Raw genomic sequence first — 57671 nt, forward strand, 5'->3', positions numbered from 1 at the left:
CAATGATTCCTCTCTTGCTTCAGAAGGGCTGGAACCAGCTTGTCATCGAAGCTCGGAAAACTCCAGTGGGCTTTGGCTGCCGTTTTGGGGCCGATGAAGCTAAAGTTCGCATCCTGCAAGTGCTTGCTCCCTTCGAGGGACGTTCAGGCAGCGCTGGCTGGGTGTATTCTGAGCCGGTTCCAGCTTCGAAGATGAAGGCAGAGATCGATGTTTTTGATTATCGTTCGACGGAAGAGAAAAGCGGATTAACATGGCTACCACAAATGAAATGGAGTGCCGAGCAGGAACGCAAACCCAATTGCGAGCGGCTGTTCGGGCGTCCATCGGCGGAAACTGCAGCTTTCGGCTGGACGGTGCTTCAGACTCGAGCAACGGAAGGGGACGTGCATTTAATAGGAAGAGCTTGGGGACCGACGACCATTTGGCTGGACGGGGCATTGGCATTAACCATTGAAGAAGCTGGTTCCTTTGAACATCCTATTTCTATGCTGCCAGCCGGCCGCGGCGAAGTACTGGTTCATACCGTAAGCAGCGCGGAGGGATGGGGCTTTGAGCTGAATGTCATTGAAGAGGGCGTTCCGCTTGAATTAAGCGCGCCAAGACTAGTGCACGGGTATGACAAGGATTGGTTTTTTGCAGGGCCGCTTGATCCAAGTCTAGTCATGTCTCCATCATCCGTATGTACGATGACAGCGGTTTTCCCAGCAGCGGATCTCGATGCTCAGCCAAGCGGCGCTGTATATTGGTCGTTGGATGCGCCGGATGCGCGAGTTCGTCCTTATTACGAAAATGCGATGTTGAGCAATAAGTGGACAACAGGCAGCGCAACAAATTATGGTCGATGGGACTATCCGCTTGGCGTTACGATGTACGGGCTTCTGAGAACAGCGCGCGAGCTGCAACGGAAGGACTTGCTCTCTTATGCGCTCAGCCATATTCGGAGCTGTACGGAAATGTATGACTACTCGATGTGGGATAAAGAGGAGTACGGCTTTCCTTCTATTAACCACCAGCTCGTGCTGATTCGAATGCTCGACAATTGTGGTTCGTTTGGGTCTGCAATGCTGGAAGCTTATGCGGAAACGAATGATTTTACGTTTAAACGGATCGCAGATCGTATTGCGGAGTTTATGCTTCATAGGCTAGAACGTACAGATAAGGGAGCGTTCTATCGGCTTTGCGAAGGCGAGTATTCCGCGGACACGATGTGGGCGGATGATTTGTACATGAGCGGACCCTTTCTTATACGATATGCGCAAGTATCCGGTGAGCAAGCGGCACTTCATGAAGCGGCCAAACAATTTCTGCTGTTCAAAAGCTATTTATATATGGAAAACGATGGTTTAATGTCGCATGTTTTCGATTTTAAATTTGGCCATGCAACGCAAGTTCCTTGGGGACGGGGCAATGGCTGGTGCCTGTTTTCCTTATCAGAGCTGTTGGAGAAGTTGCCGGAAGGCCATGGCGATAAGCCTGCATTGATCGGGTTTTTCCAGGATATGTGCAAAGGCGTCGCGGCTCTGCAGGCCGATTCGGGGTTATGGCGTCAAGTGCTTAATCGGCAGGATGCCTATGAGGAAGCATCTTGCACCGCCATGTTTGCTTATGCGATCGCACGCGGGGTCCGTTTTGGGTGGCTGGATAGTCCAACCTATTTCTCAGGAATTGCGTTAAAAGCATGGCAGGGCTTGACTAGCGAAGCCATTGACCGGCAGGGGAATGTGTACGGCGTTTGCAGCGGCTCGCGTTATTCCTTTTCCCCCGATTATTATATGTATGATCTTCGGACTGTCCTTAACGATAATCACGGCATTGGCATCATGCTGCTCGCAGGCGTGGAAATCAGCCGATTAAAGGCGGATGGGAAGCATAGATATCCTCATTCATTACGCGGAGAAGCGATCGTTTAATCGATTGTGACAAAAATAATAGCTCTCAACTCTCCTTTGTTATGTTCTAAGTGATTAGATCATGGCAAAGGAGGTTTTTTTATTTTAAAATAGAAGAAATGAACAGTTAACTAGCTTAACTAGATTTAATATTTCACGGCGAAGCGGGTTTCACTGGCCAAGGCCGGCGATAGCTGTATCGGCTTGTCCGTAGACGAAGGAGATGTGCCCTATGACGATTGAAATGAAAAATGATTGGCCGCTATACTTGGAAAATGAATTTAATGCTCCTTATATGGTAGAGCTGCAGGCTTGGCTGGAGGATAAATACAAAGTTGAAACGGTATATCCGGAAAAAGAACATATTTTTAATGCACTGAACTATACCTCCTATGAGCAGACGAAGGTTGTTATTTTGGGACAGGACCCTTACCATGGCCCTCAGCAGGCTCACGGCTTGAGTTTTTCGGTTCAGCCAGGCATAAAGGTACCGCCTTCCCTAAAAAATATATATAAAGAGCTTGAGGCGGATGTAGGCGCTCCAATACCCGATCACGGAAGTTTGGTATCTTGGGCTCGCCAAGGGGTGCTTTTGCTAAATGCGGTGCTTACCGTGGAGAAGGGGCAGCCTAATTCACATCAAGGCATGGGCTGGGAGCGGTTCACCGATGCCGTTATTGCCGTCATGAATGAAAGGGAGAAGCCGGTTGTATTCATGCTTTGGGGGAAGTATGCACAGGAGAAGGCCAGAGCTATTGATACGGACAAGCATCTCGTTATTTCTTCCGCGCATCCGAGTCCGTTTGCTGCACGGAAAGGTTTTTTTGGCAGCAAGCCATTCTCGCGGGCAAATGCTTTTTTGGAGAACACGGGAAGCGAGCCAATTGATTGGAACATTCCTGCGCTTGGCGATGATGCAAGTTAGAAGATGAATGAAATAAAAAGGCTTCTCCGCTTGTCTGAACATCAGCTCAGACAGGCAGAGAAGCCTTTTGGTTATTTCGTTATTGCACAATGATCGCAGGGCCTGTCGAGGCCTCGCTTCCACCGGAGGTAGCGGGAAGCACCGGCTTCAGCTTAGCATCAACATAAGTAGAAACCTGAACATCTGTTATGACCTGCGGATACATTTTATCGGGGTCCGGCAATACCGCTTCCACATGGATAATCGCTTGGTCTCCATTGAATTCGATGGAAGCAATGCGAAGGCCATAGCCTGGGTGAGGCACTTGTGCGGTTACGGTTACTTTGTTAATATCGGCGTTTACTGCCGTAACGGTCAGCTTGGGATCAAGCGTCGGCTGCTCTGGCGAATTTGGAATCGTAGCCGTCTCCTTTACGAATTGAATGGCATCATAGAGCCAGCCGGCTGCATCGCTGCGCGTGATGGCTTTTTTCGGATAGAACTTATTGGTTTTGTCGAGTGTAACCACTTTGGAAATCATCAGTTTCTGTATGCTGTCCATGTAGTCTTTGTTAACCTCAGCTTCATCTTCAAGCAGCATAAAGATTTCAATAAACGCATAATCGCCTTTTTTCGTCATCCCTTTGAACAAGGGGTGAGCGAATTGTTCACGGGTCATGATATCATTGGGCTTAACACCGTTTGGAATTTCGAGCCCGTTTAGGCTGGCAATTATGAACGCATCCGAATACCAGGCATCATCCTTTACATTCGGGTAGTAATCGCTTGCCTTGGGTGCTCTAATGAAACGAATGTTATCAATGTTCAGGCCAAGGCCTCTGACGATCAAGGAAACGCCTTCCGCATAAGTCAAATTGCCTTTGGGGTTAAACTTGTCCTGTGCATTTCCGTTCAGTATGCCCAGTTTTTTGAGCTCGGCGATCTTTTGTTCATTTGCATCGTTTTTAACATCCTTGAAGGCTAGTGCGGATTGCCCGAGAGTGAAGAGCATCATCGCAACTAACATTATGATGACTATCGGTCGTTTTCTCATTAGGTCACCTCTTTATCGTATTTGCTGCAGCACTTATTTTGACGTTATTATAAACGGAAATGTTGCATTTTTCCTAATTCTTTCGAAAAATGCATATTGTTATTCGGAAGGTTTGATCTACACAAGCTGAACAAACCATTTTATGTATTGACTAAGGAAAAAGCCCATAACCCCTTATTCAAAAAGGATTGTGGGCTTTCATTTGTATAATCTGAGCAGGGCTCGGACCTGCTGGGCAATCAAGTAACGATGTTTCTAATTTCAACTAGCTCGTTAATAAAATAATCAAGTTGATTTTTAGTGGATACATTAATTACTTGACGACTATTGTTTTTCATTTTGTAATCCTGTTCTAATGATTCTAAAGTGAGCCCTGCTGCTAGTGTCGCTATTCCATCACCTATGGTGACAATTGATGCTGCAATAAAAGCCAGCCTGGCAATTTCAATATCTCGTATGTCCTTATTATTCTGCATAAGCCGAAACCTCCCGAATCATATGCATCAATATATGTGCGAATATACGGGGAGGTGAAGAGGAGATGATTAAGCAACATACCTGGTGAATGAATATTTTATTCATATCCTATTCGTATCACGATAAAATAGGAGAAAATTTTATCAAAGATCAATCAAAGGAAAAAGCCCGCAATCCCTCATGGTACAAAGGATTGCGGGCTTTTTATTTGTATGATCTGAACAGGGTTCGAACCTGTGACCCCTACCCTGTCAAGATAGTGCTCTCCCAGCTGAGCTACCAGATCATGTTAGCGACAATTAATAATATATCAGAGGCGGAGAATGAAGTCAATACTTTTTATGGAATTTGTTGCACTTTGCGAAACCTTATTTTACACGGAGCCAAGACAACTATATAATAGCTGAAGGCTGATGCCTATTTATGTTTTACATCACCTATGTGACGGGAGCGGTTAAGAGCTATGTTTAATCTTGAGGTACATAACCAATTTGCAGCAGCAGTCCAACAATTGATCGGCAAGCCAGGCGTCATTCATTTGCAAAATGACGTTGATTACAAAATTTCGGTACAGCAGTTTACAGGCATTGAAGTAACGGAGCATTACGATAACGAGAAAGATCCTATGATCTTTCAAATTTCATTTTTGAATGCGCTTGGCCAAGAGGACACTTTGGAAATTTGGGATAGCGCCATTCTTGAACTCGACCACACACAGCCGGAAGTGACGGAGGAGTGGGTGCCGCAGGGTCTTGCTTTTGCCTTTGCTGTACTTAAGGATGAAAGCAACGCGATTGAATTCTATATGGCTTAATTTAGGAGCGGCTGTTAGCTAAGCATCCAGAGTATTCATTAAGGAGATAATCCAGCTCTTGGCTAATTTTAACGACGGCGTGATCCGTAAGGTTGTTGCAAGCTTCAAATAATAGGACCATTTCTGCACGTACTTCTTCAATTTTTTGCTGATAAAAATGGTTATCCATCATAATCCCTCCAACTTTTCATTTGCTAAACATAGAATAAACGAAGGTTGTTAGAATTTTTCCGAAATAAAAATTAGGTTTATGTTAGCTACAAAAAAATGAACGGCTGCGGACCTTCGTATTTGATTTACTAAACGGATAATCCTCATATGAAACATTTTCATAACATAAAAGTTGATTATTTTTCCTGTAGAGCATAAATATGAGGGAAAATCCCCCCAAAGCATTTATGGCTTTTAGGGGGATTTTTTTAAACGCGGATATCTATGTTCTTGCCAAGATTAGGTTGTGCGCTGCTTAACATTTGTACGAGGTTTTGACCTTGCTGATTGGCTTGATCCTTGGCTATGGACATGACGCGAAGACTTGCCGCCATTGCCAGACTATTTTGGCTCATGGCCATTGATACTGCTGCTATATCCATCCTACACCTCCTACTTTCATTATCGGAAAATCGAAGGGACTTGTTTACACCTCTCCATAAAGGAGATTATTCCTAGTCAATGTGACATGTTGGTTTTATCGCATCAACGCATACACGATTCCTATACTAAAGCCGAATGTTACCGCATACCTATAAAGAAAGCGCGCAGGAGGCGGTTTCTGTTGGCTGCAGAGTATGCCTATTTGGCCATATGGCTAGCGGGGATGTTTGGAATTATTGGCATTGTGATCGGTGCCGTTGCACGGTTTGCGATTTATGATTCACTTTCCCATGATGAGCAGTTTGTGTGGTTGAGAAGAATTCCCACAGAAGCTCGCAAAAAGTAAACTGAAATCCGGCAATCGCAGAAGGATGCGAATAAGCCGGATTTTTTGTGCTGTTCTCAAAAAACACAAGTAAAATATTTCATAGTTATGGAAAGATGGGGGCATTATAATAATTGGCTGTACATTTTGTTAATCTGAGAGGGGCTAACGCAAACATGAATGACTTCAATAGCGGGCAAGATACGAGGGAGCATATTGTTGCTGTGCAAAAGGACGGAGATGGCGATCTGACGGCTTTCAAAACCTCTGGCGGGCGTGTGCTTGATTATACAACGGCACTCCAAGAAGTGCAGGCTGGGCAAATTGCTGGCGTTAATACCTTTAAGGGCAAAGACGGCGAGTTTTATATCCGCGGGGATGCCGATGGCGATCCAACCAATAACTTGGACCAGTTGCCTCTTTTTTAGCACCGTTATTTAATGTCGTAAACTAAAGAAGATGCAAACAGAAGCTATCCGTCAGAAAGACGCTTCTTTATGAATTTCTGATTAAGAAAAAGCATATTAGCTAGACGCAACAAAGGCGCCGCATGCGTAACATGCTGGCGCCTTTTTGAATGAAAAGATGTTATGGTTTGGAAGAACTCTTCCATTATAAGAATGAAGGCAAAGCTCTTGTTATCCCTTAGGTGATGTCATACCTTTGGTGCTGTTCAACAATGCGCATGGAACCGGTTTTGCCTCTGTACTCATCAATAGCGTCACCATAATGCATAAGCCAGGTTTTCTCCTGAATGGCTTCAGGAAGCTGAACCAGTTCTTCAAGTGAGGCATGAACGACGCCGGGTGGCTCAAGCTGGCAATCGTGATAAATCGTAGTCACACCTTCGTCGATCAATTGCTGAAGCAGCGCGGGATCGTAGCGCATGTCGGCGGAATAAAAGAAATGACCGTTAAAGATAAAAGAATAGCTTGGTTTATTCGTAATGTGTTTGGTTTGAAGCAGTCGAACGGTTAAGCCGGGGGACAGCTCAATGTCTGTATTCGGCTGAAGCGGGCGTACTTCGAAAAAGTCTTCAAGCTTGTCCAGCGGTTCCTGCGTCAACCCTCCACGAAGCGTATGTTCCCACAAGGGCTGAACCAGTGTCTCCGCAAGGTACAAAACAGGTTTTCGCTTATATTTGAACATCATTTGAAAGGCGTATTCTTCCAATCCGCCAACATGGTCTCCATGTATATGACTGATCAGCACAGCATCCAGCTCGGGAAAGGATAGGCCTTGCTCATGCAGCGCTTTCGGCAGCGTTATTCCGCAATCCACTAATAGCCGATAGCCATTCACCTCAATAATGCCATTATTATTATCATACTTTTTTGCAAAAGCGCTCCCCGTTCCGATCATCGTGATATGCATGAAAAATCCTCCTTGTCGTCCATTCATTTAATGTATCAAATCCTATGTATCCTTGACAATTGTAGATGCACATTTGCCTCTGTTTACATACAATGCTAAAGCAATATGTTCATTGGAGGCGAACAAGGCATGAGCAAAGGAAAAGGTAAAGTTGCAAAGAAAAAACAGCCGGCAAGCGACCGGAAGCAGTATTCCTACAAGTTGGTGCTCTCGGATACTTGTGCCGTGTGCAAAACACCATGCGCCAGAGGCATAAATTACTTGTCCAGAATGCGTCAGCCTGGCAGCGTCGGCAAAGGCGTGCCTTGCGTACTGACGAGAACGTTTGGGTAATGATTGCGAGTATTATATTTATTTCCCAGGCAAGCGCACGTTTCAACAGCGTTTGACAAGATGGGCCCGCGAGCGATTCATGCAAAATAGTTTATTCCAAAACGCAACTTTGCAGGACTTGCTGAGTATAACCTTACATCCAGGCTATCGGATGGAGGGCTTACATCTATGAAATTCAGAAAAGTTATTATTCCGCTGCTGCTGCTTTCTTTATGGGGCGGATCGATGCTGTTTGCAGATTCAGCAACCCAAAAGGTTCGTGTCTTGATTAACGGACTTGAACAAGATGGGGGAGGTTTAATGACCGACGGCAAAACCTATTTGCCGCTTCGCCAATTAGCAACTTCTATGCAGGCAATTATCGAGTGGGACGGTCCAAACAAACGTGCGACCGTATATAAGCCTAATGTGCATATGTTTCTATTCCAAAATAATGCGGTATTCGGAAATGTAGCCAAGGGCTACCAAGCCAAGTTTAAAGTATTCGCCCAGCTCGATAACTTAAAAACTGACGTCGTCGCTGTCAAGGTATCCATCTTCGACCCCTCTGGCAAAGAGAAAGTGATCCAGACCGAGACTGTGAATACGTCCAAGGATAATTTCTGGTATGCAACGGACGAAATCGATTATAAATTCGATGCTAGCGGTAAATACCCGATTCGCTTCTTTCTGAAACTCAAGGGCTCGGAAGAATGGACCGCTGTTTCAGAAAAACTCATATCTTCCCAATAATCGAAACCATGTCATGATTCGCTCCTCTTATCTGAGGGGCGTTTTCGTTTGACCTTTCATAGAATGTCATGTTACTATACGATAGTCTATAAACATTATTGAAATGGGGTAATAACATGAGCGAACATCAGCATAGCGATGATTGCGGATGTGGTGAAGACCACGAGCATGAAGAGCATGTCTTTATCGTGACTGACGACGAGGGCCAAGAACGCGAAATGGTCATGGTTTATACGTTTGAATCCGAAAACAATGTATACGCAGTATTGCTCGATCGCAACGATCCAGAAGCGGACGGCGTTATTTTCCGTATTGAAGAAGAAAACGACGAATCCTTCCTTGTTGGCATTGAAGACGATGCCGAGTGGGATCGCGTTACTGCGATTTACGAGGAAATTGCCCGTACGGAGAGCGAAGGAAATTAATTTGGAGCTTCCTTCATTCTAACAAGCAAATAAAGAGAGGTCTGCGAGCGACGCTCGCGGACCTTTCTTTATTTTGCTGCAAATCATCGTTATCCCCTCAAGGATCGGATTTATTTTCTCGGATTGAAGTAAATGGTGCGCCCGTTAAACATCGTCAGTTCTGCTTTCAATTGCTTTGCTATGTATTTGCATAATTCATTTGCTTTCGCCTTGTCTCCGTGAGTGGCTTCCTCAGGAAGCACAACATGGATGCATGGAACCAAAGTGCCTGTCGTGCTTGGCGCTTCACTAGGGCCAAAAATAATATGTTTATACAGGGGGTTGATTCCCTTTAAATAAAACCAACGGTCATCCTGCTTGGATTCGATGGTATAAGGGAAAGCTGCTTCTGCGTAATCCCAATCAAGTTGGGTGCCAGTTAGAGCAACTTGATCACGATAATGCAGAAGCTGATGGCGTATATCCTCCAGCGACACTTGCTGAACGGATGATCCTTGCACAAATTTTATGTAAGCGCTCTGACTCATCGCATCTCACCTCTGCCAACATCATAGCACGAGCGAAAACCGTTGACAATAAGTGCCAACTCCGAAAAATCGCTTTAAAAAACGGCCTTATCCGCGCAAAGCGCTTAGCAGGCCGTTTCGGGTGTTTGAATTACGATATCGCTGTTTCTTCCACGATGACTTTAACAAATTCGATGCTGCGATCTTCCGGCCCTTTGACCGGCAGGCCGACCTGCACGTGATCGACAATGTAATCGATGTTTTTTTGGGTAATGACCTCGCCTGGCAATAAAATAGGGATACCAGGGGGATAGACATAAATAAACTCGGCAATGATACGGCCTGCTGATTCTTTAAACGGAAGGACCTCGGTCTCGCCGTAGAAAGCGTCGCGCGGCGTTAGAGAAAGCTGCGGAATGTCTGGAATTTTTACGACCAATTCACGGGCTTCAGCGCCTTCATGGAAATGCTCGGACAAGCCGCGCAAAGAAATTATTAATTTTGATATGGAATCCGAGGTATCTCCAGGCGTAACTAAGCAAAGAATGTTATACATGTCGCTCATTTCGATTTCCACATTATAGTTGTCCCGAAGCCAGTTCTCGGTCTCATAGCCTGTGATGCCAAGGTGGCGCACATGGATGGAAACTTTGGTCGGATCGTAATCATAGGTAGCCTCGTCACCGAGAATTTCCTCGCCAAAGCAATACAAACCAGGAATTTCGTTAATTTGCTTGCGCGCGGATTCGGCAAGCTCAATCGCCCGTTCCGCGATAGCATGTCCATTCAACGCGAGATTGCGCCTCGAGGTGTCCAGCGAGCCTAGCAAAATGTAGGAAGTTGATGTTGTCGTCAGCATGCTGATAACCGTTTGGATGCGGTGCGGGTTAACTCTTCCTTTGCGTACATTAAGCACCGAGCTTTGAGTCATGGAGCCACCAAGCTTATGTACGCTTGTGGCAGCCATGTCGGCACCGGCTTGCATCGCGGACATAGGGAGCTTCTCGTGGAAATGGATGAGCACGCCATGCGCCTCGTCAACGAGTACAGGTATGTCAAAGCTGTGAACGAGATCGACAATCTCTTTCAAGTTGGCGCATATGCCGAAGTAAGTCGGGTTGATCACAAGTACGGCTTTGGCATCGGGATGACGCTCGAGCGCCTTGCGTACGGAGCGTGTGGTAATGCCGTGGTCAATGCCAAGATTATTATCCCGAGCAGGTGAAATAAATACCGGTCTTGCGCCTGCGAAAATGATAGCGGCCATAATCGACTTATGAACGTTGCGTGGGACGATGATTTTATCTCCTGGCGCGCAAACGGTCAGAATCATCGTCATGATTGCGCCGCTAGTGCCTTGCACAGAGAAATAGGTGTAATCCGAGCCGAATGCGTCAGCAGCAAGCTTCTGCGCTTCTTCAATAACGCCTGTTGGCTGATGCAGGTCATCAAGCGGTGCTATATTGATTAAATCGATCGACAATGCGTTATCGCCGATAAATTCGCGAAATTCCGAGTCGCTGCCTAATCCTTTTTTGTGTCCTGGAATGTGAAACTGTACGGGATCCTTCTCCGCGTGTTGGCGAAGCGCTGTGAAGAGCGGGGTTTTATTATGATCCATCGCTAACATCCCTGCCTTTCATTAGAGTTTACAAACAAAGTTGAGTATAGCAAATACAGGGGGGAATGCAAGCTTCATTTTTAAGAGAGCGCCATTGGCAGTGTTATTTGTTCTTCAATTGTTCATACATGCAGGATAATCGGTTATGGTAACATAGGTTGGTGGAGGGGTTGCAGCATGAAAGATAAACGGATGCTTATTGTTATGGCTATTTTAATGACAACATTTATAGGGTTTGGCATTATCATTCCGGTTATGCCTGAAATTATCCAAGCGGCAGATCCGAACAAGGCGGAAATACATACGGGCCGGATGCTGGCCATTTATTCCGCTGTCTCATTTTTTCTATCCCCATTCTGGGGAAGCTTGTCCGACCGGATCGGCAGACGGCCGATTATTTTAGTTGGCGTGCTTGGCTTTGCAGCAAGCTTCCTGCTGTTTGGACTCTCATCCGGCAATTTGACGCTGATGTACCTATCACGGGTGCTAGGAGGCTTGTTCTCGGGGGCTGTCGCTTCGGTTATTGTCGCCTATGTCGCTGATATAACGCCGCCCGAGGAAAGAACGAAGGGGATGGGGCTTGTCGGGATGTCGATTGGGCTTGGCTTTACGATCGGACCTGGCGTTGGCGGCCTATTAAGCGTGTTTTCCCTGGAGACGCCATTCTATACGGCATCAGCACTGGCTTTGATTACGTTTGTGCTGGCAGCGATGAAGCTGAAAGAATCGCTTGCACCGGAACAGCGCAAAAGTAAGTCGGAGAAGCGGGTGTCAAGATGGGCTGCTTTTACCGGGCCGCTTAAGTATTTGTATGTGTTGGCGTTTTTTGTAACGTTCACATTGGCGGGCATGGAGGCTACGCTGCAATTTTTTGGCATGAGACGTTTTGACGTGACTCCGCTTCAGGTCGGTATCTTGTTTTTTGTATGTGGATTTGTTGGCGCTCTTGTTCAAGGCGGCATTGTACGGCGCAGGATCAAGAAAGGGGAGGAGCCGAAATACATCGCTATCGGCCTTGTGATTTCGGCGCTGGGCTTCTTTATGCTCTTAGCGGCTCACTCATTATGGTGGGCAACCCTATCGCTGGCGGTCTTCGGGATTGGCAATTCCTTGATTAGGCCATGCGTAACCTCGTTGATTACCCAAAAGACAACCGTGGGCCAAGGTGTCGCTTCTGGCTTAAGCTCGTCGATGGACAGCTTGGGCAGGATCGCAGGTCCGCTGCTCGGTTCCTTCTTCTTTACGATTGAGATGGGACTGCCATATTTGCTTGGCGGCATCTTATGTATTGCAGCACTATTGCTGCTGCTTCGCTTCCGTCAGTTGGACAAGCAAAGCTTGCAGTCGCCCGCTATGGATTCAGCAAAATAAAGACAAAGCCGTTGGTTCATCACAAGATGAGTCAACGGCTTTTTGTTGCGCTGCGTTTAAGGTGCAAGCCCTTTCAAGATAAATGTAATGGTTGCTTCCCTTTCTAATTCATCATCCCATGCTGCGTTTTTTTCCTTGTTTACAAAGCTGCGGGTAAGGACATAGCCGATCAGCGTGGAGGCAGTCAACCGAATAACCGTATGGGGCGACCACTCGACAATTGCTCCTTGCTTTTGGAATTTCTCGATATTGGAGCTGAATTTTTTCAGGACCTTAGCAAGTATGAGCTCTTGAAATTGCTCCTGAAGCTCGGGATGGAACGGAATTTCCTGTATGAATATTTTGAATACCTGCATATGGCGTTCAAGGAACGCGATTCGATTCTCGATAATGGCTCGAAGCATTTCCTCGAAGCTGTCAAAGCTGCCGTCGAGCACCTTAAAGAAGTCGCGGAGCACAAAAGGCGCCACGAGCTTAGCCATAACGGGAGCGACGATGGAGAAGAGCAAATCCTTTTTGGTTTTATAATGGCGAAAAATCGTTCCTTCCGCTACCCCGGCTCGCTGGGCGATTTCGCTCGTGGACGAAGCAGCAAAACCTTTCTGCGCAAAAACCTCAGAAGCGGCCTGCACGATTTTCAACTGCTTATCCGTCATCTGTATTTCTTCGTTATCTAATTTCAACAGTTCCTGAAGCCATTGCTCGACAGGCTCTTGCATGCAAGACACTCCTTCTTAACTACCCATTCCAATTAGTATATCAGAAGCAGCTGGTTTCTACATACGTCGATGCTTCTTCAGTGCCAGCACGTTTAATATGGCAAATAGCAAAGAGAACCCGATTAAAACATAGACATTTTTCTGAAAATCCAACCAGCCCTCTCCGCGGATCATGATCCCTTGCATGGCGTCGGCACCATAATAAAGCGGCATAATCAGGCTGAGCTTTTGCAGCCAAGGGTTCATCGCGTCGAGATTGAATAACCCGGAAAAAAATGCTTGCGGGACAATGACAAGCGGGATGAACTGGATGATTTGAAATTCGCTGCTGGCAAAGGAGGAGAGCAGTGTGCCAAGCGTTAATGCCGTTAACGACAGCAACAAATTAATAATCAGCATATACCCGATACTCCCCGCCATGTAAAGGCCAAGCACGTCAACGGAAAACCAGGCGATCAAGGACGCCTGAACCAAGGTGAATATGCCAAAACCGGCTAGATAACCTGCTACGATCTCGCTGCGCCGAATCGGAGTGGCAAGCAGCCTCTCCAAGGTTCCGCTTGTTCTCTCCCGAAGGAAAGAGACCCCGGCGAGAAGAAATACGAAGAAAAACGAGAAAAATCCGATAAGCACCGGCCCAAAAGAGTCGAAGGCAGCCATATCGGGACCTCCGTGTAAATAAGTAATGGTTGGCGCCGTGCTTGCTGCTCCATTTTGAAATGCGTTTTGCAGCAGAAGCAACACGGCTCGATTGAGAGAAGGGTCGCTTCCTTCAAGCATGAGCTTGGGCTGACTGGCATCTAACTGCAGGATGGCGTCCAGGTCGCCGGAACCGAGGGCAGATTGTGCATCATTCGCGTTTGCAAAGACAGTGACGTCAGCATGCAGCTGTTCCATTTTCTCGATGAGCGTTGGAGGTATATCGACCGTTCCGATTGCAGGCGAGACCGCTTGGCCGTCAAATACAAGCTTCATTAAGCTTAAAACGAGAAGCGGGGCAAGAAATAACAAAGCCAGTGTCCGTTTGTCCTTAATAAATTGGTGAATGATCCGGATCGCCAACGCTTTGATCCTCATGCTTCCTCGCCTCCCGCTTGCCCAAATGCGATGAATGCTTCTTCAATGGTCGTGGAGCCAGATTGCTCCATAATTCCTTTCGGGGTATCCACTGCGATAAGCTTGCCGCCTCTGATTAGTCCCAAACGATCGCATTTTTCCGCTTCATCCATGACATGGGTCGTTACGATGATCGTTACGCCTTGCTTGCTGAGCGCGGATAGCTCCTTCCAGATCGATTGGCGCAGTACAGGATCGATACCGACAGTAGGCTCATCGAGCACAAGCAGCTGCGGCTCATGCAGCAAGGCTACCGCTAGCGAAAGGCGCCGCTTCATTCCCCCGGAATACGCGGAGGTTTGCTTGTTCAAATGATCGGTTAAGTCAACGAGCTTAGCAACTCTCTGGATGCGTGCCTGAAGAATGGTTCCTTTTAATCCGAACATGGCGCCAAAAAATGCGAGGTTTTGCTTGCCGGTCAATTCGGCATACAGCGCGTCTGCTTGCGCCATATATCCGAAAGCTTGCAGCATTTTGAGCTGCGGCATAGGCTCGCCAAGCATGGCAACCGTTCCTTCATCTGCACGGTCAATGCCAGTCATGAGCTTAATCAGCGTTGTTTTGCCCGAGCCAGAGGGACCAAGCAGCCCAAACAGCTGTCCGCGTGGAATGGCAATTGAGATGTTTTGGAGAACGGTGTGGCTGCCAAAATGCCGTGAAATGCCTTTTAGCTCAACCGCAGGTGCGGATGCCAAAGGTATATTTGGGAGGGAATGCATAACGGTTCACGCTCCTTTATCCATTAATGAGTAAGTACTCACTTCACTATAATCGATAATGCATTTGATTGTAAGTGAGTACTTACTCATTTTATATGCCTCCGCCTGAAGTCGTAGACGGATTACATCCTGAGGCGAGCGGGAAATCCATTCTCTGGACGTTTTTAACGAATCTTACTTCTCTCTATGATTAGAAAAGACATTGAAATGAAACCGTTACGGAGAAGGAGCAAGAGTGAAATGAGTAAATTTACAGAATGGTCGTTCCGAAACAAAGCGGCTGTTATTCTGATCGTCATCATGGCTTTGGCGATGGGGGCGGTTAGCTACTTCAGGCTTCCGATGGAATTTTTGCCTGCTGCGGATAACCCGCAAGTGATGATTACCGCGATCGGGCAAGGCAATGATGCCAAAACAATGGAGAAGCAAGTCACGAATCCTTTAGAGGATGCAGTGACGCTTGTGAAGGGAAAGACGAGTATGTTCTCGACCTCAGGCGTTGGATATGCTCAAATTAGTTTAAACTTCGATTCTAAGACGGATATGAAAGAAGCGAAGGCCGAAATTGAACGGATAGTGGGTCAGGTGCAGCTTCCTGTCGGTGTGATGAAGCCATTCGTCGTACAGTTCAACACATCGATGATACCGATTGCCTGGGTTACTCTTACCTTCGATGAGTCGATGAGCGAGCAGGAAAAGGAAGCTAAGCTGAAGCTGTTTACAGCAGAGCTCCAAAAATCCGAAGGCGCAGGCGAAGTCAGCGTAAGCGGGAAGTCGTCGCCGACGATTCATATTGTGCCGAATACGACAAAGCTGGCGGCAGCCGGCCTTCCTGTAGAAGCACTGATGGGTGTGCTTCAGGGACGCGGAGCATCCGTATCTATCGGAGAGAGAAACGTGGACGGCGCAGCTGGCAACCTTAATGTGTATGACCAGGTCACTGACGTGGAAACGCTCCGTAAGCTTCCGATTGCTACAGGTGTGCAGCTATCGGATGTTGCGGATGTCGAGCTGGCCAAGAATCAGGAGAGCATCAGCCGAATGAACGGCAAGGATGCGATGATGTTTACGGTTTCGAAATCGGCGGATGCGAATGCAGTAACGGTCGGCAATGCCATCAAAGAAACGGTTGAACGTTTAAATGCAGACGTAAAGGGAATCGATGCGTCCATTATTTTAAGCACATCCGATTCCGTCGTTTCTTCGGTTAACAGCATGATGCGTGAAGTGCTGCTTGGGGCTTTATTCGCCACAATCGTCATTTTATTGTTCATGCGCAACTTCAGAGCGACGATTGTTACGATCGTTTCGATTCCGCTCTCGCTCGGGATTACGCTTTATTTGCTGCATTTATCTGGCGTATCGCTCAATATTATTACGCTTGGCGGCGTAGCCGTCGCGGTGGGCCGACTGGTAGACGACAGCATTGTTGTCATTGAGAACATTTATAGACGGCTCCAGAAAGAGTCGTTCTCCGTAATGCTCGTCATTGACTCCACCAAAGAGGTAGCCTCGGCGATTACTTCCTCCACGCTCGTAACGGTCGCCGTATTTTTGCCTATGGGACTTCTACGCGGATCGCTGCAAGCCTTCTTGCTGCCCTTTGCGTTAACGGTTGCTTACTCGCTGCTTGCTTCCTTGCTTGTGGCTTTGACGGTCGTGCCGCTGCTAAGCGCATGGCTGCTGCGCGGAACGAAGGAGAAGGCGCATGCCGGCTCGCCTAAATTTGCTTCCTTCATCCGTTGGAATCTAGCGCACAAAGCAGTGCCCTTGCTCATAGCCGTGCTGCTGTTTGCCGGCTCTATCAGTGCGTATATATTCATGCCGAAGGGAGCACTGGATTCTTCCAGCGCAGAAAATATTAACGTGACGCTGCAATATCCAAGCGATACCCAAGCGGATCAAGTGCTGGAGGCGGGCAAGCAGTTTGAAGCTTATCTGACGGCGAATACCGATATCGAGTGGGTTATGATGATGCTCGGCAATAGCGCTGATGCGGCAAAATACGGATCAGTGTCCTCGCCTACGTTGATTACGTACATGATCGATCTAAAAACCGGTGTTGACGCGGAGCTGTTCATGGACAGCGTAAAGTCTCAGAAGGATAACTACAAGGAAGCAGAGCTAACGGTAAACGCTTCTGACCTAATTATGGGAGGCGGCTCGCCGCAAATTTATATCGATGTAACAGGGGATGATCCCGAGCTGCTTACCCAAACGGCGGATCAGTTGATTGCAGCTATCGAGCCTATCGAAGGCGTGCAGAAGGTGGAGAGCAACCAAGAAGAGAAACAAACCGTCTATTCCTTCGTTGTTGATCCCGTAGCTGCAAAAGGACAGGATGTAGCTATGCAGCTGCAAAGCATGCTAAACCCCGTGCCAATCGGCTCTATTCGGATCGAGGAGAGCGATACCTCCGTCATTTTGCAGCCGACAGTGAATCCGGCTTCTGAAGCGGAGCTGAAAAACTTAACGGTGCGTACAGAAGCTGGCGTCGTACCGGTCTCATCGATCGCACAATTGGTTCGGACCGAAGAGCCTTCCCTTTATTACCATAAGGACGGGAAAACCTATATCCGCGTTACGGCGAGTGCCGATGCGAAGCAGCTGTCGGTCGTTGGCGACAAAATAACGAAAACGGCCAATGAGCTTAAGCTGTCTGATGGCGTAGTTTTGGCGGTAGGAGGAGCTTCTGCTGACCAAACGAGCGACTTTGCAGATTTGGGATTAACGGCGTTAATTTCTATCGGAATCGTATATCTGATTATGGTATTGACGTTTAAGACGCTCCGGGCACCGCTGGCCATTATGATTTCACTGCCGCTAGCGGCCATCGGAGCGGTCACGGGCCTGCTCGTCTCTGGCGTAACGCCTGATTTTACCGCGATGTTCGGGGCATTGATGCTCATTGGCATCGTGGTTACGAATGCGATCGTCTTGATCGACCGCGTGAAGCAAAATGAGCTGACCATGTCTATACGCGAAGCGCTGATCGAAGCTGCTACGACCCGGATGCGTCCGATCGTGATGACTGCGGTGGCGACGGTATCCGCCATGCTTCCGCTTGTGTTCGGTTCGCATGAAACGGGAAGCATCGTGTCGCAAAGCTTGGCGATCGTCGTCATTGGCGGCTTGATTGCAGCTACGCTGCTAACGCTCATCATCGTGCCTTGCGTTTATGAATTGTTGTTCTTCCGGACTTCACGCAAACAGCGGCGCGCTGGTGCCGCATCGGCGCAATCCGAAGCTGCCGTATCGCAGCAAGCATAAGTAAGAAAAGTAAAGGCTGTACCTGGACTGGTCATGTCGACCAATACCGGGTACAGCCTTTTTTTGAAAATCTATACACTCGCCATATGATAGAGCGGCATCAGCTTCTGGTAGGTGGAGGAGGCAAACGCTAGCAGGGCATCGCCATCACGAAGGATTGGGTCGTTGACTTGAACATGGCGTCCAATGAGCAGCTCGGCTTTCTGCACATCACGGAAGCGAATAAGCGCATCCTTCCAGTCCTGCTTGGACATTTCACTAACCGCTTGGGAATCCTTCTTCATGTGATCCAAAGAGAGCACATAATCCTGAGGCACGGTTGCGATGACGCTGTCGATCTGTTTTAAGAACGCTGTTGCAATGTTAGCTTTATTCGGTACTTCATAAATGAGTGCCAGCCAAATAAATAAATGGTCATCAAACAAGCCCAGCTGAAAATGAGGGTGAGCTTTATAGCCGCGTTTATTGTTGCAAATGGCAAGCCAAGTATCCTTCGGCGGATTTACTTTGCGGCGCGCATGCCGGGCCACATGCAGATACATTTCATTGCCTGCATGAACGGCTGCATCCACGCTAAGCTGCTCTCCGAGTGAGCGGAACTTAGGCTGGATTTGATTTTGTATGGCTGCCATGCGTTCTTCGAGCCCCTCGAGATGAAAGACGTCGAAGTCGGCTTGCGTGAAGCCAGGCAGAGAATCGGTAGGTGCTAGGTGTTGGGGTGTCATTCGAGTAATCTCCTTTAGCATCGTAATCACTGATGCAATAATTTTAAATACTTAATAGCAATTTGCGTACGGTCACGCAGCTCAAGCTTGTGCAAGATCTCCGTAATATAATTTTTGACGGTACCTTCGCTCAGAAATAAAGAAGCTGCAATTTCTTTGTTCGATTGGCCATCTGCAATGAGACGGACAATATGCCCTTCGGCGGGCGTGAGGCCAGCGATCGTAACGGCTTTGCTTGTTTCGGCGCGTGGCGTTTCGATCATGCCTGCCAGCTTGCGGGCAATATCAGGATGAATCAGCATAGAGCCCTCGTGCACGGTCTTAATGCCGCTTATAATGCGGCTGGGGGGCACGTTTTTGAGCAGGTAGCCGTTCGCGCCGTTTCGAATGGCCTGTGCAATATACTCATTGTCGTCGAAGGTTGTGAGCAGGAGGACGGCGGGTGGGGAAGCGAGCGCTCGCAGCAGCTTGGTGCCTTCTACGCCGTCACACACGGGCATGCGAATGTCCATGAGAACGACATCGACAGGCTGTGCACGGACGAACTCAGCCGCTTCCTTCCCATTAGAGCAAATGCCAGCAACCTGGAGATCAGGGTCCAGCCCCAATATCACATTCATGCTCTCCCGGATAAAGGGATCGTCATCTACTATCAACACTTGAATCATTAGCTAACCATCTCCAATTCCGGACGGGAGTTTGTTCATGAGCTGCCGAGCAGCGGAAGTGTAGTCGTAACTGAAAAACGGCCATTCATCTGCCATTCCAGCTGCCCTCCGATGAGGGCTATTCTTTCTTTCATGCCTTTGATTCCAATTCCTGATTCGATAGACTCGCTTGGCAAGCTGCCGTTATTGGATACGGTTAGCGATACACTTGCAGCGGAAAATTCGAGATCGATGGCCACTGACGTTGCTTTTCCATGGCGGACTGCATTCGTAATCGCTTCTTGAGCATTTTTGAACAGGATAAGCTCAATGCTTGGATACAGCGGTCTTAGCATGCCAATGATTTGAAAGCTTACTGTAATGCCAAGCCCGGAAGCGGATTCCTCTACCAGTCGGTCAAGCGCATAGCGCCTTGCATCTTTCTCGCCATCCGCAGCCAGCCTCCGAACTGTTCGGCGCATCAGCTCCATGCTATCCTGCAGTTGGTCACGGATCTGCTCCACGGTAAGCTTTGCTCTATCCGTGTCCGCATCAAATAAATGCAAGGCAGCCTCGGACATCATTTTGACGCGTATCAGCCGGTGTCCGAGGTCGTCATGAATATCTTTGGCGATGCGATTCCGTTCCTCGATTTGTGCGTTCAGCTCCACTTGGGAGGCATAATCCTGCATTCTGCTTTTCGCTGCACTGAGCTCAACATTGCTGGCGGCCAGCGCCTCATACAGATCCTCGATCTGGAGTCGTTTATCCTCGAAATTATTGGAAGCATAAAGAATGGCAGCCGTTGTCGCCCATAGAAGGGCAACCGCGAACACGATTTCGTAATCCATTCCCTGCAAGCCTGCGAGCAAGGCCGTAAAACCGATGACTGTCCATAACAGACTTGAAGCAGGAGACGGTCTGCTGCGGAATATAGCGATAAGGCTGGAAAATAGCAAAAGAAACAACACGCCGCCGAACGTATACGAGAGCCAAGAGTAGGCAAGCAGCTCCAAGAGCGCTAATACAGGCCTGAACCTGGGCAGCATCGAGCCTGCTTTAATCAGGAGCATAGTAAGCAGAACGTAAGCCGTATAAAAAGCATAAGAGCCAGCCTCAACATGCGCAATGCTAATTATGCATGGGAGCACCGCCAGCAGGATTCGAATCCGGTAAAGCATACTATTCATAAAAAAATACGCTCCCGCAGCTGAATTTGCTTCATTATAGCATATGAAGCAGGGGCACAGGGCAAGGAGAAAGCTTTTCATCGAACCTTCATGTCTGGATGGGTTGGGTTAGAACAATATGACTTTTGTCACCCTCGAAGGTGACTTAATAGACCTGTATGCGAGCAGGTCCTCGCGTACAATGAAAATATGAGATACAAACCGAAAGGATGAATCATAGATGAGCTTGGTTGCATTTCGTGAGGTTGTCAAAAAATACGATACCGTTTTAACGGTAAACCATTTGACGTTCACTATCGGCGAAGGAGAAATTTTCGGCTTGCTGGGTCCAAACGGGGCTGGCAAGAGCACAACCATCCACATGCTGTCTGGATTGCTGAATCCAAGCGGCGGCGATATTTTGGTTGATGGCTTCTCGATTCGGAAGCAGCCTATTGAGGTAAAGAAGCGGATTGGCCTTGTTCCACAGGAACTCGCGATCTACGAAACGCTTACGGCACGCGAGAACGTCACTTTTTTTGCAAAGCTATATGGGCTGAAAGGGTCGCTGCTTCGGGAACGGGTAGATGAAGCCCTGCAATTCGTAGGCTTGTTGGAGCGGGCGAAGGATAAGCCCTCGACATTTTCCGGAGGGATGAAGAGGCGGCTAAACATTGCTTGTGCGATCATGCATCGTCCGAAGCTGATTATTATGGATGAACCAACGGTGGGAATTGACCCGCAATCCCGCAATCATATTCTTGAATCGGTCAAAGCCTTGAATAAAATGGGGTCGACGGTTATTTATACGAGCCACTATATGGAAGAAGTAGAAGCGATCTGCACGCGAATTGGCATTTTGGATCAAGGAAAGCTTATCGCAGTGGGCACGAAGGATGAGCTGAAGCGCCAATCGGGACAGCAAGAGAAGCTTGTTTTTGAAATTGACCGGCACTTGGAAAGTGCGATCATGGAGATGAATGAGCATCCTGGCGTACAACAACTGGATGTGCGGGACCAAGGCTTGACGCTGGAAGTATCGGTAAAGGAATCTCCGTCCATTTTGCAGGACTTACTATTTATTTTACAGAAGCACGACATTCATCTTCGAACGCTTACGAGGGTAGAGCCTAATTTAGAGTCGCTTTTTTTGCAAATGACAGGACGCACATTGCGTGACGAATAGGAGGTGCTGGCAATGTTGGTATGGTCCACAACAGTGTATTACGAGTTGATTAAATATAGCCGCATGCGCTCGGTTCTTATCCTATTAATAGGTTTGCCTTTATTGCTGATTTTGCTGCTCGGCAGCGCTTTTGACACCGAGATCAAGCCCGCCAAGGTCGCGCTATATGTAGCCGATCACGGAGAAATGCGCGAGAGCATAGATCGGCTCTGGAACGATGATGCGATTAAGCCCTATGTCAAAGTGCTGGACGCCGGATCAGAAAAGGAGGTTCAGGATTGGGTACGGGAAGGGATAGCCGACTATGGCGTCCATATTCCCGCGAACTTCTCAAAGCAGATCTCCGCAGGGGAGACGGCTTCGTGGTTTACGTATTCAGGCAGGTATGAGGAAAAAAATCTGGCAGCGGAAGCGGTAGTCAATGGTTATTTGGAAAATGCGAATATGCGCATGGCGGCTCTTCGGACGCTTGGCCCTGCAGCTTCTGAAGCGTTTGATGACGATCGCAGCTCAACGAAGGCAACGGAATCTCCTATTCTCACACATAATTTAGGATATGGAGATAATCAAGGGTTTGGCAAAACATCGGCTATCCAGTATTATTCAGCAGCTTATCTGATTATGTTTTTACTGTACGGGGGCATGTCGGCGGCTATTGCGCTCTTGAACCAGAGGGAGAGCGGTACGCTGCAGAGGCTGTATGCCCTACCTAGTTCGTTTAAAGCGAACGTATTTGGCATTATAGCAGGCGCGATGCTGCTTGCGGCATTTCAAGCTGTCATTATTGTCGCTTTTACAACATTCGTCTACGGCGTGGATTGGGGAGGCCATTTAGGCTGGATTGCGCTCATTTGTTTGTTCACCACCGCTGCAGGTGCTGGATTTGCGATCATCGTCAGCTCCTTTGTCCGTTCGAAGAAAACGCTGCAAAGCTTGTTTACGATTATCGTATTCAGCATGACTTTTGTAAGCGGAGGCATGGTAACGGGCATTGATCAAATGATTGGCAGCGTAGGCAAATTCACCATTAATTACTGGGCCAATGAGAGTCTGAGGGAAATCATGAGCAATACGGGCCTCTCTGGCGTCAGTCATCATGTGGGAATCCTTGGTCTCATCGCTCTTGCATTAACGATTATCGCAGTTATAAGGATGCCAAAGGTGGTGAAGTATCATGCCTAGCTTGCACATTGCCGCCCAGCTCATTCGAAGAACCATGGGCTCGCGCCGTGGCTTAATCATGAATGTATGTATTCCGGCTATTTTCCTGGCGATCATTTCAGGCTTATTCTCAAATCTGGAAGGGCAAAAAGCGGTTATTTTGGTTCAAAATGCTGATTCTGGCTTATTGGGCGGTTACCTTGCTTCCGCTTTGGAGAAAGAAGCCTTATACGATGTTCAACTCGAGGTTAAGCTCACGGAGGAAGAGTTGAAAAATGCTGTGCTTGACCGCAAAGCGGATGCGGCAGTCTATATTCCTGAAGAATACACACAGAAGCTGCTCCAAGGCATACCAGTCGAAGCGGGACTATATCGGATGAACGAGCAGTTGTGGAGCGCGGCATTGGAGACCAGTCTCGCTGCTGAGGCGAATAAGCTGTCCGCCTCAGCTTCCATGGTTCGTGCTGGAAGCGGAACAGCTGACTTAACCAAGCTCAAGGAACTGCTGGACGCTCAGGAAACGCCAACCATCGTGGCTAAGAAGGCAGGGATGAAGCTCGGAGACGTTGTATCCAATCCATTAATGATCGGGCTTATCCTTATGTTCCTTATGCTGCTTGCCAGTCAGTCCATTGGCTTTATTATGGAGGATCGGGAGAAACGAACAATGGCGAGAATGTTTACGGCTCCGCTGCGCGCAATCGATATCGCGATTGGCAATTTTGCCGGAAGCATGCTGGTTGGCACCATACAGCTGATTATCGTTCTTAGCTTAACGTACTTTGTATTTGGTTACTCGCCGGGCATCTCATTTGGGGAGCTGCTGCTCGTATTGGAGTTTTTCTTGCTGGCGGCGGTAGGTCTCGCATCGGCAGTCGCGGGGCTCGTTCGCAATAGTACGCAGCTATCCCAGATCAACAATTTAGTCATTACGCCGACTTCTATCATTAGCGGCTGCTTTTTCCCTATATCCATGCTACCCGATTTTATGCAAAAAATGGCTAACTTCACACCGCAAAAATGGGCGATTCAAGCGATTGATCATCTAGGTGGCGGAGGTAATCTAAGCGATATTGGACTGCAGCTCTTTATTCTGCTTCTGTTCGCATCGGTGATGATCGCCTTTGGCTCGGCGGTGCTCCGACCGAATCAAAGCAGCAAATCCTGATTTAGTTGCTATACGATAATGTGCTTGACTTCACTGGCTTTGTATTGTAAGTTTGTCAAAAGTTCATGACAGCAAAACAGCGTTGACCAAGGCCATGTTGACCAGCACACGTTTATGACAGAGAGGAAGCCCATCGGCTGTAAGGCTTCTATAAACGACTGATCATTCCCTACCTTGCAAGCTGCAGCGTGGAAGCTACAACCAAACGCTGCCGGAATATTTTATTCCGTTAACCATGAAGAGCCGCATGTGTTAGTTAAGCGGCTATATTAGGGTGGTACCACGAACGCATTCGTCCCTTACGAATGCGTTCTTTTTGTTTTTTTATCGTCATTTCAATAATCGGAGGACAGATGGATATGAGACAAAGCCAATTATTAATGCCTACGCTGCGCGAGGCGCCATCGGAAGCAGAGGCGGCGAGCCACCGGCTGATGCTGCGTGCGGGCCTGATCAGGCAGCTTGCCGCCGGAATTTATACGTATTTGCCGCTTGGCCGCCGGGTGCTGCGAAAGCTGGAGCAAATCGTACGCGAGGAAATGGATTTAGCGGGAGCCCAAGAGGTGCTGATGCCAGCGCTGCAGCCCGCTGAGCTATGGCAGCAATCCGGTCGCTATGACGTATATGGGCCGGAGCTTGTTCGTTTGCGAGACCGTCATGATCGTGAGTTTACTCTTGGGCCTACGCATGAAGAGGTGATTACCGCTTTGGTTCGCGGTGAGGTTAGCTCTTACCGCCAGCTGCCGATGACCCTCTATCAGATTCAGACGAAATTCCGCGATGAGCAGCGTCCGCGTTACGGGCTGCTGCGTGGCAGAGAGTTTCTGATGAAGGATGCCTACTCGTTCGACGAGTCATGGGAAGGGCTTCACCGCAGCTATACGAGCATGTACGAAGCATATAACCGAATATTTACACGATGCGGCATTCATTTCCGTCCGGTTGAAGCCGATGCCGGTTCGATCGGGGGGGAAGGCGGAACGCATGAATTTATGGCTCTTGCCGACATCGGAGAGGATACAATAGCGGCCTGCTCAGCCTGCGATTACGCGGCCAATCTGGAGAAAGCTGAATATCGCGTGATGGACGGCGAGGAAAGCATCGCAACCAGATCGCCGGTTGAGCTCGAGCGCCATCACACGCCTGGCATCAAAAAAATAGATCAGCTTGTTGAAGCGTTTAACTTAGGTGCGGAAGCGTTTATGAAAACCTTAATCTATATTGCGGACGGGAATCCGATAGCGGTCATTGTTCGCGGCGACCATGAGGTTAACGAGATTAAATTAAAAAATGCTTTAGCTGCGGAGCAACTGGAGCTTGCGGATCAGGAGACCGCCGAACGCGTGACCGGAGCTCCTATAGGCTTCGCAGGCCCGATCGGACTCGCGATTCCGGTTCTTGCTGATTTTGCGGTTATGGCGATGGAAGAGGGCATTGCGGGAGCCAACGAGCAGGACTATCATGTGTCCCGCGTTATTCCAGGCGTTCATCTGGCTAATGCGCAAGCAGGCGATTATCGCAACGCGGTAGCCGATGACGGCTGTCCTCGCTGCGAGCAGGGCCGATTAACCTTTCATCGCGGCATTGAAATCGGGCATGTATTCAAGCTCGGCACGAAATACAGCGAAGCGTTGAATGCCAAGTTTTTGGATGCTACCGGCAGAGAACAGCCGCTCATTATGGGGTGCTATGGAATCGGCGTATCCAGGCTGCTGTCCGCCGTACTTGAGCAGCACTCGGACGCCAACGGCATCGTATGGCCTAAATCGATTGCTCCCTATCATGTTCATGTAGTCCCCGTGACCGCGAAGGATCAAACCCAGCTTGACCTTGCGGCACATATCACAGCCAGATTGAGTGAAGCAGGCATTGAAACGCTGCTGGATGACCGTGACGAGCGGCCAGGCGTGAAATTCAAAGACTCGGATCTCATCGGTATTCCGATTCGTATCGTAGTAGGGAAGCAAGCGGCTGACGGCATAGTGGAGGTGAAGCGCCGAAGTGAATCCGAAGCGCAGAAGCTAAGCTTGGAAGAAGCCATAGCCCTTGCACTAGAATAAGCACATTAAAGTTTGAATGAGGGCAGGCTTTCTGCCTCATCAAAATTCAACGCGTGCCTATAGAATATCATTGGAATAAGGGCGCAGCCGTCTTGATTTGCAGACGGCTGCGCCCTTTTTTAAGTTTAGTCGGCTGTAAGCGTAAAAATAGTCAATAATCCAAGTTGCCAGAACATAAGATGGAGTATAAGATGAAGATAAGAACAAATTATCAGAACATTTCGTCAACTATACTGAGGTAAGGGAGGGATTGCCGTGAACAAAAGCCACGAAGTCGAATATTGCAATTTGGAGCTGCGATTTGACCGCCGGCAAATCCAAAATCTCATCCGCGATCTTATTCAGGAAGGTTACTCCTTGTATTGGAGCGAAACCGAAGGGCAATTCCTTGTATCCATTCGGACCGGGCGCAAGCTCGTTAAGCTTCAATTTCAACGAATGAAGAATCGTTACAAGATTGTCGGAGATTACATCATTAAAGACGAGAAGCTATCGGAATTGATTGAAAAACTGATTAATGACACACGTGGACATGCGGTTGTGAAGCGCATTAAAGATCGTCAAATCGTCATTGAGAGTATTATGTTCGGTGAGATTATACGACTCGTGGAGGTGTCCGGTATGGAACATCGGATTATTTATCAGAAGAAGCCTTTCGTAACAATAGAGGAAATGATCAGAGCCTTTCAGTCCAAGCGCGCAGAAGAAAGAGCAGTCGTTCTACGCTACGAGCTGGATTATGAGCTGTCGATGCTGCATGACGCGCTGCAAGGCACGGATGAGGATGCCATTGCGGAATCCAAAGAGCGGCTGATGGCCCTCCGCACGGAAATGCTGCAACTGGAGCTATAAATGAGGGAGGCTGTGCCCTGTATGCAAACCTAAAGCGATCGAATGCTGTTAGTTTCACGCAGCGTTTGATCGTTTTTAGGTTGGTTCGGAGCAGCATTTTGGAGTGGTGCTTTACGGCATAAAAGCGGCTAATTACGCCATATATAAGCTAAACTTTTTGAATCGGTCAATAATTCTAATGCTTGGTTTGCGACATTTTTCCTCCTAGATAGTTTTCTTATTGGCGCAAAAGGAGTAAAATGAAAGTATTGTGACCCAAAATAGATGATGAAGGATGGAAGAACCAGATGTCTAAACAGCAAATTGGCGTTATTGGATTGGCCGTAATGGGTAAAAACCTTGCCCTTAACATTGAAAGCAGAGGCTTTACCGTTTCTGTATTTAACCGCTCGCGCGAGAAGACAGACGATCTCGTACAAGAAGCAGCAGGCAAAAACCTTGTTCCAACCTATACAATCGAAGAATTTGTGCAATCGCTTGAAGTGCCCCGCAAAATTTTGATCATGGTACAAGCAGGAGCAGGTACTGACGCAACTATCGATTCCCTGGTTCCTCATTTGGCGGAAGGCGATATTATCATCGACGGCGGTAACGCTTATTTCCCTGATACCGTTCGCCGCAGCAAAGATCTTGAAGCGAAAGGCTTCCGTTTTATTGGTACAGGCGTATCCGGCGGCGAAGAAGGCGCTTTGAAAGGTCCTTCCATTATGCCAGGCGGCCAAAGATCAGCTTATGAGCTTGTCGAGCCGATCCTGACTGCAATCTCCGCTAAAGTAGGCGACGACGCTTGCTGTACGTATATCGGACCAGATGGTGCCGGTCATTATGTGAAAATGGTACATAACGGCATTGAGTATGGCGATATGCAACTCATTTGCGAAGCGTATGACCTGCTCAAAAACGTGCTTGACGTTAGCGCAGAAGAGCTTCATGAGATTTTCTCCGAGTGGAATAAAGGGGAGCTGGACAGCTACCTGATCGAAATCACTAGAGATATTTTCTCGAAATACGATCCAGAAACAGGCAAGCCAATGGTTGATGTTATTTTGGATTCCGCTGGCCAAAAAGGTACAGGCAAATGGACAAGCCAAAGCTCGCTTGACCTTGGCGTGCCGCTTTCCATCATTACAGAATCCGTATTTACACGCTTCTTGTCCGCTATGAAGGAAGAGCGCGTAGCTGCAAGCAAAGTGCTTAACGGACCTGCCAAAAAACCTTTCGAGGGCGACCGTGCAGCATTTATCGAATCTGTACGCAAAGCGCTGTTCGCAAGTAAAATTTGCTCGTATGCACAAGGCTTCGCTCAAATGCGTGCAGCTTCTGAAGAATATAACTGGGATCTTAGCTACGGCGAAATCGCTATGATTTTCCGCGGCGGCTGCATTATCCGTGCACGATTCCTGCAAAACATCAAGGATGCTTATGACCGTGATCCTAACCTGCGCAACCTATTGCTTGATCCATACTTCCAAAACATCGTCGAGTCATACCAAGGCGCATGGCGTGAAGTGATTGGAACAGCGGTTGCCAACGGTGTACCGGTTCCTGCATTCTCAAGCGCGATTGCGTATTTTGACAGCTACCGTACAGAGCGCCTGCCTGCTAACCTGCTTCAAGCGCAGCGCGATTACTTCGGTGCCCACACGTTCAAGCGTTTGGACAAAGAAGGCAGCTTCCACTTCAACTGGATGCAATCTTAATCGAAGGGCTGGCTAAAGCTTCGGCTCGTGAGGATTGTCCTTATTTAATCCGTAGGCTGCTTGACGCAGCCAATCACGCAGCCGATCAGCTTCTTGATCGCAGTAATGTCTGCGGTGAATGAGCGACATGGCCGCTTCGGCAAAAAAATGAAAGTTTTGCAATAAGCGTGGCTGCGACAGATCCATTAAGGCGGGATCTTCGTCAGCCACCTTTTTTTTAATATATTCAAGCATCCAAATGACATCGTCGCGGCGCAGTGGGTGATCAGGATCAAGAATTCGGTTGATGCGTTTTTTGGTAGGATGGGTATCAGGCAAATGGAGATCACTGTTCATTGCTGGCATCACTCCTGTTTTTTGAATATACATCATTATCATCCATACGGCATATGCAACTTTTTTATACCCTAGAATTGCAAAAAAATGATATGATATTGTAGAAAAATTGCTTTAGAAGCACGAAAAGGGTGAAACGGTTACGATGGAGAGGCAGCAGCATAAGAAATTAGTGCTTATTGGCTTTATGGGAACCGGCAAATCAACCGTAAGCAAGCTGCTCAACGAGAAGCTAGGCTGGAAGCGCGTTGACGGTGACGAAGAAATTGAGAGACTTGAAAACAAGCGGATTTCGGATATCTTTGCCGCAGACGGCGAAGCGGGTTTCCGCTTAATCGAAACGAAAGTGCTTGAGACGATTTTGACCAATGAGGAGTCTTGTGTTTTGGCAACGGGCGGCGGGGCGGTTCTAAGCGCCTATAATCGTGACCTGATGTTAAATCATGGATTGGTTGTAGCTTTAAAGGCGAGCCCCGAACAAATCATTGCACGCGTGAAAACAGATAGCGCAAGGCCGCTGCTGCATGGGGATGCGGCTGAGAAGGTCCATCAACTGCTGGAGCAGCGCAAACATGCCTATGACTTTGCCCATATTTCGATCGATACGACCGACCTATCAGCTGAAGAGGTCGTTGAGGCTATTTTGGCCCAGTGGAGCTTGGAGCAATAAATGAATGGATCATCACGTTGACCAGCCTTCGGGCCGGTTAGGGTGTATATATTATTGTTAAGGGAGATCATACGAACTATGGACGTTTTAGTGACACCAACGCCAAGGCTTGAAGGTGAGCTTCAAGCGCTTTCTTCAAAAAACTACACGACTCGTTACCTGCTGGTAGCGGCACTTGCAGAGGGTACGAGCACCATTTACTATCCGGCTCATAGCGAAGATAGCGACGCAATGCGCCGCTGTATCCGAGATCTTGGAGCAATCGTGGAAGAGGACGAAGAGAAAATCGTCATCACCGGCTTTGGCCGAAATCCGAAACCGGTTGAACAGCTAGATGTAGGCAACGCGGGGGCGGTTTTGCGTTTTTTGATGGCGATCGCCGCGTTATGCCCCGATGTAACCTTTATTAATCGTTATCCGGATTCGCTGGGCAAACGTCCACATAGCGACTTAATTGAATCCTTGACTGCCATGGGCGTATCCATTGAGCATAATGACGGCAAGCTTCCGATTCGCATTCAAGGCGGAGCGCCTAAGGGCGGCAAAATACAAGTGTCAGGCAATATTAGCTCCCAGTTTTTGAGCGCGCTTCTATTCTTGACGCCGCTGCTGCCGGAAGACAGTGAAATCGAAGTGCTGCATGATTTGAAATCGAAGGTCGTCGTCGGCCAGACGCTTGAGGTGCTTGAGCAAGCGGGCATCGTCATTCATGCTGACGAGGATTATATGCGATTCCGTGTTCCTGGCAATCAAAGCTATGCGGCAAAAACATATTCCGTGCAGGGTGATTACCCGGGCTCCGCGGCGATCTTGGCTGCGGCGGCCGTTACGGATTCCAATGTCATTGTTCACCGCCTTGTAGAGAATAGCAAGCAAGGGGAACGTGCCGTCGTAGACGTACTGAAAATGATGGAGGTTCCACTTACGCATGAAAACGGGATTGTTCACGTTAAGGGTAACAAAAAGCTGAAGGCAGTGGAGTTCGATGGGGACCATGCAACCGATGCCGTTCTTGCCATGGTTGCCGCAGCTGTCTTTGCAGAGGGCACGTCGCGTTTTTATAATGTAGAAAACCTAAGGTATAAGGAATGTGATCGGATTACCGATTATTTAAATGAGCTTCGCAAAGCAGGCGCCAACGTGGAAGAGCGCCAGGCCGAAATCATTGTGCACGGCCGGCCGGAAGGCGTTGAAGGCGGCGTAGAAATTAACGCTCATTATGATCACCGAGTCATTATGGCGTTGTCGGTTGTCGGTCTCCGTGCGAAAGAGCCGATCCGCATTCGCGATGCCCATCATGTGGCAAAGTCGTATCCTATTTTCTTTGACCATATGAAAGCGTTAGGCGCAAACGTTGAATGGATTGAAGGCTAAACAAGCGAGCGGTTTTTTAACATAACGGATGGAGGCGTTAAGATGGCATTTGAGAACCCGAGTCGTGAGCATATCAAAGGCATTTTGGAGAAAAGCACCACTGTAGCCGTAGTTGGCCTGTCCGATAAACCTGACCGTGTATCCTATATGGTATCTGAAGCGATGCAAGCTAAGGGTTATACGATTATTCCAGTCAATCCTAATGCCGATACCATTTTAGGGCAAACCAGCTATGCTTCCCTGAAAGATATTCCTGTACCTGTAGATATTGTAAATGTGTTCAGGCGCAGCGAGCATACGCCTCCTGTCGCTTCGGAAGCCGTCGCCATTGGCGCAAAAACGCTTTGGCTTCAACTTGGCATCGCTAATGATGAAGCGGCAGAGATTGCGGCCTCAGGCGGCTTAGAGGTTATTATGGACCGCTGCATCAAGGTAGAGGATTCGATTTTGCTGCCTAACGGAAAACCCAAAACCTGACTGTAATAAAAAACGCGGTACTCCTGCACAATAAGAAGGCTTCGGATGTGCGCGCCGAATGAACACGACATCGGCGCCACGAAGACTTTATGATTGTAATCCAAGGAGGACACGACGTGAATCAATTTTCGCAACAACCGGGTCAATATCAAGGTCAACAGAGCTACCTGAACCAAGGGACTTCATTTGAGCCAAGTGGTTATGTGCAATCGCACTATCAAGGGCAGCTCAGCCAACCGACTTTTGGCAGACAATCGAACTTTAACGGTTCAATTGCGCCAAGCGGTTATCAATCGTCTAATTCGTATAACCAAGGTGCGCAGCATTTTGCATCTAACGGTTATTCGAACATGACTCATCCGGTGGGAACGAACAATTCATTCATATCGCATCAGCCGGTTCAAAGCTATGCGCAATCGCCGGCAACGGCTTTTGGCAACGTAGGCCCGGTAATCGCACACGTTGGCTATCAAGCTGGGGCTGAGCAGCAGCATTCGTATTATCAGCCTTCCAACATTGGCAACCAGTATGCTCAGCATACTTCATCCAATTATGGTGGCTATGCCCAAGGCAATGCGCAAAACAACTACGGTGGCATGACGGCGACGCATTCGAACACTTCGATTCACCCGGTTTATGAAGCGACAAATGCGTATCAACAATCGGGGCCGGTTATTTCGCATGTAGGCTGGCAGTCGCAAAGCGCCACAAATTCTCCGTATTCCGGTGGCATGCGCTAATAGGTTTTAAAAATTAAAGAAAAGAATCATCGACACCGGCGGGCCTAATTAGGCTCGCCGTTTTACTTTGACAAAAATGAAGCAAACGCTTAACATCGAAATAGATATGTAGGACTAGATGCTTACGAAGTCAGTTTTGCTTCGCAAAACAAAGATAATGCTTACGAAGATAGTTTTGCTTCGCAAAACAAAGATAATGCTTACGAAGTCAGTTTTGCTTCGCAAAACAAAGATAATGCTTACGAAGATAGTTTTGCTTCGCAAAACTTTGAGGAGGTGCGTGATGGCTTTTATGGGAAGCCTGCAGCAGCTCGGTAGAGCGTTTATGCTACCGATGATTGTACTGCCAGGTGCAGCTATCTTTTTGAGCTTGAGCAAGCTGCCTTGGTCGTACATTGGCTTGCCAGGAATGGAAGGATACTTGCTTGCAGCAAGTGATACGATTTTTACGTTTTTACCCTATATCTTCGCGCTTGGCATATCGCTTGGATTAACTGGAAACGCGCTTGCAGCAGGGATGGCAGCTCTAGTGGGCATGATTATTTACAGCGGCGTAACGGGCACCGCAGAGGTTCAGATTGAGCCGACCGTTCTGATTGGTACTTTAATCGGGATGGTGGCTGGTTTTAGCCATGAGCGGTTCAAAAGCCTACGGCTGCCGGAATACATACAATTTTTTGGGGGACCGCGATTTGTCCCGCTGTTCGTGAGCTTTGTTTGCTTGATTTTCTCAATCGGGATGATCAATATCGCCCCTTACTTGCAAAACTTGTTGATCGAGCTGGGAGAGGTGGTTGCGTCAGGCGGGGGCTTCGGCGTATTTTTATACGGTTTTGTTCATCGTATTTTGGTCGTTTTCGGATTGCATCATTTGGTAAGCCACGTGTTCTGGTTCCAAATCGGCAGCTTCGAGACAGCCTCAGGGCAAATGGTGTTCGGGGATTTGCCGAGGTTTTTTGCAGGGGATCCATCGGCAGGCGTATTTATGGCTGGTTTGTACCCGACGATGATGTTTGCTTTGCCGGCTATTGCGCTCGCTATCATTCATGAGGCACGCGAGGATTTGAAGCCGAAAATACGAAAAACCTTTTTATATGCAGCACTTGCTTCGTTTCTTACGGGTGTAACGGAACCGGTCGAATTCGCATTTTTATTCGTGGCGCCTTACTTGTACGTCGTTCATGCCATTTTGTCAGGCATTATTATGTGGGTCACTTATGAGCTGGGCATAAAGCACGGTTTTTCATTTTCGGCAGGCGCCATCGACTTTGTCATTAATGAGCATTTGGCAACTCGGGGCTGGCTGATTATCCCCATAGGCATTGTGGTTGGATTTATTTATTACTTCTTGTTCCGCTGGGCCATTCGGAGATTCCGAATTCCGACTCCAGGCCGTGAGGAAGGATCGCAATTGGATGAATGGGCGGGCGATATCCCCTACCGGGCACCGCTTATTCTGCAAGCCATTGGCGGCAAGCAAAATATCGTGAAAATGGAGTCATGCATCACACGGCTGCGCTTGAAGGTTTCTAACGATAAGCTGCTCGACATTAATGCGCTTCGCAATCTGGGAGCTGCAGGTGTCATCAAGCTAGGCGGAGGGCATGTCCAAGTCGTATTCGGAACGTATTCCGAGCTCATCCGTGAAGAAATGATCAAAACGATTCATCGCGATCAAGCGCAAATTCTGTTCCATTCTCCAATGCAAGGTCGGATGATTCCGCTTGAAGAGGTGCCTGATCCCATTTTTGCCGGGAAGCTTGTGGGACAAGGGGTTGCTTTTATTCCCGACAAGGGCGAGCTCGTTTCTCCCGTTAAAGGGAAAATCATGCATATCTATCCGACTATGCATGCCATAGGCATTCTTACGCCTGAAGGGTTAGAGGTGCTTCTCCATATTGGAATAGATACTTCGGGGCTAGCAGGCAAGGGCTATTTCAATGCAGTGGTTAAAGAGGGCGATGAGGTCACGCCAGGGATGCTGCTTATCAAGTTTGACTTGCAGCGCATCCGCAAGGAGAGCAAGTCACTTGCTACTCCGATGGTAATTACGAATTCCGATCTTGTGCAATCGTGGCGTTATGCGCCGTTCAAAGCGGTTAAAAAGGGGCAGTCTTCGGTTATGTCCGTTGTGCTTAAAGAGAGAAACGGTGGAGGGGAAACACAATGATTCAAGGAATAGGGGCGTCAGCAGGCATAGCGATTGGGAGATCGTTTGTGCTTCCGAATTGGGAATGGGAGCTTCCGGAGCAAAAGATCGATGTCGCGGATTTTGCCCGCGAATTTGAGCGTGTGTATGAAGGCATACGTACATCAAAGTCGGAAATCGAGCAGATCAAGGATGAGCTGCGAGACGTTGTCGGGTCGGAGGAAACCCATATATTCGATGCTCATATCGCCATTTTGGACGATCCTGTCTTCATGAATGAAATTCAAGGCATCATTCAGCGTCAATATAAAGCAGCGGAAGTAGCGGTGAAAGAAGCGATCGATCATTTTGTGACCATGTTCGATTTGCTCGATGATGAATATATGAAGGAGCGCGCACTCGATATTAAGGACGTAGGCAATCGGCTGCTCAAGCATCTGCTTGGCGCGCCAGAAATTACGCTTCCTTCGGATACGCAGCCGTTTATCTTGATCGCGAAGGAGCTGTCGCCTTCCCAGCTTGCCCATATTAATCCGCAGCATGTTCTGGGCATTGTTACCCTCGCAGGCAGCAGAACGTCGCATTCCGCAATTATGGCGCGCGCACTGGGCGTTCCGCTTGTTGTCGGTGTGGAGGCTAAGCTGGAGGAACCGATCCAAACCGGGCAAACGATTATTATCGACGGTAGCGACGGCACAGTGTTTATTGATCCCGAGCAGTCAATCATCGATTCTTTTACGGAACTGCATAGTCACCAAGCCGAAGCGAAAAAGAGGCTGCATGGCATAGCGGGTTACCGTCCGGTTACGCCAGACGGGAAGCGATTGGAGCTTGCGGCCAACATCAGCTCTTTCAAAGAGCTTGAAATTGCCCTCTCCAGCGGAGCGCATGGCGTAGGCTTGTTTCGAACCGAGTTTTTGTATATGGACCGGAATCGTTTCCCGAAAGAAGAGGAGCAATTCGAGGTATACCGGAGTGTAGCCGAAAGGCTAGGCGGTGAACCGCTGGTCATTCGCACGCTTGATGTTGGCGGTGACAAGCAGCTGGATTATTTTGAGCTACCGGAGGAGGACAATCCGTTTTTGGGTTACCGAGCGATTAGGATTTCATTGGATCGTCAGGATCTGTTTAAGACGCAGCTTCGTGCGATCCTTCGTGCCAGCCATTATGGACAGGTAAAGCTGATGTATCCGCTGATTTCATCGGTTGATGAGGTGCGTGCCGCTAACGCTGTGCTAAATGAAGCAAAGCGCGAGCTCGAGGAAGCCGGTTTACCGTATGACAAAGGGATGAAGATAGGCATTATGATTGAGGTGCCTGCAGCTGTCATGATTGCAGACTTGCTGGCGGAAGAGGTGGACTTTTTCAGCATCGGGACAAATGATCTTGTTCAGTTCACGCTCGCGGTTGATCGCATGAATGAGGAGATCTCGCATCTGTATGAGCCTTATCATCCCGCGCTGATCCGAATGCTCCGGATGACGGTGGAAGCTGCTAAGCGGCGTGGAATTACCGTTGGGGTATGCGGCGAGCTTGCTGGGGATCTGAGAGCTCTGCCGATATGGCTGAGCCTCGATGTGGATGAGCTGAGCATGTCTTCTCATTCCATCTTGCAGGTGAAGGAGAGGCTGCTCTGCACCTCTCAGGAAGAAAGCAAAGAGGTGTTCGAGCAATTGCATGGCTGTCGCACAAGCACTGAAATATTGGCGCAGCTTAACGGCTTTATGGAGCGCATAGACAAAAAAACAGCGAATGGTTAAACCATTCGCTGTACAAGCGCGTCTACAAAAGCTTTGGCATAGGGCGGGAGATCTGGCGGACGGCGGGCGGAGATAAGATTGCCGTCGACGACAACCGCTTCATCGTACCAGGTAGCGCCTGCATTCTCCATATCATCACGAATGCCTGGTGTGGAGGTTACCTTGCGTCCTTCTAAAATTTTCGCCGAAATGAGAACCCAGCCGGCATGGCAGATTTGTCCGATAGGCTTGTCTGCCGCATTTAGCTCCTGTACAAGCTGCAATACTTTAGGATAGCGGCGAAGCTTATCGGGAGCCCAGCCGCCTGGAACCAATAGACCGATGATATCTTCGCTATGGACTTCATCGAATGACAAATCGGCTACTGCAGGCACGCCATATTTCCCAATATGCTTTTTGCCTTTCTCAGGGCCTGCGTATAGAACAGTTGCCCCGGCTTCTCGCGCCCGGTATACGGGATACCATAGCTCTAAATCTTCAAATTCGTCGTCAAGCAAGCAGATGACGGTTTTGTTTTGCAATGTCATGATTTCCCCTCCATCTATTAAAGATCTCTATTATTGTAACGAAGGAGAAACAATGAAGCAAACAGATTCGAAAACCGCTATTTTTTCTTTCCCTAGAGCAGTAAGATTTTTGCCGGCAGTAGCCTGGATGGCTGTTATTTTTATATTATCCGCAAGAACGGGTGACGAGATTAACACGATCTTGCCTTTTTTTCAAAAGTTTTTGCCGTTTATGGAAGACTTCAATTGGGGCCATTTTCTAGCCTATTTTATTTTGGCGCTTACGATTGACTATGGGATAGGCAAGAAGGGGGACCGTTTTTGGATCAAAGCGGGCATTGTCCTCTTTTGCGGGCTGTATGGAATTTCAGATGAATACCATCAATCATTCGTAGGCGGCAGAATGCCGGATCCCATGGATGTACGCAATGATATGATTGGGGCAGCGCTCTGGGTAGCATTAGCAGCCGTGCCGCCAATTCGAAAAGTATGGAGAAAAATAGCGCCTTAACTACGGTTATTTGACATTTCGGGAATTTAAAAATAGTAGTAAAAATTACATAGTGAGGAAAGCAGGATTTTTCGCGAAAATGGTCGAATCATTATTACAATGTAACTCTGAAAGCAATGCTTAGCGGCGTTGGCTGCTACTAAGAAGGAGTGGACCACTTTGCATAAACGGTGTCATTGTGGTGACATCATGAAGATGAAACTGCGCACAGTCATTTATTCGGGTAAGGTCGAAATCGACAACGTACCTATTTTTTCCTGTACATCCTGCAATCGAAGCGAAGTGTTCCCGGAAGTGAAGCCGGATTTAACCGGGTTAATTGCTCAGCTTGGAGCTAAGCCGGACAAACAGACATTTCTATTTAACGAATGCAATGAATGGGCCAACTTGCTGGTAGAAGCGAAGGCAGAGAAGCTGAAGACAGATCAACCTGCTTTTGAGAGTATGATTGAGCAGAGGATCAACCAGCTGCTTGATCTCTATTTGCTTGCCCAAACGCTTAACGATGAGGCCTGGATTTTGGATTTGCAAAAGAGGCTGGAGCAAATCAGCCGCCGTACGCTGCTTACATAGCTGCCCAGACACATGCAATCATTGAACGGCAGCAGAAGGAAGCAAGAAAGTAGGATGTTTGACTTGTTTTATGGCAGGACGTATTTCTTTTAAGCATTATTGGGGGAGCAATAGGGTTAGGAATTAAGCAAAGCGATTGTTCCGAGGGATCATACCGGGAACGGTCGCTTTTTTTTCAAAAAAGAGGATGAAGCGGGTTCTTATTGTGGGTTTCTGAACATTTTTAAAATAGTTCATTTTTCCTACTCCGTGGTCGATAAGTAATATAAAAGGATAGTGTTGTAATAGGAGTTAAGATGTGGTAGGTTGGTCAAATGATAGACTTAGCATTGTAAATTAGGAGGCTTATAGGAAAAAACAGGTTGTATCTTTCCTTTGTTCCGTACTTATTTTATCATCAATGCTGCCGGCATCCGCACTGGCCCACTCCGGGCGCACGGACAGCAGCGGGGGGCATAACTGCTCAGACAAATCGAAGGCAAAAGGATTATGCACAGGCTATCACTACCACAATGGCGGCTCTAGCAGTTCCGGTTCTTCCAGCTCTTCCTCTAGCTCCTCGGGCTCTTCTAGTTCATCAAGTTCCGGCTCGTCCAGCTCTGCTGCTAAAGCAGCGGCCAGTGCGCCGGCCCATAAATTTCTCAACCTTAATTTCTACTATAATGACAAGCAGCAGAAGCTTAACAAAAAGCTTGTCAGTTTAAAGGATACGACTTACGTTTCCGTACGGGATTTTTCGACGATTTTTGGATTTGGGCTGGAGACGGACCAAGCAGAGGACATTATTTTGAAAAAAGATAAAAAGGTCATTAAAATCGAACATTCCAGCAATAAGATCTATTTGGATGGTAGCTTTACTGACGTGAAAGCGATTAAGATCGAGGGTTCCTATTACATGCCACTGCGTTCAGCGGTTAAATGGGGGAATGCCAAAATTGTTTCCATCGATAATTCCAGCCTTTATGTTTCATCGAACTAGCGGGATCATGCTTGCTTTAACGAGCGAAACCAGCGGATAGTGTAATTATTTGCTTGGTTGTTCAGCATTTATGAAAACGAATGAAAACTTGTTGGTTCTGGGTTTGTGCTCTGTTATGCTTTGCGTTGCCTCCCCCTTTATGCTATGATTACGTTAATATGTGGCGTACGTAATTTAAAAAATCTGAGCTAATGGAGAGAACCACTGTGACGGTAACCATTTATGATGTAGCAAGAGAAGCTGGAGTGTCGATGGCTACGGTTTCTCGGGTTGTAAACAACAATCCTAACGTGAAACCAGCAACGCGCAAGAAAGTATATGAAGCAATAGAGCGACTAGGGTATCGTCCGAATGCTGTAGCTAGAGGCCTGGCAAGCAAGAAAACAACAACAGTTGGCGTTGTCATTCCCGATATTTCAAATGCTATTTTTGCAGAAGTAGCGCGGGGCATTGAAGATATTGCAAATATGTATCATTATAATATCATTTTGTGTAATGCGGACAAGAAAAAAGACAAGGAAATCCGCGTTATTAACACGCTTTTGGAGAAACAAGTCGATGGCTTGCTATTCATGGGCGGTGCCGTAACCGAAGAGCATTTGCAAGCTTTTAAAACAGCGAATGTTCCAATCGTGCTTTGCGCGACTTCTGATGAGAGCGGACAAATCCCATCTGTTGATATCAATCACGAGGATGCGGCGTTCGATGCTGTGCAGAAGCTGCTTGTCCAAGGCCACAAACGGATTGCTATGATTAGCGGAACGCTGCAGGACCCTTCCAATGGCTTTGCTCGTTTCCAAGGCTACAAGCGTGCGCTAGAGAGCGCAGGCATACCTTACGATGAGTCATTAGTGCGAATCGGCAACTATCGCTATGAATCTGGTGCCGAAGCGATGAAATACTTTATTGAGCTGGACGAGCGTCCTTCAGCAGTTTTTTCTGCAACCGATGAAATGGCGATTGGCGCGATTCATAGCATTCAGGATTCTGGCTTGAAGGTTCCTGAGGATATTTCGGTAATCAGCGTAGATAACAGCCGAATGGCTTCGATGGTTCGTCCGCAGCTTACAGCTGTTGCTCAGCCTATGTATGATATCGGCGCCGTTTCCATGCGTTTGCTGACGAAGCTGATGAAAAAAGAAAATGTGGAACAATCCAAAGTAGTATTGCCGCATGAAATTGTTGTGCGTCAATCGGTTGGAGGAGTATAAAGGATATGTCGTTTAACAAAATAGGAATTATTGGCGCTATGGCGGAAGAAATTGAATTGCTGCATGAGCATGTTGAAGTAGCGTCGGAGACGACAAAAGCAGGCATTACCTATTTTGAAGGTACGCTTCATGGCAAGTCGGTCATTTATTGCAAATCGGGCGTAGGCAAAGTCAATGCCGCGGTCTGTACACAAATTCTAATTGACCTTGGCGCAGATTCAGTGTTGTTTACGGGTGTAGCTGGTGCGGTAGATCCACAGTTGAACATTGGGGATATTGTCGTGTCTACAAGCTGCATTCAGCATGACATGGATTGTTCACCGCTTGGATTTGCCCGTGGAACGATTCCTTTTCATCCGAAATCCGAATTTTTTGCAGATGAGCGTCTAGTCGAGCTCGCATCGGATGCCAGCACAAGATTATTTTCCGGACGCAGCTTGAAAGGGAAAGTGCTGTCGGGAGATCAATTCATCGCTAGCCGCGATACGGTAAAGCTCCTCCACGAAACGCTGGAGGGCGCATGTGCCGAAATGGAAGGCGCTTCGGTCGCTCATGTCTGCGATATGAATGAAATTCCATTTGTAATTATTCGTTCAATGTCGGATAAGGCAGATGGATCAGCGCACGTGAACTTCCCGGAGTTTACCGAAAAGGCAGCGAATCATTCGTACCAAATTATTGACGATATCGTTCAGCATATTTGATTGTTGTTAAGAATGAAGAGAACCAGCCACGATGCTTTCATCGCAGCTGGTTCTTTTTTTGTGGGCTATAAATCTTGTATGACAATATGCTGCATGGCTCTATTTTTATTCGTTATTTCGGTGCGCCTAGGCATCGGCTCGATGTCCGTCGGATCATCCATCCATTTCAAGGGCAGCTGATGAGGGCTCATTGAAGACCAGCGGCTAAGCCAACGGTCTGGAAGCATTGCTTCTTCTCCTTTGGCAATAGCCTTTGCAAGCGGATGGCCCGTCATTGTCAGCCATACCAGTGACCAGGCTCTAGGCACAACCCTAAATATATCATAGCCGCCGCCTCCAAGCGCAACCCACCGCCCATTCGTATACTGATGAGCGAGCTCATGGAGAATGGCAGGAATCTCAGCATAAATCTTCATGCTGCAATGAATGTGAGACAATGGATCGTAAGCATGCGCGTCGCAGCCATGCTGGCTAATGATGACGTCCGGCTGAAAAGCGGCAATCACCTTGCGCAGCGTGACGTTAAAGCTCTCCAGCCAGGAATCATCTTCGGTATACGGCTCTAGCGGCATATTAAAGCAAGCGCCGAAACCGTGATCTACGCCTTTTTCATGGACGTATCCGGTACCTGGAAATAGAAATTTTCCGGTTTCGTGAATAGAATACGTGCACACGTTCGGATCATCGTAAAAAACCCATTGAACACCATCTCCATGATGGACGTCCGTATCGATATAGAGTACCTTGGCGCCGTAAGCTTGACGGATATGCTTAATAGCTACGGCAGCATCGTTATACACGCAAAAACCAGATGCGCGATCAGGAAAGGCATGGTGGAGTCCACCGGCAATATGATAGGCATGTTGGGCACGTCCTGTCATAACGGCGTCGGCGGCGGCTACAGAGCCGCTGACGATGGTCAACGCAGCTTGGTGCATACCCGCAAAGTAAGGAGTATCCTCGGTATGAAGACCGAACTGCTGGGCGAGTACGCTGCTATCGTCAGAATTTACGTCTTCGCTCAATTGTTTGACTGCTGTTAAATAGTCGGTTCGATGGACGAGCGAGAGCAATTCTTCTTCCGTATAGGAGGAGGGATCCTCGATCTGCTCGTCAGTCAGTGCGTTTACTTCCTTAAGCAAGTCAACGGTAAGCGTAATTCGGAGCGGATCAAAAGGGTGCTCCTCACCAAATTTATAACCGCTGGAACCGTTATGATGTATAAAAATAGCATCTGAAGCCATCCCTATCCTCCTAAAGGTTTGCGTAGCAAACCAACTTCGTAAGCAAGAGCTTAGGTTTGCGTAGCAAACCAACATCGTAAGCAAACCTAAATCACTCTAATACATAAAGCGTTGCCGGAAGCGTACGGTGTCGAAATACTCTACCGAGCTGAGCGGAACTTCCTTGCCAATGCGAACCATAAGGCAGTTTGCCGGGTGGGAGCAGATTTCAGGATCATCGGTGGCGAACCAAACCATGCCGACAGCTTCCATTAAACGCTCCATCATTTTGCGATACTCCCAGACATTAAGCTTCGTGCCTTCCAAATCCCAGTGCCAATAATATTCCGTCGTAAAGACAATCATGTTCTCCAATTGCTCATCTGCAAAAGCGAGCTCAATCATCCGCTTGCCAAGACCGCAGCCGCGATACTCATCGGCTACCTCAATAGCACCAAGCTCAATTAAGTCTGTCATGCCGCCTTCCGACCAGCGTTCAAGCTCATCGGCATAGTGAAAGGTAACATAACCAACAATGATGTCTCCTTCGCGTGCCAAAATAATTCTGCCTTCCGGCAATCCGGCGATTTCTACAAGCGCTTCATGCTGCTCTGGCGGCCTGCGGAAGGCGTCCAGTGCGTTGTTCATGGTCATTTGCGCCAGTCTTTCGGGAGGGACGGGACCTTCTAAAATAAGCTCACGACTTGCATCTAGGGAAAGCTGCTCTCGCTGCAAGCGCTTTCGATGTTCCAAGGCTGAACCTCCTTTGCTGTTCGACTGCTGCCTGCACTCGAACCTCTATTACTCTTTATATCAAACATTGGAGAAAATGAAAAGCGTAGTCGAATAGAAATGAGTTATGCTATAATGTGTTTGGCGGTTTAAAACCATGGGATGCGCAAGATGGAAGTCGGCTTGTTTGCCTCAACCGATGACTCGATTTTGTAAGCGTATTCTAAAAATATGCGACATACAGATTTGATGGGAGAGTGATAGTATGATCAACCTACATCAAGAAAGAATTCCAGCTACGGCAACAAACCCGAATTTACCTAATTATGAAGAAGCAGTGGAATCGTTTGACTGGCAACAAATCGAGAGTCAATTTAGCTGGCATACGACCGGGAAAGTGAATATGGCTTATGAGGCCATCGATCGGCATGTAGAACTTGGCAAAGGCGACAAAGTGGCCTTGTACTACAGTGATAGTGAACGGGATGAATCCTACACGTTTGCGGAGCTAAGCAAGCAATCCAATCGGTTCGCCAACGTTTTACGCAAATTAGGCATTACGAAGGGCGAGCGGGTATTTATTTTTATGCCTCGAACGCCAGAGCTTTATTTTAGCGCACTTGGCGCATTGAAGGTAGGGGCAGTAGTTGGGCCTTTATTTGAAGCGTTTATGGAGACCGCGGTCAAGGACCGGTTGCAAGATAGTGAAGCAACTGCCATTATTACGACACCAGCATTGTTCAAACGGATTAAGCGTGATGAGCTTCCGAATTTGAAGCATGTGATCGTATTTGGCAAGGACGTGCCTGATGAAGCAGGCGTGATTAATTTTGCGGAAGAGATGGCTGCTTCATCGGATGAAGCGGATATTGAATGGCTGGATCGTGAAGACGGTCTTATTTTACACTATACATCGGGTTCTACGGGGAAGCCGAAGGGCGTCTACCACGTACAAAATGCAATGGTACAGCATATGTACACAGGCCAGGTCGTGCTTGACCTGAAAGAGAACGATATTTACTGGTGTACGGCTGACCCTGGTTGGGTTACGGGTACGTCTTACGGTATTTTTGGTCCATGGTTAAATGGCGCAACGAATGTTATACGCGGGGGACGTTTCAGTCCTAGCGACTGGTATAGCGTCATTCAAAAATACGGTGTAACCGTCTGGTACAGCGCACCAACCGCGTTCCGCATGCTTATGGGTGCGGGTGACGATATCTCCCAGCAGTTCAACCTGTCCAGCTTGCGGCATGTATTAAGCGTCGGCGAGCCTCTGAATCCGGAGGTTGTTCGTTGGGGCTTGAAGGTCTACGGCCAACGTATTCATGATACATGGTGGATGACGGAAACGGGAGGCCAGCTTATCTGCAATTACCCTAGCATGGATATTAAACCCGGTTCCATGGGAAAACCTCTGCCAGGCATAAAAGCAGCCATTATTGATGACAGCGGCAATGAGGTTCCGCCTTATCGTATGGGGAATCTGGCTATTCAGACTCCTTGGCCATCGATGATGCGCAAGGTTTGGAATAACCCTTCTAAGTATGAGGAGTATTTTTATCTCAAAGGCTGGTATATCTCTGGCGATTCAGCTTATATGGATGAGGACGGTTATTTCTGGTTCCAGGGGCGCATTGATGATGTGATTAATACAGCAGGCGAGCGCGTAGGGCCATTTGAGGTCGAGAGCAAGCTTGTTGAGCATCCAGCAGTGGCAGAGGCAGGCGTAATCGGTAAGCCAGATCCGATGCGCGGAGAAATCATTAAAGCGTTTATTGCCCTTCGTGAAGGCTATGAAGCATCCGATGAACTGAAGCAGGAAATATCCCAATTTGTCAAAGTAGGCTTATCCGCTCACGCGGCTCCTAGAGAAATCGAATTCAAGGATAAGCTTCCGAAGACACGCAGTGGAAAAATCATGCGAAGAGTACTTAAAGCATGGGAGCTCAATCTTCCAACGGGTGATTTGTCTACGATTGAAGATTAATGAACTCATGAATAAGCAAGAAATAGTAGAAGAGAGGATGGCTCCTATGGGAGTCATCCTCTCTTTCTTCGTGAATAGGGTTTAACGCTGAAACAATTCAACCCATTCCCCTTCTGGACCGCTTACAAAAAAATAACGATAGCCATTTGGAAGTGTTGTAATTTCATCATCTAAGAATGCGACCTCAAGCTGTTTCAATCGAATGAACTCAGCTTCAATATCACTAACAGAAACCGCAAAATGATGAACCTTTCCTTCGGTCGAAAGGTTGTCGTTATAGCCACTGATTAGTTCCAGTTCAGTTTCGTCAGAATGTCCAAAGCCTAGGAAGGCAAGCTCGATGATGCCGTTCGTATGAGGAATTCTCCCTTTCAACTCAAATCCGATGATATTGGTATAGAAGGCGATGGAAGCCTCCATATTTTGAACCATAATGCCCACGTGATCAATACGCTTTTTTGTCATTGAAGGGTTGTCCTTTCTCTACTAGGTTTATTAACGTTTATTTGTTGTTTATCAATGTTTTCTATCATAAGGAGAAGGAAATTAGCTGTCAAGTAGGAATTATCGGATTATCTAGAGCACTTTATTGATTTCTGGAAAAAATGGGTTGACAATTGTCGATACGGATTTATAATGGGAATAGTTCCGAGTAATTTGGTAGGAATTATTGGATAAAGGAGGTTTACTTATTGGAAAAGCGTCAATTAGGCAATAGTGAGCTATATCCTTCCGTTATTGGGTTCGGTTCCTGGGCAGCCGGCTTGTCTGGCTGGGGAGAAGTTGATCATAACCAGATTGAGAAAGCCGTTCAGCGCGCTTATGAATTAGGGATAACCTTTTATGATACAGCTCCTGCTTATGGGCTTGGACGTTCCGAGGAAGTGCTTGGCAAGGCGTTACAGCCTTTCCGGGAGCATATTATTATTGCAACCAAAGCAGGATTGGAATGGAATGAGCAAGGACGATTTAGTATAAACGTAACGAAGCAGAATATCGTTCGCGAGGTAGAAGAGAGCTTGCGGCGCTTACATACGGATTATATTGATTTGTATCAGCTTAATTTTCCGGATTCCAGTGGGAAAACAACAGTCGAAGAAACGTTTGATACGTTAAATGAATTGGTGAAACAAGGGAAAATCCGTTATATAGGCGTATCGAATTTTAATGTGCAGCAGCTAGTAGCCGCACAAACGGTTAGCCATGTTGTATCGCTGCAATCACCCTATAATTTGTTCCAGCGGGATGTGGAGCATGCGGCCTTGCCGTACGCCAAGCAGCAGAAAATAGGATTTATTCCTTATAGTCCGCTGGCACAAGGGCTGTTGACCGGCAAATTCAATTATTTAACCAGGCTCCCGGAAACGGATGTCCGAGCACAGTTGAATCCGTTATTTTCCGAAAAGCAATTTGTTAAAAATCTTGTCATTGTTGAAACCTTTACCGGCATTGCTCGTGCCATTGGCAAGCCGCTGAGCCAGGTTGCAATTAATTGGCTGCTGTACAGAAATGAAATTTCTACGGTGATTGCAGGAGCCAAAACGGCTAAACAGGTGGAGGAAAACGCCGCTTCCGTAAAGTGGAAGCTTTCTAGAGAAGATTATGAGCAAGTAAGTCGATTATTTGAGACGGATTCCTCTTATGTGATATGAGGATTGGATTCCAAAAAAAGGCAGCAGCCTCGGAAGAGGCTGCTGCCTTTTTAATTAATGTATTACCTAATGCGGATTAACTAACGGTTTGCTTTGAAGAGGGAGCTGACTCGCCATTTACGTTCTCCGATGTTACATAGAACGCTCCTGTGATCAAGGGAGCCACGTACTCAAAGCTTGTTTCGGAAGTGGACCCGATTTTGGTATATTTGCCATCGTTGTTTTGGCTGTAGTACACATGATATTGGGTTACCTGATCAGAGACGCTATTGGATGACCAAGTTAAGCGAACGCTGAGATCGGATTTCGCCGCTTTTACGCCAGTTGGCGCAGAAGGAGCTGAAGTAGCTCCTGTCTCATTGCCTGATCCGTTCCCGCTGCCATTTCCGCTACCGTTATTCGCGCCTCCGTTGCCATTATTGCCACCCGCTGGCGGATCTGGCACGACCGGAGTGCTGCCATACTGCATCAATTGGCTTGGTGCCGATTCCTTGCCTGCCACATCGACAGCCGTTACATAAAAGGTTTGAGAGCCCGACACGTACAGTTTCATGCGCTTCTCGGCGCCTAAAATAATGGATTCGCCTTGCTTCTCATAGGTTCCTTGACTTGTCGACTTGTAGACGCGGTATCCGACGACGTCTTTGGCCGAGCTGTCATTAAAGGTTAAGATGAGCGCGCCGTCTGTGGCTTGCAGCTTCACAATGGAAGGAGGCGGCGGTGCTGCTCCGTCATCGACCCTTGGATCATTTTTCGAAGGGGCATTGTTTTCTGCATCTGCCGGTAAGTAAACCTCAAGCGCTCGGCGGCTGCTTGCAGGAAGCTTCGACTGTGCGTTCTTAATCTCATCCATCAGAACATCTAGCGGCTTCTTCCGTTTAATAACGATTTTTTCTTTCACCATGTCGCTTGGCGTCGCAGGATTTGGAACATAGTTGACGCCTTCGTAGGTGATATATGCCATCTTCACAAGGGCATCATCACTTTTCTTAGGAATATATTTTTTATTGAACCAGTCGGTTACCATCATGCCGGCCTCTTTGGTTAGCTTGCTTGGCAGCAAACCGCTGGCACTGGAGACCGTTGCTTTAACGATGCCTTCCGGACGCTCGAATTTGTCTGTGACGAACATCTCCGGCTTTTTCTCCACCAGTTTGTTCATGATAAGTGCCCATATGGAACGTGCTCTCGCTTTACCTTCCTCGGACAAGGAGTTGACTTGCTCCTCATAACCAGCCCAAACGCCTAGTGTCACATCCGGCGAGAAGCCCATGAACCAAACATCACCATAGCTTTGCGTTGATCCCGTTTTACCTGCAATTGGAATTTCGCCGTATTTGTCGAATTGCTTCTTCAGCTTGTTAGCTGAACCGTTGCTGGCGGAAATAACCGTTGAAAGCATATCGGTCATTAGGAAAGCTGTTTGCTCCGAAAATACTTGCTTTGGCTCTACTTTATGCTCGTATACGATCTTGCCGTTGGCATCGGTAATTTTTGATATCATGTATGCGTCATTGAAAACGCCTTTGTTCGGAATAGCTCCGTAAGCATTCGTAAGTTCCTCTACGGAAACCCCGATGCTTAATCCTCCGATTACGCCCGTTTGCGCATACGCATCCTCGGGTTGAAGCGTCGTAATGCCAAGTTTCTTGACAAAGCTCCAGGCATTTTCAATTTTAACCTCTTCATTGAATATTTTCAGTGCCGGAAGATTCAATGAACGGTTCAACGCTTCGCGGGCCGTGACCAGACCAGCAAATTTTCGGTTGACGTTCATTGGAATATGGAAGCCCTTTTGACCATCCTTCAGTACCATTGGCGCATCATCGATGATGCTGGCAGGTTGGATGATGCCCATATCGATTGCCGGAAGATAGGCTGCCAATGTTTTCATGGTTGAACCCGGCTGTCTCGTCATCTGCGTCGCGTAATTGAGCTGCTCCTCATAGAAGTCGCGTCCTTCGAGCATTCCGACGATTGCCCCGGTTTTGTGGTCCAGCATCACGGCTGCGATCTGTTCTAAGCCTTTCTTCTCGCTGTAAGGGGAGAAGTTGTCGGCATTGGTCCCGATTTCGCGCATCAGCTGATAAATATCCTTATCGATTGTCGTATAGACATGATAGCCGCCGCGAAGCAGATGCTCGCGTGCTTCCTCAATGAGAGGCGCGTTTTCTTTTTTGCGCAGATCGGCTTTCGTTAATGTACTGTCTTGCTGCATCAGCATGATTTCTGCTGCTTGCCGCTCGGATTCGAGCATTAAATAAGGATAAGTGGTGTAGGCCTTCTCAGACGGCTCAGCAAGCGTTTTACGAATGTCGAATTTGAGAGCCTCGTCGTACTCTAGTTGAGTGATACGGCCAGTCTCAAACATTCTCTTCAGGACCGTCCGCTGACGGCCTAACGCAAGGTCAAAGCCAGCTTGATTGAATTGGCCTTTGCCCGTAAAAGCGGTATACGCTGAAGGACGCTGCGGAAGCCCTGCCAGATAGGCCGATTGCGCTAGATTCAGCTGGTTCAGGTCGGCAATGTTGAAGATCCCTTTGGCAGCAGCTTTAATTCCGAACAAGTTGTATCCGCTCGAGCCATTGCCGAACGGCACTTTATTCAAATAAGCGGCTAAAATTTCTTTTTTCGTCAAATACCGCTCCATCCGCAGCGATAAGAAAATCTCTTTGATTTTGCGGCTGTCGGTTTTGTCTAGGCTGAGAAATACGCGCCGCGCGAGCTGCTGGGTCAGTGTGCTGCCCCCGGTCTGCGTATCTTCATTTAAGAGCTTCTGCTTGACGGCTCGGCCAAGCCCATTGATGTCTACGCCTTTATGCTCGAAAAAATTGTTGTCTTCAATACCAAGCACGGCATTGATGACTTGCGGCGGTAGATCATCGTATGTAATGATCATCCGGTCTTCAGAGGTTCTTAGCTGCCCGACAAGAGAATCGTCATTGAAGTATACAAAGCCGGTTATTGCATTTTCCCCAACTTTTTCTTCAATAACGGTTCGTGGTCTTATTTCTTCGTTTTTCACGAGTGCTGCCACATAGCCGGTCACAGCGCCTCCGGCAAGCAAACCGATGAAGATTCCGAAATATACCATCCATTTTACTGTTATAAAAGTTACAATTCCGAAAGTACGCCACTTGCTTCGTTTGACTGGCGTCGGTTGTTGTTCTTCTTGCATGTTCATGACTCCTCCTCCAAATAGCACACCTATTATAACATAAATCGCCAAAGTAACGCATTGTTTAACAACAATTGACTTCGTTAGAACCCTATGGTATAACTTCAATTAATGTTTCATCTATTCAATGCTATGAAGGGCACGAGTAGACAGCGAATCGTCATTGCAGAGAGCCGGTGGTTGCTGAGAACCGGTATGCGCCGCTTGTTGAATTACCGCCTGGAGCTAAGTGAAGGAACCGTATGCTCTGTATATCAGTTGTAGTCCAGCTATGGCGAGAAGCCGGTGGGCCGCTGAATGAGCCGTAGTAGTTCACTTCGGAGACCGTCTCCGTTATCAACAACGAAGTGAGAGCGATGTTTTTATTGTCTGAGAGACAGGCGTGCTCTAACGAGGGTGGTACCGCGAGCTAATCCTTCTCGTCCCTTGGGGCTGGAAGGATTTTTTATGTCTATATAGACGCATACGGAGGAGGAAAAGTTTTATGGTGAAGTGGGAAAATTTATCGCAAGAGCAGCAGTCTGAGGTGGAACGCCAGCTATCGGTTATTCGTCGCGGTGTCGTGGAGATCGTGCCGGAGGAAGAATTAAAAAATAAGATAGCGAATGCGGTTGTAACGGGAAAGCCTCTTAAGGTCAAGCTGGGTCTAGATCCTTCGGCGCCGGATATTCATATTGGGCACACGGTCGTCTTGCATAAGCTGCGGCAATTTCAGGAGTTTGGGCATGAGGTGCAGCTTTTGATCGGCGATTTTACGGGAAGGATCGGTGATCCGACGGGGAAATCAGAGACGCGAAAGCAGTTGACGGAAGAAGATGTGAAACGGAACGCGGAAACCTACCAGACACAAATCTACAAAATATTGGACCCGAACAAAACGAAGCTCTATTACAATTCGGAGTGGCTGGCACCCCTGAATTTTGCGGATGTCGTGAATCTGGCTGCGAAATTAACGGTCGCACGCATGATGGAGCGTGACGATTTTACCAAGCGCTATACGACGGGCCTGCCGATCAGCGTTCATGAATTTTTTTACCCGCTCATGCAGGGCTACGATTCCGTTGCGCTGGAATCGGACGTAGAGCTCGGAGGTACGGATCAGAAGTTCAACCTGCTTATGGGGAGAACCCTGCAGAAGGAATACGGCAAACCGGCGCAAGTTGCTATAATGACTCCGCTGATCGAAGGCTTGGACGGCGTCAACAAAATGAGCAAGAGCCTCGGCAATTACATTGGCATCGATGAGGAACCGAATCAGATCTACGGCAAGTCGATGTCCATTCCCGATGAGCTGATGTTCAAGTACTACGAGCTGGCCACCGATTTGAGCAACGAAGAGCTTGCTGGATTAAAATCCGGACTGGAAGACGGCAGCGTTCACCCGAGGGATGCCAAAATGCAGCTGGCCGCAACATTCGTTCGGATGTATCAAGGGGAAGAAGCTGCGAAAGCAGCCGAAAACCATTTTATTACCGTTTTTCAGCAGCGCGCGCTGCCAGAAGACATTGAAGAGGTCGCAGTGCCGCAAGGTGAGCTTGAGCACGGACAAATTCGGATTGTAAAGCTTCTTACTTTGCTAGGCTTGCAGCCGACGAGCAGTGAAGCAAGGCGAAGCGTCCAGCAGGGCGCAGTACGTATTAATGAAGAAAAAATAACGGACGTTAATGCGGATGTTGCTCCAAAGGACGGGGATGTCCTGCAGGTAGGCAAACGCAAATTTGTGAAACTTAAATTGGCATAGTTGTTCTAAATAAACTTGTTGAATTGATATGATTCAACAAGTTTTCTTTTTTTGGAAACAAAATCCCAATTCGAACGTATTAAATAACGGAAGCAATAACAGGTTCTGGATACTATGAGAGGAGGATGAAGTTGGAGACGCTATTTATGTCATGTCTAGTCGGAGGAATTCTTTACGCGCTCGTGAGTGTGATATTTGGGGATTGGCTGGGACAGGCGCTGGACGGTGCGCTCGATTTTCTATCGTTAGACGGTCATTCATGGCTGTCACCGACTGCCCTTGTGGGGGGGATTACCGTCTTTGGCGGTGCTGGCCTTATGCTTCAGCGTTACACGGCCTTCGGCGTACTGCCTGTTCTCATTATTGCCGTGCTCATTGCGCTTATTGCGGGAACTGCAGTATTTTTTCTCTATATTAAGCCGATGGAGCAGAGCGAGAATTCCATTGCTTTCTCCATGCATGGACTCTCCGGGATGATGGGGGATGTGCTTACTCCTATTCCTGCCGCAGGCTATGGGGAAGTGATGGTCAAGGTCGGAGCAGGCTTCACGAATCAAATCGCGGCTAGCTTCGATGGCGTGGATATCGCTGGCGGATCAAAGGTCGTAGTCGTGGAGGTCAAAGATAGTACGCTTTACGTTTCAGAGATCAATTTATCTTAATACATGCAGCTGAGAGGAGAAATGTCTATGCCAGAATATTTAATTATACCTACGATCGTAGTTGGGGTGCTTATTGTCCTTGGTCTTGCCTTCTGGGCACGCTATAAGACCGTCAGCCCTGATGAAGCGATGCTCGTCACAGGCTCGTTTCTAGGCTCACGAAATGCAAGCACGGACGAATCGGGCCGCAAAGTCAAAATTATTCGAGGCGGAGGGGCGTTCATTCTTCCGATTTTCCAGAAAGCCGAATTTCTTTCGCTGCTATCCCATAAGCTGGATGTATCGACGCCGGAAGTTTACACGGAGCAGGGCGTACCGGTAATGGCGGACGGGGTAGCGATTATTAAAATAGGCGGAGCCGTTGAAGATGTCGCCACGGCTGCAGAGCAATTTCTAGGCAAGCCAACAGAAGCGCTGAAAGGCGAGGCGCAAGAGGTGCTTGAAGGCCATTTGCGGGCCATTCTCGGTTCCATGACGGTGGAAGAGGTATATCGTAACCGAGATAAGTTTGCGCAGGAGGTACAGGGAGTAGCCGCTAAGGATTTGAAAAAAATGGGGCTGCAGATCGTTTCCTTTACCATCAAGGATTTGCGTGACAAGCATGGATACTTAGATGCGTTAGGTAAGCCCCGTATTGCTGCAGTAAAACGTGATGCCGAGATTGCAGAAGCAGAGGCTGTGCGTGACGCCCGTATTCAGAAAGCGCTCGCTTCAGAAGCGGGACAGAAAGCCGAGCTCGTACGCGATACGAATATCGCCGAAGCAGAGAAAGAGAAGGAAATGAAGGTTGCCTCCTTCAAACGCGATCAGGATACGGCGAAAGCCGAAGCGGATCAGGCCTATTCAATTCAGGAAGCCCGTGCCAAGCAAAGCGTGGTTGAGGAGCAGATGAAGGTCGAGCTCGTGCGCAAAGAGCGTGAGATTGATCTCGAAGGAAAAGAGATTCTGCGTAGAGAGAAGCAGTATGACGCAGAGGTGAAGAAAAAAGCGGATGCGGACCGTTACTCGATCGAGCAAGCGGCAGAAGCAAACAAAGCGAAGCTCCTCTTGGAAGCAGATGCTTTGCAGTACCGAATCGAAGCTGAAGCAAAGGCGCATGCAGCGCAGAAGAGACTGGATGGTCTGGCTGTGGCAGAAGCGGAGAAAGCGAAGGGCACGGCCGAGGCTGAGGTTATCCGCCTGAGAGGTTTGGCGGAAGCGGAAGCGAAGGAGAAGCTCGCGGAAGCTTTCGAGAAATTCGGTGAGGCTGCGATACTGGATATTATCGTGAAAATGCTTCCGGAGCTTGCGGGCAAGATTTCGGAACCGCTTAGCAATATCGATAAACTTACGGTTGTGGATACCGGAAACGGAGAGGGCGCTGCAAGGTTGAGCAATTATGTAACTTCATTAATGTCCACGGCACCGGAAATGCTGAAGAGCGTATCGGGAATCGATGTGAATGCCCTTATTAAAGGCTTAACGACTAAAGCGATAAGCACGCCTGCGGTGAGCAATAAAGCATTAGATGTCGCTGCAGTCCCGGTCACTCCAATTCATCCGGCTACACCTAAGCTTCCTGATTTATCGTAGCTTTTGTTTGGCGGCAACGGCTCGTTGCGCTGTGAAATTTATAGCTCATACTGAAGATGAAGAACCTGTAAATGGATATAAAGAAAACCCCTTGAACCAGCTGGTTCAAGGGGTTTTTCAATATTAACGGCTGTAGAATTCGACGATTTGTTTCTCGTCGATATCTTGGGAAAGCTCACCACGGTCAGGCAGGCGAAGGAATTTACCTTCTAGTGCTTGGTCGTTGAACTCAAGGTAGTTCGGAAGGTGGTGACGGCCTTCCATAGCTTCTTTAATTGTTCTAAGGCTGCGGCTGCGCTCGCGCAAACCGATTACATCGCCTAGGGAAACGCTGTAAGAAGCGATATCCACTTTCTTGCCGTTTACAGTTACGTGACCGTGTGATACCAATTGACGTGCTCCTGCACGTGAGTTGGAAAGGCCAAGACGGTAAACAAGGTTGTCAAGACGGCTTTCAAGGAGGCCCATGAAGTTTTCACCGGCTTTACCTTTCATTTTTGCCGCTTTGTCAAACAAGTTGCGGAATTGTTTTTCGTTCAAACCGTACATATGACGAAGCTTTTGTTTCTCTTGCAATTGAACGCCATAGCCGCTCAGTTTTTTGCGTTGGTTAGGTCCATGTTGACCTGGTGGAAATGCGCGTTTTGCAAGTTCTTTACCTGTGCCGCTCAAAGAGATTCCAAGGCGACGGCTTAGTTTAAATTTAGGTCCTGTATAACGTGACATACGTAATATTAACTCCTTCATCAAATAAATTTGTGAATGGGGTTGTGTTTCGCCGAATACGTTCATCGTCCGAGCATGCTCGTCCCTGCAAGGCTAGTCAGCCGCTGGCCTGCAGCGAACGTATTTCATGAGGGTGACACAAAACCGTACGCCCATCTATTCATCAATAAATAATATATGAAATCGATAGGCGTTGTCAAGGTTCATACACGAAAATTAATCCAATGCCATCAGCATCTAAAGTCCTATATTTTATAGAGTTGGTAGTGCAAAATTCTCAAAAATGAAGTATGATGTTTTTAATATTAAGCGAAAATGGGAAGCTCATCTCCATGGTTGACAGATGGAAGGGTTGGGGCTGCATGGTTGATCGAATGAATAGCAATTTTGCATATCGTAAAACGTCATCAATTGTGGATACATCAGCAGAATCACAACCAGTTTGGTTTAGTAATGAAGATATTAGCGATGCAGACGAGCCTATGCTGATACCTTTGCTTCTGGAGGGCTTTAATCAATGGGTAGATGAAGCTGCCGGCTTATCCTTGTTCGAGTCTGGTGAGTTTGCGTTATTCAATAGAGCTGGGGAAGAGATTGCAGCAGCAGGCGTGCTGGCGGAAGACCAACGAAGCGTATGCACGGATTCCCTTGCGGCACTGATCCAGAAGGCAACGAGCAGTGGCGAGCCGAGTTCGGAAACTGCTGAGAATTTGTCACTATCAGCTTATCCGATCTATAGAAGAAACGATAAGGCTGTATTTTGCTTTTTCGTCTATATATCACGGGTGGAGAATTTCATTGAACCTCCGGTCCTGCAAATGTGCGCTTTGCATTTCAGAACCTGCTTTTATCATCAATTCGAACAAATTTATGTAAAGGATCTTCTCCTTCAGCAGGAACGTGCAGAGAAGGAGGCGGACAGGCGGGATGCTTTGTTCAAAGCAGCCAAACGGTTGTACGATCAAATCGACGTTTCCTCCGTGCTCTCGGAGCTGCTTCGCAGCTTAGAGGATTTATACCCGACCTCCGAGGTTCACTTGTACTTGTCTCAGGATCATCTGAACGGAGATCCGCGCGTAAAGCCGCTGATTTTCAAAAACGCGGAGCATGATCTTGTGGCCAAAGCTTTCTTAAACGGAAAGTCCGTCACGGAGCATGACCGGGATGGAACGCTGCGCCTTGCCGTACCCATGACAGGCAAGCAAGCGGCTTACGGCGTGTTGTGCATGTCAATAGGTCCCGGCAAATGGGATGAGGCCGACTTGCCTGCATTTTTGCTGCTGGCGGACACATCAGGCTCAGCCTTCGAGAATGCCAAGCTTTACGAGCAGTCTAATTTGCTCATTAACGAGCTGCGTTTAATAAATGAGCTCACGAAGCGGCTGAATCAATCGCTAAGGCTGAAGGAAATTTTCCAATTTGCAACGAGCGAGCTTTTGACCATATTTGATGCCGATTATTGCTGCGTTCTGCAGCTTAACAAAGTAAAAAATCAATTTGTCGTCATGTCGAGCAACTTCCCTGCCCTTACGAGCGAGGAGTTTTCGCCTGATTATGGCTTTTGCGGCATGGTTTTCCGCACGCAGGAACCGCTTATTATTTCTGACTACTGGCATACGCGTGTCGTCACCTCAAAGCTGATGGACAATACCAGCTCAAGGTCATTGATCGCAGCGCCGATCATGGTGGATGGGGAGGCGGTAGGCGTTATTCTGGTGACGCACAAGGCGCCTAATTTTTTCTCCTATGAGAACTACAAGCTGCTTCAAGTCATGAGTACGCATATTGGACTTGCCGTTACGAACGCTTCCTTGCATGCAGAGGTGAGACGCATGGTGATTACCGATAATTTAACGGGACTTCACGCGCGTCACTATCTAAATGAGCAAATCCAGAACAAGCAGCGCAAGGATCCATTCGGTTCGCTTATTCTGGTGGATATTGATTTGTTTAAACGGGTAAACGACACGTATGGGCATCAAGTAGGCGACCGGATTCTGATTCAAGTGAGCGAGATTATTCGCGCTTCGATCAGACAAGGCGATATTGCAGCCCGATGGGGCGGCGAGGAGCTTGCGGTTTATTTGCCTGGTATCAGGGCTGAACAGGCATATCGCATCGCGGAACGAATCCGAGTTCATGTGGAGAAGGAGACAGATCCTGTTGTAACGGTATCCTGCGGCGTCTCGGAGTGGACCTTCGAGGATGAGAAAATTAGCGTTGAGTCGTTATTTTACCGGGCTGACATGGCTTTGTATGAAGCTAAGCACAACGGAAGAAACTGCATTTTTGTCGGACAAACCTAATATTTTCATATTCCTTGATGAAAAGGATGCCAATCGGCATCCTTTTCTTTTTTGTGCGAACCAAGAATAAGGAGCTGTGAGGATAGGGACGATAGTATAGAAAAAGGTTGCACGGGGGGTGTAAAGATGACACGAATACGAGCGATGGCAACAATCTTTACTGTAGTAGCCGTTATGCTGGCAATGGCGGGCTGCGGTAAAGTAGGTGAGAAGCGGTCACCAGAAGAATGGCTCTCCTTGTCTTATTCAGGGCTTGCTGCAACGGACCAGTATGCGTTTACAGGGTCTATGAGCATTAAGACAGCAGCGGGCCTAGAGTTCAAGCCTGAAATATTCGAAGGCAAGGTGGTGGACCATCAGCAGTTGACCTTACAGTCCAATGGCGAGGACCCGCTGCACTGGAATCCTGTACAAGTGCTGGAGGCGCTGAATAATGAAAATGAAGAGGTTGCGATATCTGAAGGTCCTTATGAGCCCGGCACAATAATTCTGCTGGTTACAGAGCCTCCTCGCGTCTCTAAAGCGAGATGGGAAGAACGGCTTCGCCTCCAGCTTGAGCAGCTTGGAACAAATGCTCCTGCTAAGGATAATCCCGGCAGAGCGGAGTGGAGCAAGGAGCTTGAGCGGTCCCGGCAGAAATTAGAAACGATGTTATCTTCGATGCAAGCGGCAACGCAATATGAGCTGACGATTGATAGAGATCGGCTGCTCCCGCTAAAAATGGAGGAGAAGACCACGTTCAGCTACAAGTATGCGAAGCAAGCGGTAACGGAGGAAAGGCATACGACCGTCCGGTTCCAGTCCTTTGACGGTGCTTCCAGCAGCACTGTTCAACAATCGTTGAAACGTGGTACCATAAATTAATGAACAAGTGCAGAGTACTTGTGAAAGATGGAAAGTGAGGTTAGGACTATGCGTGATCCAAGATTGCAAAAGCTGGCACAAAATCTAGTTGAATATTCAATCGACGTTCAGCCTGGAGAAAATG

55 protein-coding genes, 1 tRNA gene, 2 pseudogenes and 1 other annotated feature (2 of these 59 running past the window's edge) are annotated in these 57671 nt (G+C 47.9%); of the genes and pseudogenes, 36 read left to right on the plus strand and 22 right to left on the minus strand.

The window, feature by feature from the left end:
* Together FJQ58_RS26630 and FJQ58_RS26635 are read left to right on the plus strand one after the other, a co-directional pair.
* Positions 1–1910 carry the 3' portion of a glycoside hydrolase family 88/105 protein gene (locus tag FJQ58_RS26630; protein WP_139998026.1) on the plus strand. The gene continues 364 nt to the left of window position 1, outside the view, so only the last 1910 of its 2274 coding nucleotides appear in the window; its start codon lies beyond the left edge, outside the window; it ends in the stop codon at positions 1908–1910.
* Positions 1911–2121: 211 nt separating this feature from the next.
* A complete protein-coding gene (locus tag FJQ58_RS26635; protein WP_139998028.1) occupies positions 2122–2814 on the plus strand; it encodes a uracil-DNA glycosylase in 693 nt (230 codons plus the stop codon).
* Between the two features lie 79 nt (positions 2815–2893).
* On the opposite strand, the gene FJQ58_RS26640 is transcribed toward FJQ58_RS26635, so the two are convergent.
* From FJQ58_RS26640 to FJQ58_RS26650, 3 genes are all read right to left on the minus strand, one after another.
* Positions 2894–3847 (minus strand): S-layer homology domain-containing protein, encoded by a 954-nt coding sequence (locus FJQ58_RS26640; RefSeq protein WP_139998030.1) that lies wholly within the window; start codon positions 3845–3847, stop codon positions 2894–2896.
* A gap of 239 nt (positions 3848–4086) precedes the next feature.
* Complete coding sequence (locus tag FJQ58_RS26645; RefSeq protein ID WP_139998032.1) at positions 4087–4323, minus strand: translation initiation factor 2; 237 nt, start codon at positions 4321–4323, stop codon at positions 4087–4089.
* Positions 4324–4537: 214 nt separating this feature from the next.
* Positions 4538–4610: transfer RNA gene (locus tag FJQ58_RS26650), tRNA-Val, on the minus strand.
* Positions 4611–4787: 177 nt separating this feature from the next.
* Here FJQ58_RS26650 and FJQ58_RS26655 point away from each other — a divergent pair.
* Positions 4788–5138 carry a hypothetical protein gene (locus FJQ58_RS26655; protein ID WP_139998034.1) on the plus strand — a complete coding sequence of 117 codons (351 nt, stop codon included), beginning with the start codon at positions 4788–4790 and terminating at the stop codon, positions 5136–5138.
* A gap of 1 nt (position 5139) precedes the next feature.
* Here the strand turns inward: FJQ58_RS26655 and FJQ58_RS26660 are convergent, their stop codons facing one another.
* Together FJQ58_RS26660 and FJQ58_RS26665 are read right to left on the minus strand one after the other, a co-directional pair.
* Positions 5140–5307, minus strand: a complete 168-nt coding sequence (locus FJQ58_RS26660) for an aspartyl-phosphate phosphatase Spo0E family protein (protein WP_202915332.1) — start codon at positions 5305–5307, stop codon at positions 5140–5142.
* A 250-nt stretch (positions 5308–5557) separates the two neighbouring features.
* Entirely contained in the window at positions 5558–5731 is a 174-nt protein-coding gene (locus FJQ58_RS26665) for a YjfB family protein (RefSeq protein WP_139998038.1), read from the minus strand.
* A 182-nt stretch (positions 5732–5913) separates the two neighbouring features.
* Between FJQ58_RS26665 and FJQ58_RS32655 the strand changes: the two genes are divergently transcribed.
* Both FJQ58_RS32655 and FJQ58_RS26670 read left to right on the plus strand, forming a co-directional pair.
* Positions 5914–6078 carry a hypothetical protein gene (locus FJQ58_RS32655; protein ID WP_175598136.1) on the plus strand — a complete coding sequence of 55 codons (165 nt, stop codon included), beginning with the start codon at positions 5914–5916 and terminating at the stop codon, positions 6076–6078.
* A gap of 155 nt (positions 6079–6233) precedes the next feature.
* Entirely contained in the window at positions 6234–6485 is a 252-nt protein-coding gene (locus FJQ58_RS26670; protein WP_139998040.1) for a DUF3892 domain-containing protein, read from the plus strand.
* A 217-nt stretch (positions 6486–6702) separates the two neighbouring features.
* On the opposite strand, the gene FJQ58_RS26675 is transcribed toward FJQ58_RS26670, so the two are convergent.
* Positions 6703–7431, minus strand: a complete 729-nt coding sequence (locus FJQ58_RS26675) for an MBL fold metallo-hydrolase (protein ID WP_139998042.1) — start codon at positions 7429–7431, stop codon at positions 6703–6705.
* A gap of 129 nt (positions 7432–7560) precedes the next feature.
* Here FJQ58_RS26675 and FJQ58_RS26680 point away from each other — a divergent pair, with 129 nt between their 5' ends.
* The 3 genes from FJQ58_RS26680 to FJQ58_RS26690 all read left to right on the plus strand — a co-directional run bounded on the left by FJQ58_RS26680 (position 7561) and on the right by FJQ58_RS26690 (position 8921).
* Positions 7561–7764 (plus strand): hypothetical protein, encoded by a 204-nt coding sequence (locus FJQ58_RS26680; protein WP_139998044.1) that lies wholly within the window; start codon positions 7561–7563, stop codon positions 7762–7764.
* 168 nt (positions 7765–7932) lie between these two features.
* Positions 7933–8496: a stalk domain-containing protein gene (locus FJQ58_RS26685; protein ID WP_139998046.1), complete on the plus strand. Its 564-nt coding sequence runs from the start codon at positions 7933–7935 to the stop codon at positions 8494–8496.
* A gap of 116 nt (positions 8497–8612) precedes the next feature.
* Positions 8613–8921, plus strand: coding sequence for a DUF1292 domain-containing protein (locus FJQ58_RS26690; RefSeq protein WP_139998048.1), 309 nt, complete (start codon positions 8613–8615; stop codon positions 8919–8921).
* A 110-nt stretch (positions 8922–9031) separates the two neighbouring features.
* Here the strand turns inward: FJQ58_RS26690 and FJQ58_RS26695 are convergent, their stop codons facing one another.
* Both FJQ58_RS26695 and FJQ58_RS26700 read right to left on the minus strand, forming a co-directional pair.
* Entirely contained in the window at positions 9032–9448 is a 417-nt protein-coding gene (locus tag FJQ58_RS26695; protein WP_139998049.1) for a DUF1885 family protein, read from the minus strand.
* Between the two features lie 130 nt (positions 9449–9578).
* Positions 9579–11048, minus strand: coding sequence for an aminotransferase class I/II-fold pyridoxal phosphate-dependent enzyme (locus FJQ58_RS26700; RefSeq protein ID WP_139998051.1), 1470 nt, complete (start codon positions 11046–11048; stop codon positions 9579–9581).
* A 177-nt stretch (positions 11049–11225) separates the two neighbouring features.
* Between FJQ58_RS26700 and FJQ58_RS26705 the strand changes: the two genes are divergently transcribed.
* A complete protein-coding gene (locus FJQ58_RS26705) occupies positions 11226–12419 on the plus strand; it encodes an MFS transporter (protein WP_139998053.1) in 1194 nt (397 codons plus the stop codon).
* Positions 12420–12475: 56 nt separating this feature from the next.
* On the opposite strand, the gene FJQ58_RS26710 is transcribed toward FJQ58_RS26705, so the two are convergent.
* Genes FJQ58_RS26710 through FJQ58_RS26720 form a run of 3 tightly spaced genes read right to left on the minus strand, consistent with a single transcriptional unit; the run spans position 12476 to position 14973 of the window.
* Positions 12476–13138 (minus strand): TetR/AcrR family transcriptional regulator, encoded by a 663-nt coding sequence (locus FJQ58_RS26710; RefSeq protein WP_139998055.1) that lies wholly within the window; start codon positions 13136–13138, stop codon positions 12476–12478.
* A 57-nt stretch (positions 13139–13195) separates the two neighbouring features.
* Positions 13196–14215, minus strand: a complete 1020-nt coding sequence (locus FJQ58_RS26715; RefSeq protein ID WP_139998057.1) for an ABC transporter permease — start codon at positions 14213–14215, stop codon at positions 13196–13198.
* Entirely contained in the window at positions 14212–14973 is a 762-nt protein-coding gene (locus FJQ58_RS26720; RefSeq protein ID WP_202915333.1) for an ABC transporter ATP-binding protein, read from the minus strand. Before FJQ58_RS26720 ends, FJQ58_RS26715 begins: the two co-directional genes overlap by 4 nt.
* A gap of 240 nt (positions 14974–15213) precedes the next feature.
* On the opposite strand from FJQ58_RS26720, the gene FJQ58_RS26725 reads away from it, so the two are divergent.
* Positions 15214–18243, plus strand: coding sequence for an efflux RND transporter permease subunit (locus FJQ58_RS26725; RefSeq protein WP_139998059.1), 3030 nt, complete (start codon positions 15214–15216; stop codon positions 18241–18243).
* Positions 18244–18314: 71 nt separating this feature from the next.
* On the opposite strand, the gene FJQ58_RS26730 is transcribed toward FJQ58_RS26725, so the two are convergent.
* The 3 genes from FJQ58_RS26730 to FJQ58_RS26740 are packed head-to-tail and all read right to left on the minus strand — an operon-like array spanning position 18315 to position 20805.
* The gene (locus FJQ58_RS26730) at positions 18315–18968 is read right to left on the minus strand and encodes a DUF1054 domain-containing protein (RefSeq protein ID WP_139998061.1); all 654 of its coding nucleotides are present in this window, start codon (positions 18966–18968) and stop codon (positions 18315–18317) included.
* A gap of 26 nt (positions 18969–18994) precedes the next feature.
* Positions 18995–19636, minus strand: coding sequence for a response regulator (locus FJQ58_RS26735; RefSeq protein WP_139998063.1), 642 nt, complete (start codon positions 19634–19636; stop codon positions 18995–18997).
* A 35-nt stretch (positions 19637–19671) separates the two neighbouring features.
* Positions 19672–20805, minus strand: a complete 1134-nt coding sequence (locus FJQ58_RS26740) for a sensor histidine kinase (RefSeq protein ID WP_162341791.1) — start codon at positions 20803–20805, stop codon at positions 19672–19674.
* A 220-nt stretch (positions 20806–21025) separates the two neighbouring features.
* Here FJQ58_RS26740 and FJQ58_RS26745 point away from each other — a divergent pair, with 220 nt between their 5' ends.
* The 6 genes from FJQ58_RS26745 to gndA all read left to right on the plus strand — a co-directional run bounded on the left by FJQ58_RS26745 (position 21026) and on the right by gndA (position 28911).
* Positions 21026–21970 (plus strand): ABC transporter ATP-binding protein, encoded by a 945-nt coding sequence (locus tag FJQ58_RS26745; protein ID WP_139998067.1) that lies wholly within the window; start codon positions 21026–21028, stop codon positions 21968–21970.
* 12 nt (positions 21971–21982) lie between these two features.
* Positions 21983–23152 carry an ABC transporter permease gene (locus tag FJQ58_RS26750; RefSeq protein ID WP_139998069.1) on the plus strand — a complete coding sequence of 390 codons (1170 nt, stop codon included), beginning with the start codon at positions 21983–21985 and terminating at the stop codon, positions 23150–23152.
* Positions 23145–24299 (plus strand): ABC transporter permease, encoded by a 1155-nt coding sequence (locus FJQ58_RS26755; RefSeq protein WP_139998071.1) that lies wholly within the window; start codon positions 23145–23147, stop codon positions 24297–24299. Before FJQ58_RS26750 ends, FJQ58_RS26755 begins: the two co-directional genes overlap by 8 nt.
* A gap of 359 nt (positions 24300–24658) precedes the next feature.
* Complete coding sequence (locus tag FJQ58_RS26760) at positions 24659–26359, plus strand: proline--tRNA ligase (RefSeq protein WP_139998073.1); 1701 nt, start codon at positions 24659–24661, stop codon at positions 26357–26359.
* Positions 26360–26614: 255 nt separating this feature from the next.
* Positions 26615–27211 carry a hypothetical protein gene (locus tag FJQ58_RS26765; protein WP_139998075.1) on the plus strand — a complete coding sequence of 199 codons (597 nt, stop codon included), beginning with the start codon at positions 26615–26617 and terminating at the stop codon, positions 27209–27211.
* 287 nt (positions 27212–27498) lie between these two features.
* On the plus strand, positions 27499–28911 hold the full coding sequence (gene gndA, locus FJQ58_RS26770) for an NADP-dependent phosphogluconate dehydrogenase (protein WP_139998077.1): 1413 nt from the start codon (positions 27499–27501) through the stop codon (positions 28909–28911).
* Positions 28912–28923: 12 nt separating this feature from the next.
* On the opposite strand, the gene FJQ58_RS26775 is transcribed toward gndA, so the two are convergent.
* Complete coding sequence (locus FJQ58_RS26775; protein WP_139998079.1) at positions 28924–29247, minus strand: hypothetical protein; 324 nt, start codon at positions 29245–29247, stop codon at positions 28924–28926.
* A gap of 145 nt (positions 29248–29392) precedes the next feature.
* Here FJQ58_RS26775 and FJQ58_RS26780 point away from each other — a divergent pair, with 145 nt between their 5' ends.
* The 6 genes from FJQ58_RS26780 to ptsP all read left to right on the plus strand — a co-directional run bounded on the left by FJQ58_RS26780 (position 29393) and on the right by ptsP (position 36417).
* Positions 29393–29917, plus strand: a complete 525-nt coding sequence (locus FJQ58_RS26780; RefSeq protein ID WP_139998081.1) for a shikimate kinase — start codon at positions 29393–29395, stop codon at positions 29915–29917.
* Positions 29918–29995: 78 nt separating this feature from the next.
* A complete protein-coding gene (gene aroA / locus FJQ58_RS26785) occupies positions 29996–31291 on the plus strand; it encodes a 3-phosphoshikimate 1-carboxyvinyltransferase (protein WP_139998083.1) in 1296 nt (431 codons plus the stop codon).
* Between the two features lie 42 nt (positions 31292–31333).
* Positions 31334–31768: a CoA-binding protein gene (locus FJQ58_RS26790; RefSeq protein WP_139998086.1), complete on the plus strand. Its 435-nt coding sequence runs from the start codon at positions 31334–31336 to the stop codon at positions 31766–31768.
* A gap of 116 nt (positions 31769–31884) precedes the next feature.
* Positions 31885–32508, plus strand: a complete 624-nt coding sequence (locus FJQ58_RS26795; protein WP_139998088.1) for a hypothetical protein — start codon at positions 31885–31887, stop codon at positions 32506–32508.
* A 283-nt stretch (positions 32509–32791) separates the two neighbouring features.
* Positions 32792–34678 carry a glucose PTS transporter subunit IIA gene (locus FJQ58_RS26800; protein ID WP_139998089.1) on the plus strand — a complete coding sequence of 629 codons (1887 nt, stop codon included), beginning with the start codon at positions 32792–32794 and terminating at the stop codon, positions 34676–34678.
* On the plus strand, positions 34675–36417 hold the full coding sequence (gene ptsP / locus FJQ58_RS26805) for a phosphoenolpyruvate--protein phosphotransferase (protein WP_139998091.1): 1743 nt from the start codon (positions 34675–34677) through the stop codon (positions 36415–36417). Before FJQ58_RS26800 ends, ptsP begins: the two co-directional genes overlap by 4 nt.
* Here the strand turns inward: ptsP and FJQ58_RS26810 are convergent.
* A complete protein-coding gene (locus FJQ58_RS26810) occupies positions 36414–36944 on the minus strand; it encodes a type 1 glutamine amidotransferase domain-containing protein (RefSeq protein WP_139998092.1) in 531 nt (176 codons plus the stop codon). The genes ptsP and FJQ58_RS26810 overlap by 4 nt on opposite strands.
* A gap of 52 nt (positions 36945–36996) precedes the next feature.
* Here FJQ58_RS26810 and FJQ58_RS26815 point away from each other — a divergent pair, with 52 nt between their 5' ends.
* From FJQ58_RS26815 to FJQ58_RS33050, 3 genes and pseudogenes are all read left to right on the plus strand, one after another.
* Complete coding sequence (locus FJQ58_RS26815; RefSeq protein WP_139998094.1) at positions 36997–37434, plus strand: VanZ family protein; 438 nt, start codon at positions 36997–36999, stop codon at positions 37432–37434.
* 189 nt (positions 37435–37623) lie between these two features.
* Positions 37624–38007 (plus strand): hypothetical protein, encoded by a 384-nt coding sequence (locus FJQ58_RS26820; RefSeq protein ID WP_338016169.1) that lies wholly within the window; start codon positions 37624–37626, stop codon positions 38005–38007.
* Positions 38008–38407: 400 nt separating this feature from the next.
* A pseudogene (locus FJQ58_RS33050) lies at positions 38408–38485 on the plus strand (YHYH domain-containing protein); the annotation flags it as partial.
* A gap of 26 nt (positions 38486–38511) precedes the next feature.
* On the opposite strand, the gene FJQ58_RS33055 reads toward FJQ58_RS33050, so the two are convergent.
* A complete protein-coding gene (locus tag FJQ58_RS33055) occupies positions 38512–38652 on the minus strand; it encodes a hypothetical protein (RefSeq protein ID WP_238404462.1) in 141 nt (46 codons plus the stop codon).
* A gap of 28 nt (positions 38653–38680) precedes the next feature.
* Here FJQ58_RS33055 and FJQ58_RS33060 point away from each other — a divergent pair.
* From FJQ58_RS33060 to FJQ58_RS26835, 3 genes and pseudogenes are all read left to right on the plus strand, one after another.
* Positions 38681–38986 (plus strand): annotated as a pseudogene (locus tag FJQ58_RS33060) (stalk domain-containing protein); the annotation flags it as partial.
* A 206-nt stretch (positions 38987–39192) separates the two neighbouring features.
* Complete coding sequence (gene ccpA, locus FJQ58_RS26830; RefSeq protein ID WP_139998101.1) at positions 39193–40197, plus strand: catabolite control protein A; 1005 nt, start codon at positions 39193–39195, stop codon at positions 40195–40197.
* 5 nt (positions 40198–40202) lie between these two features.
* A complete protein-coding gene (locus FJQ58_RS26835) occupies positions 40203–40901 on the plus strand; it encodes a 5'-methylthioadenosine/adenosylhomocysteine nucleosidase (protein ID WP_139998103.1) in 699 nt (232 codons plus the stop codon).
* 65 nt (positions 40902–40966) lie between these two features.
* Here FJQ58_RS26835 and FJQ58_RS26840 read toward each other — a convergent pair whose 3' ends face one another.
* Together FJQ58_RS26840 and FJQ58_RS26845 are read right to left on the minus strand one after the other, a co-directional pair.
* Positions 40967–42145 carry an acetoin utilization protein AcuC gene (locus FJQ58_RS26840; protein WP_139998105.1) on the minus strand — a complete coding sequence of 393 codons (1179 nt, stop codon included), beginning with the start codon at positions 42143–42145 and terminating at the stop codon, positions 40967–40969.
* Between the two features lie 96 nt (positions 42146–42241).
* The gene (locus FJQ58_RS26845; protein WP_274382344.1) at positions 42242–42877 is read right to left on the minus strand and encodes a GNAT family N-acetyltransferase; all 636 of its coding nucleotides are present in this window, start codon (positions 42875–42877) and stop codon (positions 42242–42244) included.
* 244 nt (positions 42878–43121) lie between these two features.
* Here FJQ58_RS26845 and acsA point away from each other — a divergent pair, with 244 nt between their 5' ends.
* On the plus strand, positions 43122–44846 hold the full coding sequence (gene acsA / locus FJQ58_RS26850; protein ID WP_139998107.1) for an acetate--CoA ligase: 1725 nt from the start codon (positions 43122–43124) through the stop codon (positions 44844–44846).
* 81 nt (positions 44847–44927) lie between these two features.
* On the opposite strand, the gene FJQ58_RS26855 is transcribed toward acsA, so the two are convergent.
* Positions 44928–45311, minus strand: coding sequence for a VOC family protein (locus FJQ58_RS26855; RefSeq protein WP_139998109.1), 384 nt, complete (start codon positions 45309–45311; stop codon positions 44928–44930).
* A gap of 227 nt (positions 45312–45538) precedes the next feature.
* On the opposite strand from FJQ58_RS26855, the gene FJQ58_RS26860 reads away from it, so the two are divergent.
* The gene (locus FJQ58_RS26860; RefSeq protein ID WP_139998111.1) at positions 45539–46498 is read left to right on the plus strand and encodes an aldo/keto reductase; all 960 of its coding nucleotides are present in this window, start codon (positions 45539–45541) and stop codon (positions 46496–46498) included.
* Positions 46499–46574: 76 nt separating this feature from the next.
* Here FJQ58_RS26860 and FJQ58_RS26865 read toward each other — a convergent pair whose 3' ends face one another.
* The gene (locus FJQ58_RS26865) at positions 46575–49676 is read right to left on the minus strand and encodes a transglycosylase domain-containing protein (RefSeq protein WP_140000123.1); all 3102 of its coding nucleotides are present in this window, start codon (positions 49674–49676) and stop codon (positions 46575–46577) included.
* A 123-nt stretch (positions 49677–49799) separates the two neighbouring features.
* Positions 49800–50106, plus strand: a binding site (T-box leader).
* A 57-nt stretch (positions 50107–50163) separates the two neighbouring features.
* Here FJQ58_RS26865 and tyrS point away from each other — a divergent pair.
* From tyrS to FJQ58_RS26880, 3 genes are all read left to right on the plus strand, one after another.
* Positions 50164–51417, plus strand: coding sequence for a tyrosine--tRNA ligase (gene tyrS, locus FJQ58_RS26870; RefSeq protein ID WP_202915367.1), 1254 nt, complete (start codon positions 50164–50166; stop codon positions 51415–51417).
* Between the two features lie 131 nt (positions 51418–51548).
* Positions 51549–52079: an NfeD family membrane protein gene (locus FJQ58_RS26875; protein WP_202915334.1), complete on the plus strand. Its 531-nt coding sequence runs from the start codon at positions 51549–51551 to the stop codon at positions 52077–52079.
* A gap of 27 nt (positions 52080–52106) precedes the next feature.
* Entirely contained in the window at positions 52107–53651 is a 1545-nt protein-coding gene (locus FJQ58_RS26880; protein ID WP_139998118.1) for a flotillin family protein, read from the plus strand.
* Positions 53652–53774: 123 nt separating this feature from the next.
* Here the strand turns inward: FJQ58_RS26880 and rpsD are convergent, their stop codons facing one another.
* A complete protein-coding gene (rpsD, locus tag FJQ58_RS26885; protein ID WP_139998120.1) occupies positions 53775–54377 on the minus strand; it encodes a 30S ribosomal protein S4 in 603 nt (200 codons plus the stop codon).
* Between the two features lie 332 nt (positions 54378–54709).
* On the opposite strand from rpsD, the gene FJQ58_RS26890 reads away from it, so the two are divergent.
* The 3 genes from FJQ58_RS26890 to FJQ58_RS26900 form a co-directional block, all read left to right on the plus strand.
* The gene (locus FJQ58_RS26890; protein WP_238404357.1) at positions 54710–56683 is read left to right on the plus strand and encodes a sensor domain-containing diguanylate cyclase; all 1974 of its coding nucleotides are present in this window, start codon (positions 54710–54712) and stop codon (positions 56681–56683) included.
* A gap of 126 nt (positions 56684–56809) precedes the next feature.
* On the plus strand, positions 56810–57547 hold the full coding sequence (locus tag FJQ58_RS26895; protein ID WP_139998122.1) for a hypothetical protein: 738 nt from the start codon (positions 56810–56812) through the stop codon (positions 57545–57547).
* A gap of 48 nt (positions 57548–57595) precedes the next feature.
* Positions 57596–57671 carry the 5' end (the start) of an aminopeptidase gene (locus FJQ58_RS26900; RefSeq protein WP_139998124.1) on the plus strand. 1040 nt of this gene lie beyond the right edge of the window, so the window shows 76 of its 1116 coding nt (coding positions 1–76); the start codon lies at positions 57596–57598; its stop codon lies beyond the right edge, outside the window.

The organism is Paenibacillus paridis (genome assembly GCF_006345825.1).
Lineage (GTDB): Bacteria > Bacillota > Bacilli > Paenibacillales > Paenibacillaceae > Pristimantibacillus > Pristimantibacillus paridis.

Coding starts and splice junctions, on each gene's coding strand:
- FJQ58_RS26855 (WP_139998109.1), bottom strand. CDS start 45,311: ATGACAAAAAAGCGTATTGATCACGTGGGCATTATGGTTCAAAATATG.
- ptsP (WP_139998091.1), top strand. CDS start 34,675: ATGATTCAAGGAATAGGGGCGTCAGCAGGCATAGCGATTGGGAGATCG.
- FJQ58_RS26670 (WP_139998040.1), top strand. CDS start 6,234: ATGAATGACTTCAATAGCGGGCAAGATACGAGGGAGCATATTGTTGCT.
- FJQ58_RS26720 (WP_202915333.1), bottom strand. CDS start 14,973: ATGCATTCCCTCCCAAATATACCTTTGGCATCCGCACCTGCGGTTGAG.
- FJQ58_RS26895 (WP_139998122.1), top strand. CDS start 56,810: ATGACACGAATACGAGCGATGGCAACAATCTTTACTGTAGTAGCCGTT.
- FJQ58_RS26640 (WP_139998030.1), bottom strand. CDS start 3,847: ATGAGAAAACGACCGATAGTCATCATAATGTTAGTTGCGATGATGCTC.
- gndA (WP_139998077.1), top strand. CDS start 27,499: ATGTCTAAACAGCAAATTGGCGTTATTGGATTGGCCGTAATGGGTAAA.
- FJQ58_RS26865 (WP_140000123.1), bottom strand. CDS start 49,676: ATGCAAGAAGAACAACAACCGACGCCAGTCAAACGAAGCAAGTGGCGT.
- FJQ58_RS26820 (WP_338016169.1), top strand. CDS start 37,624: ATGAAGATGAAACTGCGCACAGTCATTTATTCGGGTAAGGTCGAAATC.
- FJQ58_RS26775 (WP_139998079.1), bottom strand. CDS start 29,247: ATGAACAGTGATCTCCATTTGCCTGATACCCATCCTACCAAAAAACGC.
- FJQ58_RS26880 (WP_139998118.1), top strand. CDS start 52,107: ATGCCAGAATATTTAATTATACCTACGATCGTAGTTGGGGTGCTTATT.
- FJQ58_RS26790 (WP_139998086.1), top strand. CDS start 31,334: ATGGCATTTGAGAACCCGAGTCGTGAGCATATCAAAGGCATTTTGGAG.
- FJQ58_RS26815 (WP_139998094.1), top strand. CDS start 36,997: ATGAAGCAAACAGATTCGAAAACCGCTATTTTTTCTTTCCCTAGAGCA.
- FJQ58_RS26680 (WP_139998044.1), top strand. CDS start 7,561: ATGAGCAAAGGAAAAGGTAAAGTTGCAAAGAAAAAACAGCCGGCAAGC.
- FJQ58_RS26835 (WP_139998103.1), top strand. CDS start 40,203: ATGTCGTTTAACAAAATAGGAATTATTGGCGCTATGGCGGAAGAAATT.
- FJQ58_RS26730 (WP_139998061.1), bottom strand. CDS start 18,968: ATGACACCCCAACACCTAGCACCTACCGATTCTCTGCCTGGCTTCACG.
- FJQ58_RS26695 (WP_139998049.1), bottom strand. CDS start 9,448: ATGAGTCAGAGCGCTTACATAAAATTTGTGCAAGGATCATCCGTTCAG.
- FJQ58_RS26755 (WP_139998071.1), top strand. CDS start 23,145: ATGCCTAGCTTGCACATTGCCGCCCAGCTCATTCGAAGAACCATGGGC.
- FJQ58_RS26675 (WP_139998042.1), bottom strand. CDS start 7,431: ATGCATATCACGATGATCGGAACGGGGAGCGCTTTTGCAAAAAAGTAT.
- FJQ58_RS26890 (WP_238404357.1), top strand. CDS start 54,710: ATGGTTGACAGATGGAAGGGTTGGGGCTGCATGGTTGATCGAATGAAT.
- FJQ58_RS26705 (WP_139998053.1), top strand. CDS start 11,226: ATGAAAGATAAACGGATGCTTATTGTTATGGCTATTTTAATGACAACA.
- FJQ58_RS26780 (WP_139998081.1), top strand. CDS start 29,393: ATGGAGAGGCAGCAGCATAAGAAATTAGTGCTTATTGGCTTTATGGGA.
- FJQ58_RS26760 (WP_139998073.1), top strand. CDS start 24,659: ATGAGACAAAGCCAATTATTAATGCCTACGCTGCGCGAGGCGCCATCG.
- aroA (WP_139998083.1), top strand. CDS start 29,996: ATGGACGTTTTAGTGACACCAACGCCAAGGCTTGAAGGTGAGCTTCAA.
- acsA (WP_139998107.1), top strand. CDS start 43,122: ATGATCAACCTACATCAAGAAAGAATTCCAGCTACGGCAACAAACCCG.
- FJQ58_RS26745 (WP_139998067.1), top strand. CDS start 21,026: ATGAGCTTGGTTGCATTTCGTGAGGTTGTCAAAAAATACGATACCGTT.
- FJQ58_RS26735 (WP_139998063.1), bottom strand. CDS start 19,636: ATGATTCAAGTGTTGATAGTAGATGACGATCCCTTTATCCGGGAGAGC.
- rpsD (WP_139998120.1), bottom strand. CDS start 54,377: ATGTCACGTTATACAGGACCTAAATTTAAACTAAGCCGTCGCCTTGGA.
- FJQ58_RS26660 (WP_202915332.1), bottom strand. CDS start 5,307: ATGGATAACCATTTTTATCAGCAAAAAATTGAAGAAGTACGTGCAGAA.
- FJQ58_RS26740 (WP_162341791.1), bottom strand. CDS start 20,805: ATGAATAGTATGCTTTACCGGATTCGAATCCTGCTGGCGGTGCTCCCA.
- FJQ58_RS26635 (WP_139998028.1), top strand. CDS start 2,122: ATGACGATTGAAATGAAAAATGATTGGCCGCTATACTTGGAAAATGAA.
- FJQ58_RS26700 (WP_139998051.1), bottom strand. CDS start 11,048: ATGGATCATAATAAAACCCCGCTCTTCACAGCGCTTCGCCAACACGCG.
- FJQ58_RS26710 (WP_139998055.1), bottom strand. CDS start 13,138: ATGCAAGAGCCTGTCGAGCAATGGCTTCAGGAACTGTTGAAATTAGAT.
- FJQ58_RS26665 (WP_139998038.1), bottom strand. CDS start 5,731: ATGGATATAGCAGCAGTATCAATGGCCATGAGCCAAAATAGTCTGGCA.
- FJQ58_RS26715 (WP_139998057.1), bottom strand. CDS start 14,215: ATGAGGATCAAAGCGTTGGCGATCCGGATCATTCACCAATTTATTAAG.
- FJQ58_RS26645 (WP_139998032.1), bottom strand. CDS start 4,323: ATGCAGAATAATAAGGACATACGAGATATTGAAATTGCCAGGCTGGCT.
- FJQ58_RS26725 (WP_139998059.1), top strand. CDS start 15,214: ATGAGTAAATTTACAGAATGGTCGTTCCGAAACAAAGCGGCTGTTATT.
- FJQ58_RS26690 (WP_139998048.1), top strand. CDS start 8,613: ATGAGCGAACATCAGCATAGCGATGATTGCGGATGTGGTGAAGACCAC.
- FJQ58_RS26810 (WP_139998092.1), bottom strand. CDS start 36,944: ATGACATTGCAAAACAAAACCGTCATCTGCTTGCTTGACGACGAATTT.
- FJQ58_RS26685 (WP_139998046.1), top strand. CDS start 7,933: ATGAAATTCAGAAAAGTTATTATTCCGCTGCTGCTGCTTTCTTTATGG.
- FJQ58_RS26655 (WP_139998034.1), top strand. CDS start 4,788: ATGTTTAATCTTGAGGTACATAACCAATTTGCAGCAGCAGTCCAACAA.
- FJQ58_RS26750 (WP_139998069.1), top strand. CDS start 21,983: ATGTTGGTATGGTCCACAACAGTGTATTACGAGTTGATTAAATATAGC.
- FJQ58_RS26840 (WP_139998105.1), bottom strand. CDS start 42,145: ATGGCTTCAGATGCTATTTTTATACATCATAACGGTTCCAGCGGTTAT.
- FJQ58_RS26800 (WP_139998089.1), top strand. CDS start 32,792: ATGGCTTTTATGGGAAGCCTGCAGCAGCTCGGTAGAGCGTTTATGCTA.